Origin of the sequence: Rhodococcus sp. As11 (genome assembly GCF_048957735.1) — a bacterium.
Taxonomy (GTDB): Bacteria; Actinomycetota; Actinomycetes; order Mycobacteriales; family Mycobacteriaceae; genus Rhodococcus; species Rhodococcus gordoniae.
Map to the genome: position 1 here is coordinate 286,366 of NZ_JARDJE010000003.1, position 56,502 is coordinate 342,867.

Sequence of the window (56,502 nt, forward strand, 5' to 3'; positions counted from 1 at the left end):
CTGGGCCGGGACGTCATCGCCCGCATGGAGCGTGGTGAGATGACCCTGCCGTTCTGGATGATCTACGACGACCGGCGCGGGGCGGTTCCGCCGGTCGGGGCGACGAATGTGCCTCTCGTCGAAACCGAGAAGTACGTCGACGCGGGGCTGTGGAAGACCGCCGGCACCCTCGAGGAGCTCGCCGAGCAGATCGGTGTGCCTGCCGAGTCCCTGAAGGCCACGGTCGCGCGGTGGAACGAGCTGGCTGCGAAGGGCGTCGACGAGGACTTCGATCGCGGTGGCGAGCCGTACGATCTGGCCTTCACCGGCGGCGGTTCCGCGCTGGTTCCGATCGAACAGGGACCCTTCCACGCGGCGCAGTTCGGCATCTCGGACCTCGGTACCAAGGGCGGGTTGCGGACCGACACCGTCGGTCGCGTGCTCGACGGCAACGGCGAACCGATCCCCGGGCTGTACGCGGCGGGCAACACGATGGCCGCACCCAGCGGCACCGTCTACCCCGGCGGCGGCAATCCGATCGGCACGAGCGCGTTGTTCGCGCACCTGTCCGTGATGGACGCGGCGGCGCGCTGACGCACATACGCCGGGCCCGGAAGGATACGCAGGTATCCTTCCGGGCCCGGGCCCGGTGCCGTGTCAGGGGCGGGTGACGGCGAAGTTCGCTGTCATGAACGGATATCCGCCCTCCACGGTCGTCGCGACCGCGAATCCGTGCCGGTTGACTCCTTCGATGTGGGTACCGTCGCCATTCGCGACGCCCGTGCCGTAGTTGTTGGCCATGAGCGCTACCGTCGCGTCGCCGGGCATCGTGTAGCCGATCCGGATTCCGAATCCGCGGCGATCGGTGCTGCTCGCCGACACCGTCTCCGTCGACCGGGCCGGAACCACGGTGGCCGGCTCGTCCACCCACCTCCCGTAGGGATTGTCCTTCGACGTGAGCACCATCGGTGCGTCGGTGTCGTTGCGGATCGTCACCGAGATGGTGGGTCCGTCGGGGGATGGCGAATCGGCTGCGGCGGTGGCCGGCGCGGTGAGTGCTGCCGCGACGGTGAGAGCCGCGGCGGCGACAGCGCGGGTGCGGTACTTCATTCTGCTCCTGCGATTGACGACTCGGGTTCTGACCGGTCGCCGAAGTGTACCCGCCGGTAGCCTGACGCGTAAGCCCTCGTCGATCAGGCCGGGACCAGGTCGCTGACCTCGGCGACGAGCTCCAGCGAGCGCAGCCAGGCGTCGCGCCCGGGGGCCGAGGAGACGACGATCAGTTCGTCGGCCTGCGCGTGTTCGGTGAAGCGGTCGAGGTAGTCGCGCACCTGGCCGGGAGTGCCCACGGCCGTGTACCGCAGCATCTCGAGCACCTGCATCCCGGCGGGGGAGTCGAGCAGCATGTCGATCTCCTCGTCGGTGAAAGTGCGTCCGCGTCCGACCATCTGCACGACCCGCGAGCGCTTGGCCGCCTCGAACAACGACAGCGCTTCCTCGGTGCTGTCGGCGGCGATGACGCCGACGCCGGCGATGACGTAGGGCTCCGGATGCTCAGGGGAGGGCTGGAACTCGCGGCGGTACAGCTTCACCGCGTCCTCGAGCGCCTGCGGAGCGAAGTGCGATGCGAATGCGTACGGAAGCCCCAGCAACGCAGCGAGTTTCGCGCCGAACAGCGACGATCCCAGGATGTACAGCGGAACGTCGGTGCCCTTACCGGGAATCGCGTCGACCCCCGGTATCCGCGACTCGCCCTTCAGATACGCCTGCAGTTCGAGGACGTCCTGCGGGAAGCTGTCGGCCGACGTCGGGTCGCGTCGCAGCGCCCGCATGGTCTTCTGGTCGCTGCCCGGCGCGCGCCCGAGACCGAGGTCGATGCGGCCCGGATGCAGCGTGGCAAGGGTGCCGAACTGCTCGGCGATGGTCAGCGGCGAATGGTTGGGCAGCATGATGCCGCCGGCGCCGAGACGGATCGACGAGGTGTGCGCGGCGACGTGTGCGATGAGCACGCTCGTCGCCGACGAGGCGATCGTCGGCATGTTGTGATGCTCGGCGTACCAGATGCGCCGGTAGCCCCACTGCTCGGCGAGCCGGGCCATCTTCACGCTGGCGTCGAAGCTCTCGCGGGCGGTCTCACCCTTGCCGATGTGGGCGAGGTCGAGGATGGAGAGGGGAACGGTCACCGGTGATCCTTCGCGTCGGGGCCCGGTATCGGCCGCCGGGCACACCCCCGGAGCAACCTCCACCGGTGACCGTCTATTCCCGTCATCCGCGGTCGAAACCGCCGTAGGTGCCCTGGAAGAACAGCAGGGGGCCGTTGGTGTGCAGCGACGTCAGCCCGGTGACCCGTGCCAGCACGATCGTGTGGTCGCCGGCCTCGTACTCGGTCTCCACGGTCGCCTCGACCCGCGCGAGGGCTCCCTCGATGGCCGGAGCGCCGTTGTCGCCTCGTTCCCAGCGCACCCCGCGGAACTTGTTGCCGCCGCTCACCGCGAACGCGCCGCACAGGGTGCGCTGGCTCTCGGACAGGACGTTGACGGCCAGGGTGCCCACCTCACGGATCTTCGGCCACGTCTTCGAGGTGCGGGCGGGGCAGAACGAGATGAGCGGCGGATCCAGTGATACGGATACGAACGACTGGCACGCGAACCCGAGAGGCTCGTCGCCGTCGAGCGCGGTGATCACCGTGACGCCCGTGCAGAAATTGCTCATCACGTCGCGGATCCGTCGAGGATCGAGCACCGCGTGTTCCGCTGTCATCCAGAAACTCCTATCGATCGGCGTTCGTTCCAGTGTCCGTCACCCACGGCGCAGTGCGCGAACCGTGTCCCGTCGACCGGTCAGCGGACACGCATGTCGCTCGGCGCCCAGACCGCTCGCATGCTGGTGATTCGTCCCTCGTCGTCGAACGTCATGACGTCGATGGGCTCCACTTCGTAGGTCTGTTCACCCGCCGTCGTGACCACGCGGAAGTGGAAGGCGGCGGTCGCTCCGCTGATCCGGAGCGTGAGCAGCTCTGTGGTGTTCTCCGTGGCTTCGACAGCCTTGTAGAACTCGGCGATCGCTGCCTTGCCGACGCGGGGTTCGCTGCCGGCAGGATCCTCCAGGGTGGCGTCGTCGGCATACAGGGCGGCGATGTCGGCCGCCACCCCCGCGGCCACGGCGTCGAGATAGGCGTGCACGGTGGCGCGGATGCGCTGCGTACGGGCGTCGGCGTCGGAAACGGTCACGGTCGCTCCTGTGATGGTGCGGGACGAAAGGTGTCGCGCCGACGCTAGCGACCTACCGGCACACGGCATCGGCGTTCTCCCGGACAGCGGGAGATGTCGGGGTCACCGCTCGTCGAGATCACCGAATTCCTCGCCGAACAGTTCGGCGAGGGCGGAGAGCTGGTCGCAGTAGTGGTCGGCGGATCCGGCGTCCACACCGGCGCCGACGATCGTCGCGCCCGCTGCGATCGCCCGGTCGAGTCGCCTCCGCGTCGCATCGGGATCGCCGAGCGGGTCGAGCCGGGCGACCGACAGCACGATCTCGAACCCGGGCGGCGGCTGTCTCTTCGCGAGCATCGCCTTCATGTCGTCGAAGGCCAGACCGAAGGGCACCCAGCCGTCCCCGAACTCGCACGCGCGTCGTAGGGAACGCGGGGTGCGGCCACCGATCCACATCGGCACCCGCGGTTGCACGGCACAGGGATCGACGACCACATCCGAGTACTCGAAATATTCTCCACGATAGGAGGGTTCGCGCTGCGAGAGGGAAGCGCGCAGTGCCGCGAGGGCGTCGTCGGCGCGCGCGCCACGATCGGTGAACGGCGCGTCGAGCAGCGCGAACTCCTCCTCGAGCGAGCCGACGCCGAGTCCCAGCGTCAGCCGTCCCGAGCTGACCGTGTCGAGGGTGCCGTAGCGCTTGGCGATCTCCAGAGGATGGTGGTAGCCGAGGACGAGAACCTGGGTGACCAACCGGATCCGATCGGTGCGGGCCGCCAGGAAGCCGAGGGTCGCCAGCGGATCCCAATAGGTCCCACCTCGCGTCTCGGCCACCGGCACCGGTACGGCGACATGTTCGCTGCAGGTGAGGTGGTGGAATCCCGCGCGATCGGCGGCGACCGCGATCTGCGACAGTTCCTCGATACCCGCGCCCGCCTCCCATCGGGCGGAGACCCCGGGGACCCGCGTGACGATCGGACTGGTGATTCCGATGCGCACCGCCGAACTGCGGTTCGATCCGTCGGTCATACGCTCTCCTTCGTCGATCGGTCCGACAGGGAGTGTGCGCCGAGACGGGACGCGGGGCACGTCCGGTCCCGCTTGTCGATACACGACCCGATGGACGGGATATCGCCTTCCGGTGCGTCCCGGGGCAGACCTAGCGTGGCCCGCACATATCGACTGCGGAGGAGACCGACATGCCGTTGCATCCCGAGGTGGAGTCCATGCTGAAGACCCTGGAGGCGGGTTTTCCGGACGTCACGACGATTCCGCCGACGGAACTCCGGGAGATCATCCGCAGTCGTCGCGGTCCGCTCCGGAACCTCCCCGCCATGCTGGAGGTGCACGATCTCGTCGTCGACGGGCCCGGAGGCGACCTCGCGTTGCGCCTCTACCGTCCGGAGTCCCCCGAGACCGCCCTCCCGGTCGTCGTGTTCGCGCACGGAGGTGGGTTCGTCTTCTGCGATCTCGACAGTCACGACGAGTTCTGCCGGTCGATGGCGGACGGCGTCGGGGTCGTCGTCGTATCCGTCGACTACCGGCTGGCCCCGGAACATCCTGCGCCGGCCGCGCACGACGACATGTACGCCGCGCTCGGCTGGGCGGCCGCAACCATCGCGTCGTACGGAGGAGACCCGGCGCGCATAGTGCTCGCCGGCGACAGTGCCGGTGGAAACCTCGCCGCCACCGTCGCCCTCGCCGCGCGCGACAAGGGTGGACCGGCGGTGCTCGGTCAGGCGTTGTTCTATCCGGTGATCGACGACGACTTCGACACCGAGTCGTACCGGAGGTACGGGACCGGCTACTACAACTCCGCGGCGGCGATGCGGTGGTACTGGGAGCAGTACGCACCGGACGGCACCGACGATCCCCGCCTGATCCCGACCCGCGCCGAAACGCTCGCCGGACTGCCCTCGGCGGTCGTCGTCACCGCCGAACTCGATCCGCCGTGCTCGTCCGGCGACGACTACGCCGCACGCCTCGTCGCAGCCGAAGTGTCCGTGCAGCACCGCAGATTCGACGGCCTGTTCCACGGATTCCTGACCTTCCCTGCGCTCTCGCTCACAGAGCCGGCGCGGCAGGAGGTGTGGAAGATGATGCGTAGCCTGGTCGACGGGCGGATCTCCCGGTGACCGGGACGACCGGGCTCGTGTCCTGAGCAACTGCCCTAGCGTCCCGCAGACAACGACGAGAAGGAGACTGTCGATGGCCCCGACATCCGTACCGCCCGTGGTACCCGCCCAGGACACCACCGTCGACCTGCTCGTGATCGGGTCGGGTACAGGTATGGCCGCCGCGATCGCCGCGCACGAAGCGGGACTGTCGGCGCTCATCGTCGAGAAATCCGAATATGTCGGCGGTTCCACCGCCCGCTCCGGTGGTGCCTTCTGGGTGCCGGCCAATCCCGTGCTGAAGGAGTCGGGCTCGGGAGACACCGTCGAGCGTGGTCACACCTACGTTCGGTCGGTCGTCGACGGTACCGCCCCCGTCGAGCGAGGCGAAGCGTTCGTCGACTACGGGACCGAGACGGTCGAGATGCTCCGCCGCACCACTCCCATGAAGCTGTTCTGGGCCGAGGGCTACTCCGATTACCACCCCGAACTTCCGGGTGGTTCGGCGGTGGGCCGCAGCTGTGAATGCCTGCCGTTCGACCTGTCGGTGCTCGGAGAGGAACGGTCGCGGCTGCGTCCGGGACTCATGGAGGCGAGCCTGCCGATGCCCACCACGGGCGCCGACTACAAGTGGATGAACCTCATGCTGCGCGTGCCGCACAAGGGTTTCCCGCGCATCTTCAAGCGGCTGGCACAGGGCGTCGCCGGACTCGCCGTCAAGCGTGAATACGTCGCCGGCGGACAGGCCATCGCCGCGGGCCTGTTCGCGGGTGTGCTGAAGGCGGGGGTGCCGGTGTGGACCGAGACGTCGCTGGTGCGTCTGGTCACCGAGGGTGACCGGGTGACCGGTGCGGTCGTGGCCCAGAACGGGCGGGAGGTCACCGTGACCGCGCGTCGCGGTGTGGTGCTCGCCGCGGGCGGTTTCGATCACGACATGGCGATGCGGCGCAAGTACCAGTCCGAGAACCTGCTCGATCACGAGAGCCTCGGCGCGGAGACCAACACGGGCGACGCGATCAAGGCGGCCCAGGAGGTCGGCGCCGATCTCGACCTCATGGATCAGGCATGGTGGTTCCCCGCCGTTGCACCGACCCGCCCGGGTAGGCCGCCGATGGTCATGCTCGCCGAGCGTTCCCTGCCCGGTTCCTTCATCGTCGATCAGACCGGACGACGGTTCGCGAACGAGTCGTCGGACTACATGTCCTTCGGACAGCTGGTGCTCGAACGCGAACGTACCGGTGATCCGGTCGAGTCGATGTGGATCGTGTTCGACCAGAAGTACCGCAACAGCTATGTCTTCGCGGCCGGGGTGTTCCCGCGTCAGCCGCTCCCGGAAGCCTGGTACAAGGCGGGCATCGCCCACCGCGCATCCACGGCCGAAGAGCTCGCCGCATCGATGGGGGTGCCGGTGGAGACCTTCGCGGCGACCTTCGGCAAGTTCAACGACGACGCCGCAGCCGGAACGGATTCCGAGTTCGGGCGTGGACGCAGCGCCTACGACCGTTACTACGGCGACCCCACGGTCCAGCCGAATCCGAACCTGCGTCCCCTGACCCGCGGGCCGCTCTACGCGGTGAAGATGACCTTGAGCGATCTCGGTACCTGCGGTGGCCTGCGCGCCGACGAGCGGGCGCGGGTTCTCCGGGAGGACGGCAGCCCGATCACCGGTCTCTACGCGATCGGCAACACCGCAGCCAACGCGTTCGGGCACAGCTATCCCGGCGCGGGTGCCACGATCGGACAGGGCCTGGTGTTCGGGTACATCGCTGCCCGCGACGCCGCTCAGTACGGGTCGTAGCGGATGTTCTCGGCCGGGGTGCCCGTCTCGATCAGTCGCTGAGCGGTGGTGCGCACCATGGCTGCCGGCCCGCACACGAGCACCTGGTGGTCGCCGAACGCGCCGTAGGACGTGACGACCTCGTCGATACTGCCCTCGAGCAGTTCGTCGGGGTCGGGTCCGAACTCGTCGATGCGCGGCGCGATGCGGTCGAACCAGGGGTCGGGGACATCGGGGATCTCGAGGGTCTCCACGACCGGCACCACCGTCAGCCACGGCAGCGCCTCCGACAGGAGGGTGAGCATGTCGGCGGCGTACAGGTCGCACGGGTTGCGGGCGCCCGTGAACAGGAAGGTGCGGGGCGGTTCCGGCCGGCGCGCCGCGTCGAGGATCAACGACCGCAGCGGCGCGAGGCCCGTTCCGCCGGCCACCATGATGACGATGCGCCCGGTGTCGTCGATGTGGAGGTCGCCGCCGCGGCCCGCGCCGATCTGCCATACGTCGCCCGGTCGGGTGTCGGCGACGATCGTTCCGCTCACCCAGCCGCCCGGAACCGTGCGCACGTGGAACTCGAGTTTGCCGTCCAACGAGGGCGGCAGAGCGGGGGAGAGGCGACGCGGCAGCGTGGGGCGCTGTGGCACAGCGACGTCGACGTACTGGCCGGGGCGGAAATCGACGATGGCGTCGTCGCATTCGAGGCGGACGACGGCGAGGTCGTGCCGGAGACGATGATGTTCGACGACGGTTGCGGTGACTGCCGTCTCGGTCTTGCTCGGTGACGACGTGGCCGACTGCATGCGCGATCCCCCGGGTGGTGTGCTGTGGCAACGAATCGGCGTCGTCGCCGAGGTGAGCGTCCGAATCGGGCATCGTCGCCGGATGTGCCCAAGACTCTAGGCGAGAAATCACCGAAAAGGCAGGGTGGAACGTGTTTCAGTTTTAGGCTCGGAGCGGTTATCGTGACCATCGGCAGGTGATGGTCACCACAACGCGGAACGCCGACCGGTGACGTCACACAACGGACCGTCACAGCACACCGGAAGGACGACCATGCCCGAGGAGTACGCCGACCTCTACCGTCCCGCATTCACGCCCGATCTCCTCATCACCGCGCTCGATCGCAGCGCCGACCGCCCCGCCCTGCACCTCGGTGACGTCGTCCTCACCGGAGCGGAGATGCGCGCCGCCATCAGCCGGTTCCAGCAGGCGCTCGCATCCGTGGAGGTCGGGCAGGGATCGGCCGTGGCGATGCTGTCCAAGAACCGGCCCGAGGTGCTCATCTCGATGGGTGCCACGATGGTCGCCGGCTGCCGCAACACCGCGCTGAACCCCATGGGGTCGCTCTCCGACCACCTGTACATCTCGACCGATGCGGGGATCGAGACCCTGATCTTCGATCCCGGCCACTTCGAGGAGCGCGCCGCCGAGCTGCGCGAGCAGGTGCCGACCCTGAAGAACTTGTTCTCTCTCGGCCCGTCCTCGGTCGGAACCGACATTCTCGCCCTGTCGGAGCAGTTCACCGAGCAGCGGCTCGTCTCCGCGCCCGTCGACATCGAGGACACCTCGTCCATCGTCTACACCGGCGGCACCACCGGGAAGCCGAAGGGTGTGATGGGCTCGTTCCGTTCGGGCGCGGCCCTCAACCAGATCCAGATGTCCGAGTGGCAGTGGCCCGAGCAGCCTCGCTTCCTCGTGTGCACCCCACTCTCGCACGCCGGTGCGGCGTTCTTCGTCCCCACGCTCCTGCGCGGTGGATGCCTCTACGTGCTGCCCCACTTCGACCCCGCGCTCGTGCTCGAAACGATCGAGAAGCACCGCATCAACGCGACCATGCTCGTGCCGACGATGATCTACATGCTGCTCGACCATCCGGATGTCGACAGCCGCGACCTGTCGAGCCTCGAGACCTTGTTCTACGGCGCCTCGGCCATGTCGCCGTCCCGCCTGCGCGAGGGGATCGAGCGGCTCGGTCCTGTCTTCTTCCAGTTCTACGGCCAGTCCGAATGCGGCATGACGATCTCGGTGCTGCGCAAGGAAGAGCACCTGGCCGACGATCCGGGGCGCCTCGCGTCGTGCGGCCGGCCCGTGCCGTGGCTCGACGTCCGTCTGCTCGACGACGACCTGAACGAGGTGCCGCAGGGCGAACTCGGCGAGATCTGCGTGCGCGGTCCGCTGGTGATGAAGGGCTATCTGAACAAGCCGGAAGAGACCGCCGACGCGCTGCGAGGCGGATGGCTGCACACCGGCGACGTCGCGCGCGCCGACAAGAACGGCTTCATGACGATCGTCGATCGCAAGAAGGACATGATCGTCACCGGCGGTTTCAACGTCTTCCCCCGCGAGATCGAGGACGTCATCTCGTCGCACCCGGCGGTCGCGTCCGTGGCCGTCGTCGGTGTGCCCGATGCCAAGTGGGGCGAGGCCGTCAAAGCATGCGTCGTGTTGCGCGAGGGGCAGTCGGTACCGGCCGAGGAGCTGGTCGAGAAGGTGCGTGCCGCAAAGGGTTCGGTGCACGCGCCCAAGTCGGTCGATTTCCTCGACTCGCTGCCGCTGACACCGCTGGGCAAGCTCGACAAGAAGACGCTGCGGGCGTCCTACCGCTGACCGTCTCCACTGCGCTGTGCAATCCGGTTTCCTGCAACAGGTCTCGGCGGCCGTCCGCGGTCGCCGAGAGTTGCTGCCCCACTTGTTCTCTGTCTCACCACTGGTGTGCGACGTCCAGCACCACCCGTGAACCGCTGCCGGGGCCGTCGAGGGTGAACACCCGGAACGGCAGCCGGGCGCGCACCCCGACTCCGAGGGTGGTCCGTCCTTCGAAACTGTTGGCCCATGCCACCTGCCGCAGGGTGCGGTAGCCGGCGACATCGACCACTTCGCGCCGGTCGGCCGGCACGTAGTAGGCGGGAGCGAGGATCACCACCTGGAGATAGGCGCCTCCGCGCAGCGGCACCTCGAATCCGGAACCGTCCTCGTAGACGGTGGGGACGTAGCCGACGCGGTAGCCCGCGGCCGGCCCGGCGAGGTCGACGACGATCCGGTCGAAACACTCGTGCCGTCCCGATCGCACGGCGGTGAACGGTGAGGTGACCATCGTCGGGTTCGATGTGCCGAGCGAACCCCAGGTGATGCCGCAATAGGGCGTTGCGGCGGACGCGGTCGGGCCGATCAGTCCGATCCCCGCGATGGCGACGACCATCGCGAGCCACACGTGAATCCTGCTCATGTCCGTTCCTCTGTGTGTGGCTGATGATGGGGCATCGCACAAAGTATGATCCGCGTTACATCACGCTTCTCTGTTCCGCTGCCGCAGGCGCTCGTCGTGGGCGTATCTTCCCGTGCACCGGACACCGTGCGCGCTGTCGAGGACGGACGTGCGGGGGCCTTCCTGCCTCCGCGCAAACCGTATGAGCACTGATCGTCGCGGGCGGTCTTTCACTGCCGGGGGCGTGCTGACATACTCCCTCGCATGGTGAACGGGGACGCCCAGCGGGTCGAGGTGCGGTTGGCGGTCGAGTATCCGGGTTCCGGGGCGACGAACACGCTCGGAGACGGTTCGATACGACCGGTCGATCCCATTCCGCCGATCTGCCCGCGGCACGGCGAACCCGAGACCGGTCGTATCCGGGTGACGGTCGCGGCCGATGCGTCGGAGCCCCGCGGGGGGTCGAGCCGGATCGGCTCGGCACTCGAAGCCGCCTACGCCGTGCAGGTCGCCGCGGTCGATTGGCCCGTGTGTGCCCGGTGCGTCGCCGTCCGTACGCGCTGGCAGATCGCCGCCGCCGCGACATGCACGGTTCTCGGTGTCATCTTCCTCGCACTGGTGTTCGCGCTCGTGCAGGGCGCCCCGAAGATCTACGGCCTGGCGCTGCTCAGCGTCTTCGGCCTGTCGTTCCTGCCGATCTACGTCGCTCTGCGGGTGCTCGAACCGAAACGGGCGACCCTGGGAATGTCGGTGGCGGAGGACGGTTCGGAACTCGTCGTGTCGCAGGCGCATCCGGAATTCGCGCGGGCGGTCGCGGCGCAGCGGATGTAGCCGCCGAGTCCGGTGTCCCCGGTGCGGAACATCCTCGCAGCACGGAATCTGCACACGCGGATCAGAGCGGGTCGAAGCTGATGTTCTGACGCGGGGTGCCCGCCGCCGACAGCGCGTACAGCGTGGTCCGGATCATCGACGGCGACCCGGCGATCTGGATCTGACGATCGGCCCACGTACCGAACTGCCCGGCGACCCTACCGAGCTTCCCGTACACCGGCCGGTTGAGGCCGGTGGGGGGTTCCTTCACGGGAGCCGGGTGCCACCAAGGGTTTTCCTTCTCCTCGAGCACGGGCACGATGGTCAGCCACGGGTTGGTCATGGCGATCTGCCACAGGGTCTCGAGGTCGTACAGGTCGCACGGGTACTTGCCGCCGTAGAACAGATGGACGCGCGGGTTGTCGCCGCGCATCGCCATCTCCATGATCTGCGCGCGCATGGGTGCGAGACCGGTGCCGGAGGCGATCATCAGCACGTCCTGGCCGCTCTCACGGTCGACGTGCAGGCCGCCGAGCGGCGGGCCGATCGTCCACCGGTCGCCCACGGCGGTCTCGCCGACGAGCGCGGGGCTCACCCATCCGGTGGAGACCCGTCGCACATGGAATTCGATCTGCCCGTGCGGGTTCGGTGGAATGGCCGCGGACAGGTACCGCCACATGTGCGGACGCTGCGGGATCTGCACGCTCATGTACTGCCCGGCGTGATAGGGAATGGGGCCGTCGGTCTCGAGGCGGATGATCGCCAGGTCGGGGAGTACGCGTTCGTGGCCGACGACGGTGGCGCCCCACGAGGCGGGCAGGTCGTCGGTGGCGGCGGCGGTCGCCATGGTCTCGACGAGCCGGTCGATCACCTCGGCCCACGTCCGTTCGAGCGCCGCGGTCCACAGGATCAGGGGGGTGCATTCGCGGATGGCGACGAGCAGGGCGCTGCCGGCGACGCGGTAGTGCACGGGTTCGACGCCGTACTTACGGTGGTCGCGGGCGAGCTGTGCCAGGAAATTGTCGACGGTGTCGGGTTCGTGGAGACGTCCGACGACCCAGCCGACCGCGGTCGAGAACCGGCGGCGCATGCTCTCCATCCCGGCGGGGAACAGCTCGCGGATGCCGGTGGATTCGGCCCACATGGCCGTGTAGAACGCCGTCGCGAAGCGTTCGGCCCCGGTGGGAGTGGCGATGATCGATGCGAAGCTGAGCTGAACCCGGGCGATGGCGAAAGCCTCCACGCCATCCTCCCTGTATCCGTGCTGCGCGAACGCCGCCACTGTAGTCGTTCGGAGGCCACCGGGCCACTGACCACCAGGTCGTCACAACCTGCGAACGGGGTGTGACGAGCGTCACGGAACTCAGGAAAGTTGAGTGGAACAAACTCAACTTATGATCGGTTGGACAGTTCGACACCGCCGAGACCTGTCCACGAGAGGGGATCGGCTGCAGAATCGACATGGGGCACTCGCGGCGCGTGGGTGCACCGAGAAAGAAAGGGGCGCGCAGTGGATTCGTTCAATCCGACGACCAAGACCCAGGCCGCACTCACCGCTGCACTTCAGTCGGCGTCCGCTGCGGGCAACCCGGAGATCCGTCCGGCCCACCTGCTCGTGGCGCTGCTCGACCAGACCGACGGCATCGCCGGCCCGCTGCTCGAAGCAGTGGGCGTCGACCCCGCCGCGGTCCGCAGGGAAGCCGAGGACCTCGTCCGCCGTCTTCCGCAGACCAGCGGAGCCACCACCACACCACAACTCGGCCGTGAAGCGATCGCGGCCATGACGACGGCGCAGAAACTCGCCACCGAACTCACCGACGAATTCGTCTCCACCGAGCACGTGCTCGTCGGCCTCGCGAGCGGCGACTCGGACGTCGCGAAACTCCTCGCCGGGCACGGCGCGACGCCGACCGCCCTTCGCGACGCGTTCACCACCGTCCGGGGCAACCGCCGCGTGACCAGCGCCGATCCCGAGACCAGCTACCAGGCGCTCGAAAAGTACTCCACCGATCTGACCGCGCGGGCGCGCGAAGGCAAGCTCGATCCGGTCATCGGCCGCGACAACGAGATCCGTCGCGTCGTGCAGGTGCTGTCGCGGCGTACCAAGAACAACCCGGTTCTCATCGGTGAACCGGGCGTCGGCAAGACGGCGATCGTCGAAGGCCTTGCGCAGCGCGTGGTCGCCGGCGACGTCCCCGAGTCGCTGCGTGGCAAGACCGTCATCTCCCTCGATCTCGGCTCGATGGTCGCGGGCGCGAAGTACCGCGGCGAGTTCGAGGAACGACTCAAGGCCGTGCTCGACGAGATCAAGGAATCCGCCGGGCAGATCATCACGTTCATCGACGAGCTGCACACCATCGTCGGTGCCGGCGCGACCGGCGAGTCGGCGATGGACGCCGGCAACATGATCAAGCCGATGCTCGCTCGCGGTGAGCTGCGGCTCGTCGGTGCCACGACTCTCGACGAGTACCGCAAGTACATCGAGAAGGACGCTGCCCTCGAACGTCGCTTCCAGCAGGTCCTCGTCGGGGAGCCGAGCGTCGAGGACACCGTCGGCATCCTGCGCGGACTCAAGGAGCGCTACGAGGTGCACCACGGGGTGCGGATCACCGACTCCGCGCTCGTCGCCGCGGCCACCCTGTCCGACCGCTACATCACGTCGCGGTTCCTGCCCGACAAGGCCATCGACCTCGTCGACGAGGCGGCGTCGCGTCTGCGCATGGAGATCGACTCGCGTCCCGAGGAGATCGACACCGTCGAACGCATCGTCCGGCGTCTCGAGATCGAGGAGATGGCGCTGGAGAAGGAGACCGACGAGGCATCGAAGGACCGCCTCGACAAGCTCCGTTCCGAACTCGCCGACGAACGCGAGAAGCTCAGCCAGCTCACCACGCGCTGGCAGAACGAGAAGACCGCGATCGACTCCGTCCGGGAGATCAAGGAACAACTCGAAACTCTGCGCGGTGAGGAGGAACGCGCCGAACGCGACGGTGATCTCGGCAAGGTCGCCGAACTCCGCTACGGCCGCATCCCCGAACTGCAGAAGAGGCTCGATGCTGCCGCCGAGGCGACCGGTGCGTCGGCCGACGGCGACGTGATGCTCAAGGAGGAAGTCGGGCCCGACGACGTCGCCGATGTCGTCGCCGCATGGACGGGCATCCCCGCCGGTCGCATGCTCGAAGGTGAGACGGCGAAGCTGCTACGGATGGAAGACGAGCTGCGTCGGCGGGTCGTCGGCCAGGACGTCGCCGTGCAGGCAGTTTCCGACGCGGTGCGCCGTGCGCGTGCCGGTGTCGCCGACCCGAACCGCCCGACCGGCTCGTTCCTGTTCCTCGGCCCGACCGGTGTGGGCAAGACGGAGCTGGCCAAGGCCCTCGCGGACTTCCTGTTCGACGACGAACGCGCCATGGTGCGCATCGACATGTCCGAGTACAGCGAGAAGCACTCGGTGGCCCGGCTCGTCGGTGCCCCTCCGGGCTACGTCGGTTACGAGTCCGGCGGGCAGCTCACCGAAGCCGTGCGGCGCCGCCCGTACACGGTGGTGCTGTTCGACGAGGTCGAGAAGGCACATCCCGACGTCTTCGACACGCTGCTGCAGGTGCTCGACGACGGTCGCCTCACCGACGGTCAGGGCCGCACGGTCGACTTCCGCAACACCATCCTGATCCTCACGTCGAACCTCGGCGCGGGTGGCGATCGGGAGCACATCATGGCAGCGGTGCGGGCGGCGTTCAAGCCGGAGTTCATCAACCGGCTCGACGACGTCGTGATCTTCGACCCGCTCTCGGAGGAGCAGCTCGAGAAGATCGTCGACATCCAGCTCGATCAGTTCGCCGCACGCATGTCGGCACGACGACTGACGCTGGACGTCTCGAGCACCGCGCGGTTCTGGCTGGCGGTGCGCGGTTACGACCCGCAGTACGGTGCGCGTCCGCTGCGCCGCCTCATCCAGCAGTCGGTCGGCGACCAGCTCGCCAAGAAGCTGCTGGCCGGTGAGATCAAGGACGGCGACACCGTTCACGTGGGCGTGGGCGAGGACGGCGATCACCTCGTGATCAGCGCCTGACGGCATCCGTGCGCGGTCCCGGCAGCTCCGGTTGCCGGGCCCGCGCACGGCCTACTCTGGAAGACGTTATGACGAATCCCCAGGATCCGCGCACCCCACAAGAACGGGCCTACGCACTCGACGAGTCGTCGAACGGGACGGACGACGCCGCGACCCGAGTGCTGCACACCGACGATCCGGCCGAGGCGTACGGGCGGCCGGTGACCAACCCGACGGTGGCGTACACCCGCTACGAGCAGTGGGGCGCACCGGGGAGCGAATACCGGCCCACGCAGGCCTACCCCTCGGCGCAGCCTCATCCGTCGCAACAGCCTTCTCCGTCCCTGCAGGGTTACCCGCCTCCGCACGGTCATCAGCCCACCCAGGTGTTCCCCGCCCAGGACCGGCCGCCCACGGGTCCGGTACCCGGCGCGGATCCCGGGAAGCCGCCGCGCGGGCCGCGCCGGGGACTGCTCGCGCTCGCCGCGGTGGTCCTCGTCGCACTCGGTGGCACCATCGGCTTCCTGCTCAGCCGGCCCGACGACTCCACCTCGCGGGTCGCGTCGGATCGCGCCCCGGCGACCGTCGCACCCCCGCCCACGACGACCCTTCCGCCGCCGGCCGAACCGACCACACCGGGACTGCCCCTGGACCGGCTCCCGGGCGGACTCGGCGAGGTCATGGGTGATGCGGGTGCGGTCGTGGGCACGATCACCGCGAACGACGGCGGCAGCATCACGCTCGGCGTCATCGGCGGTTCGACCGTCACCGTCGTCCTCACACCCGACACCGAGATCATCACCCTGACCGGCAGCACGGCCCGGAGTCTCGAGGTCGGAGCGACCGCCGTGGCGACCGGCAGCGCCGTCGAACAGGGGCGGATGACCGCCGAGACCGTCGTCAGCGCGTCCCTCCCATCCTTCGGTGGTTCGGGCCGCTGACCCGCTAGGCTGACTCGACGATGACTGTCATGTGGTTCTCTCTGGCCGCGGTCGCACTGCTGGGTGCGGTCGCGCTGCTCTACGTCGACCGGACACGGCGGGAGCAGTCGGGTCGCATCCGGGAGATCTGGGCCAAGGCGCAGGGCTACAAGTACACCTCCGCCGAGGACCACCTGCCGTCCACCTGGCACCGCGCGGCGCTCGCCAAGCAGGAGTATCTGGGCGCGATCGACATCGTCCGCGGGGTTCGCCGCGGCGAGGAATTCATCCTGTTCGACATCGAGGAGACCGCGACGATCGTCGCGGTCCGGCGCAAGGTCGGCTCCGACGTCGACATCGACCTCCGGCTGAAGTCGACGCCGCCGCCGAAGGACCCGGACATGAACCTGCTCGGCTCCATCGGGCCGCGCATCGTCTTCGCCACCGACCTCGAGATCGCGCGCCGCGTGTGCGATCAGCGGATGGTCGCGTTCACCGAATCCATCCCCGACCACGTGCAGATGCTGTGGAGCGAAGGCGAATGGACCCTCGGATCGATCCCTGTCGGCAGCACCGGCCGCGAGTGGGACTCGGCCATCGAGACGGTGGCCCGGCTCTCCGGCATCCTCCACGTGCTGCCACCTCTCGTCGAACCCGACGAACTCGATCGCGGCACGCAGGATCCGGGACGTCCGTCCGCGCATCGTTGACAGGTGGTCGAAAGGGGCCGGCGTCACTAGTGTGACGGCCATGACTTCCGCCCGACCTGTTGCGCTCGTGACCGGACCTACTTCGGGAATCGGTGCGGGTTTCGCCCGCACCCTCGCCGGTCGCGGTTACGACCTCGTACTCGTCGCCCGTACCCGTCCCGCTCTCGACGAACTCGCCACCGAACTGAAGCACAAGTTCGGGGCGTCGTCGGAGATCATCGTCGCCGATCTGGCGACCGCCGAGGGCCGCGACCAGGTCGTCGCGCGGCTCGGCCGTGGCGTCGACATGCTCGTCAACAACGCCGGCTTCGGTACGACCGGTGAGTTCTGGACCGCCGATCCGGCCCTGCTGCAGGCGCAGCTCGACGTCAACGTCACCTCGGTCGTCGCGTTCACCCGCGCCGCGCTGCCGTCGATGATCGAGGCGGGCAAGGGCGACATCGTCAACGTCGCCAGTGTGGCGGGTCTGCTCCCCGGCCGTGGCTCGACCTACTCGGGCAGCAAGGCCTACGTCGTGTCGTTCACCGAAGGGCTGGCCGGTGGACTCGCCGGCACGGGCGTGCGCGTGCAGGCGCTGTGTCCCGGCTTCGTGCGCACCGAGTTCCACCAGCGCGCCGGGATCGACATGTCGTCCACCCCGAAGCCGATGTGGCTCGACGTCGATCAGGTGGTGCGTACCTCGCTCGCCGACCTCGACAAGGGCAAGGTCCGCAGCATCCCGGGGCTGCAGTACAAGGTGCTCGCGACGGCCGGACGACTGGTGCCGCAGAACCTCGTGCGGAAGCTGACCAACACCGTCGGCAACGGCCGCGGCCGCACCTGATCGGCTCGGACGAACTGACGGCGAGCGTTCCCAGATCACAGTACGGATACACAGCGCCGGACACGCCGGGTGCGGTATTCGGCGCGATTCGTGCGCTGGGTACATTTCTGCGCGTGACGTCTGTGGCTGTGGTGCTCTGTGTTGCTGTCGTGGTTGCGGTGGTGCTGTGGTTGCGCGCAGGCGTGCGCCGTCTACGGACGTTGCAGCAACGCCACCGGGAGAGCCTTCGTCTGCTCCTCCACGAACTCGACGACCGCTACGATCTGGTGCCCGCGCTCATCGCGGCGTCGGCCGGAGCCGGCGTCGAACGCGAACGTATCCGGCCGATCGTCGGCGCCCGCTCGCTGGCCATCGGCGTGCGAGACCGGCGTCTGGGCCTGACCGAACGCGCCGGCGCCGAGAACGCACTGTCCGCGACGCTGCACGAACTCATCAGCGGACTCGAGGGTGTCAACCACTGGCCGTTCATCCGGGTCGCCCGGGAACTGCAGACCCGCGAGCAGCGCATCGCCGGCGCCGTCCGCGTGCACAACGACCTCGGCAGTGCGCTCGACACCGCGATCGGCCGCTTCCCCACCTCGCTGTTCGCGAAGCTCGCGGCCGTCGGCCCTGTCGCGCTGTTCGAGGCGCCCGCGCCCGTCCCCGTACCGGGCCGCACCACCGAGACCTCCGCGGCGACCGGGACCGAGGCCCGGCAGCCCGAGCCGGTATCCGACACCGTCGCTGCCTGACCGGCAGGTCGCAGCGACTAGGCTCGTTCCCCGACACGAGCGCGACCGCACCGGCGTCGCGCGCACGAACGACGGGTGAGAACGCAATGAGTGACCGCGACGAACTGGCAGCACTGGTACGCGAGCTGGCGGTGGTGCACGGCCGCGTGACCCTGTCGTCCGGGAAGGAAGCCGACTACTACGTCGACCTGCGCCGCGCGACCCTTCATCACAAGGCCGGACCGCTCATCGGCACGCTCCTGCGCGAGCTCGTCTCCGACTGGGATTTCGACGCCGTCGGCGGCCTCACCATGGGTGCCGACCCGGTCGCCCTCGCCGTCATGCACGCCGCCGGCCGCCCCATCGACGCCTTCGTCGTCCGCAAGGCCGCCAAGGCCCACGGCATGCAGCGCCAGATCGAGGGACCGGACGTGACCGGCAAGCGGGTGCTCGTCGTCGAGGACACCACCACCACCGGCAATTCGCCGCTCACCGCCGTCAAGGCGCTGCGTGAGGCCGGCGCGATCGTCGTGGGTGTCGCGACCGTCGTCGACCGCGCGACCGGCGCCGATGCGGTCATCGCCGCGGAGGGCGTCGAGTACCGCTCCCTGCTCGGCCTGGCCGACCTGGGTCTGGACGACGAGTAGCCGCGTGGGGGCGCGGGTCCGGCAGACCGTCACGCGTCTCGCGGACGGCCGGGAACTGATCTACTTCGACGACACCGAGCCGTTCGTCTCCGGTGCCGCGACCCGCGACCTCCACGACGGCCGCGACCTGCCGCCGGTCGCGGCGACCTCCGAGATGCGCCGCGACCCGCTGACGGGGGAGTGGGTGACCTTCGCGGCGCATCGCATGGACCGCACCTTCCTGCCGTCGGCCGTCGACTGCCCGCTGTGCCCGAGCAGGGCGGGGGTGCGCAGCGAGATTCCGGCCGGCAACTACGACGTCGTGGTGTTCGAGAACCGTTTCCCCTCGCTCGGGGCACCGCCGGCCGGTGAGGATCTCGTCGACGGCGACGGGCTGTGGCCGCGGCGACCGGCGACCGGCCGCTGCGAGGTCGTCGCGTTCACCCCCGACCACGACGCCCGGTTCGCGGACCTCACCCTGCCCCGGTCGCGCACCGTCATCGATGCGCTCGCCGCTCGCACCGCCGCGCTCTCGCGCCTGCCGGACGTGCAGCAGGTCTTCTGCTTCGAGAACCGCGGTGTGGAAATCGGTGTGACACTGCAACATCCGCACGGTCAGATCTACGCCTACCCGTTCGTCCCGCCGCGCTCGCAGACTCTGCTGGACCGTGCCCGCGAGCATCGCCGGCGGACCGGCAGGTCGCTGCAGAGCGACATCCTCGACGCCGAACGCCGGGCAGGGACCCGACTCGTGTGGTCCGGCGACACGTGGTCGGCCTACGTCCCCGCCGCGGCCCGCTGGCCCGTCGAGGTGCATCTCGTCCCGCACCGCGACGTCCCGGACCTCGCGGCCCTGGGCGAGCCCGAACGCGACGAACTCGCCCGGGCCTACCGCGACCTCCTCGGCCGCGTCGACCGGTTCTTCCCCGGCGTCGACCGCACCCCCTACATCGCCGCCTGGCATCAGGCACCGATCGGTGCGGGTCGCGAGGAGGTGCGGCTGTTCTGCCAGATCTTCTCGTTGCGACGGGCCCCGGACAAGCTGAAATATCTCGCGGGATCCGAATCGGCGATGGGGGCGTGGATCAGCGACACCACCCCCGAACGGATCGCCACCCGGCTACGTGAGGTGGCGACATGACACTCGCAGAGACCGTCCGCGCGGCGTTCACGGCGGAGTTCGGCACCGAACCCGAGGGCTGCTGGTGTGCCCCCGGGCGCGTCAACCTCATCGGCGAGCACGTCGACTACGCCGGTGGTCTGTGCCTGCCGATGGCTCTCCCACAGGTCACCACCGTGGCGATGCGTCGCCGCTCCGATCATCTGCTGCGCGTGCGCAGCGCCGGATTCGACCCCGTCGACCTCGATCTGCGCGACCGGCACGTCGACGGCTGGGCCGCCTACGTCGCCGGAGTGATCTGGACGCTCGATCCGCCGGGATTCACCGGCGCCGACATCGCGGTCGCCTCGGACGTGCCCGTCGGAGCGGGACTCTCGTCGTCCGCCGCGCTCGGGACGTCGATCGCGGTGGCACTCGCCGACCTGTGCGGGCTGCCCCTCGACGAGGACGGCCGTGATCGGCTCGCCACGGCGTGCGTGCGCGCGGAGAACGACTACGCCGGTGCACCCACCGGCGGACTCGACCAGCGGATCGCGTTGCACGCACGCCCCGGACACGCGCTGCTGCTCGACTTCGCCGACGGCAGCAGCGAACACATCCCGTTCGACGCGGAGGCGCAGGGACTGACCGTGCTGGTCGTCGACACCGGAACCGGGCACCGGCTCGCCGACGGGCAGTACGGACAGCGCCGCCGTGAGGTCGAGGACGCCACCCGGCTCCTCGGCGTCGGCACCCTGCGGAACGCCGCATCCGCAGACCCGCTCGACGATCGCGTCCTCCGTCGCCGCGCCCGGCACGTGATCGACGAGATCGCCCGGGTCCGTGAGGCCGCGGAATTGTTGCGGGCAGGGCGGATCCGGGATCTCGGCCCGCTGCTCGACGCGTCGCACCGCTCGCTGCGCGACGACTTCGAGGTCAGCTGCCCCGAACTCGACACCGCCGTCGGCGCGGCGGTCGCAGCGGGTGCTCTGGGTGCCCGGATGGTCGGGGGCGGTTTCGGCGGGTCGGCGATCGCGCTGTGCGAGAACGATCACGTCGACCCGGTGCGGCAGGCGGTCGCCGACGCCGCCGCACGTCGCGACTTCGCGGCACCGACCTTCCTGCGTGCCACGGCGTCCGGCGGTGCGCGCCGCTGCTGATCATCTCCGGGTACTGTGCGCGCATGGGTCGGTTCGATCGAAAGAAGTGGGGCGTCGAGCACGCGGTGTTCGCCGCGGCGTCGGTTGCCACCGTCATCGGTGGGGTGTCCGGGAACGAGAAACTGCAGAAGATCGCCAAACCGCTCATCGCACCCGCGCTCGCGGTGCGGGTGCTGCGCCGATCCCGCGACACCGACCGCGCCGACACCGCCCTGCTGGTCGCGGGTCTCACCGCGGCCACCCTCGGCGACATCGCCATGATCCGATCCGACGAGGACCGTAGGATCCTGAGCGGTGCAGCCTGTTTCGGTGCCATGCAGACGGCCTACTCGACGATCCTCGCCCGGCACGGTGCGCGCGTGTCGAAGCCGGTCGCGGTGCAGCGCGCCGGTGCGCTGGCCGGTGCGGCCGGTCTGCTCGCCGTCCGCAACCGATCCGTGGCCGCGCCGCTGACCGGATACGGTGCGCTGCTCGCCACCACCGCCACCCTCGCGGGCGATCCCGCCCTCGCCCCCGGTGCGCGAGTGCGCGCGGGGCTGCCCGTGCCGGGCTCGGATCGGCGGAGCCGGCTCGGTCTCGGCGGGCTGATCTTCACGCTCTCCGACGGCTCGATCATCGTTCGTCGCACCCTGCTGAAGGACGAGAAGGCCCGCGCGGCGGCGGAAGGATTCGTCCTGGCCACCTACGCAGCGGCCCAGCTGCTGCTCGTCGAGGGGCTGCTCGCACTCACACGCCGGGAGCTTCAGGGATAGAGCACGATCCGGTCGCGGTCGAGCGGATCCACCCAGATGCTCACGACCTCGCCGGGTGCGTAGCGGTGCAGGTTACGGCGGTCGACCTCGTAGACGACGGTGCCGCGATAGGACTCCGAACCCGGCACCGTGAGTTCGAGATCGAGCCGGGTCAACTGACCGGTCGCGGTGAGATCCAGCGGCGTTGCCGAACGGATGATCGCCCACCCTTCGTAACCCTCGCGTTCGATCCTGCGCAGAGCCTTCGGACTCCGACCCGCGAGCGCCAAGGACAGGCCGAGCACGGTGCCGTACAGACAGACGAGGAAGACCACCTGGAAGCCCTCGGTGCCCGGTTCGGAGATCGGCAGGAACAGGTTCAGCCACAACGCGAGAACGACGACATATCCCGCGGTGACGAATGCGACAGTAGCGACGATACGACGATTCACAGCTCCTCCGATCCCAGCCTATCCCCGCTCGGTCCTGTCGGCTCCCGCCCGCGATTAGGGTGATGCCATGTCCGCTCCCACCGTGGTCGTCACCGGAGCCGCCGCCGGAATCGGCCGCTCCACCGCCCTGCTCTTCGCCCGCCACGGCCACCGCGTCGGTGCTTTCGACGTCGATACCGCGGGGCTCGCGAGCCTCGCCGACGAAGCTGCCTCGATCCCCTCGGGGCAGGTGGTCACCGGTGTCCTGGACGTCACCGACACCTCCGCGTGGACCCGCGCACTCGAAGAGTTCTGCACCGACGGCCGGCTCGACATCCTCGTCAACAATGCGGGCCTGCTGTCGTCCGGCCCGTTCGAGGACACCCCGGCGAGCCGTCACCGGCAGATCGTCGACGTCAACGTCACCGGTGTCGTCCTCGGCTGCCACGCCGCCTTCCCGTATCTCCGCGACACCCCCGGCGCGCAGATCGTGAACATGTGCTCGGCGTCGGCGCTCTACGGACAACCCGACCTCGCCACCTACAGCGCCACCAAGTTCGCGGTGCGGGGCCTGACCGAAGCCCTCGAACTCGAGTGGGCGCGCCACGACATCAAGGTGCAGGCACTGTGGCCGCTGTTCGTCGACACCAACATGGTCGACGGGATGGACATCGGCTCGCGACGCTCCCTGGGCGTGAACCTCGGGGCCGACGACGTCGCCCGCGCGGTGTTCGACGCGACCCGCCCCACCCGGCGCTCCGCACGGGTGCATCGGCCCGTCGGCCGACAGGCCACCGTGCTGGCAATGCTCGCCCAGGTGTCGCCCGGATGGGCGAACCGGCTGGTCAACCGGCGCCTGACCGGGCGCTGAGGCTGGTCGATAGAGTGACACCCGCACGTCGTCGGGAAGGGTGTTGCGTGAGAATTCGGATGTGGCCGGTCGCAGTCGTCACGGGTGCGGCACTGTTCGTCGCAGGATGCGGAGGCTCCGCGGACGGGCCGGAGGCCGACTCCGGAGCGACGTCGACGACGACCTCGGCGGCTGCCTCGACGACCTCGTCCACGATGGTCGCTCCGAGCACCACCGAGGAGACGACCCCGTCGACGACCGAACCGGCTCCCGAGCCGGAGACCTCCCCGGAGGAACCGGCTCCGCTCGCGCAGGTCGAGTACCAGCGCAACGAGTCGTACTACTTCAGCAGCCCCGACGGCACCTTCGAATGCGGCATCGTCCGGCTGCCCACCCGCACCGAGGCGGGCTGCGAAGGCCCCACCGATCCGATCCCGCCGCGCCCGGAGGACTGCATGGTCAACTGGGGACTCGGCATCCGCGTGCAGGACTCCGGCGAAGGGGAGTTCGTGTGCTCCGGTGGGCCGGTCTACCTCTCGCCCGACGGTGCGAGCCCCACCTTGCCTCCGGGATCGTCGCTCTCGCAGCTCGGCTACACGTGTGCCGCCACCGCAGCCGACGTGACCTGCACCAACGACGCCACCGGTCACGGTTTCCGCGTCGCAGCGGGTTCGAACGAAACGTTCTGACGGTGACCGACACGCATTCCGGGCCGGCCGTCGAGGACGTGGCGGGACCCACCGAATGGGGTGAGCACCCGCACGGCGTCGGACCGTGGATCGAGGAGTTCGGCACCGAGCCGCCCACCGACCCGCGATACGACCCCGAGCTGCTCGCCCACGGCGACCGGCGCAACGTCGTCGACGCCTACCGCTACTGGACCCGTGAGGCGATCGTGGCGGATATCGACGGTCGTCGCCACCCGCTGCACGTCGCCATCGAGAACTTCGCCCACGACGCGAACATCGGCACGGTCGTCCGCACCGCCAACGCATTCGCCGTGGGCACCGTGCACATCGTCGGACGACGCCGATGGAACCGGCGCGGAGCGATGGTCACCGACCGCTACCAGCATCTGCTCCACCACTCCGATGTCGACGCCCTCGTCGCGTGGGCGGCCGAGCAGAACCTCGAGATCGTGGCCGTGGACAACACTCCGGGTTCGGTGCGGCTGGAGACCGCGACCCTGCCGCGCCGCTGCCTGCTGCTGTTCGGCCAGGAAGGCCCCGGTGTCACCGAGCAGGCCCGCGACGTGGCGTCGATGACCGTCTCGATCGCCCAGTTCGGCTCCACACGGTCGATCAACGCGGGTGTCGCCGCGGGCATCGCGATGCACGCGTGGATCCGGCAGCACGCCGATTTCTCGGACGCCTGGTAACACCCGGCCCGCATTCCGGGATGAAAGTCGCGCGGACCGTCGTCGGGACGGCCGCAGGTCGGGCAGTGTGGAGGGTGATGAACACCGCAGCAGCAGTCTGGTCGGAACGGGCCGATGCCGCCGAGGGAGCGATCGTGTCGCGGCATGTCCGTCGGCTCTGGGCGTTGCCCGGCACCGCTCTCGGCGTGGTCGGATGGCCGGCCGTTCGTCGCGAGCGACTGTTCTTGTCCTGGCACTACTGGTGGCAGGCGCACCTGATCGATACCGCCGTCGACGCTGCCGAGCGCGACGCCACCCCGCGCCGGCGTCGCCGCGTCGTGCGGCTCGCGCGCACCCACCGCTTCCGCAACATCACCGGCTGGACCAACAACTACTACGACGACATGGCGTGGCTCGGCCTGTCGCTCGAACGTGCCGAACGGCACCTCTACGTCGACCATCGCGGCGCGATCGCGACCCTCGTCGACGAGCTCGTCGACGCCTGGCAACCGGAGTGCGGCGGCATCCCGTGGCGTCGGCGTGACAACTTCTTCAATGCCCCCGCGAACGGTCCGGCGGCGCTGCTGCTCGCCCGCACCGGCAGGGTCTACCGCGCGGAGGAGATGGCCGACTGGATCCACGACGTCCTGCTCGACCCCGAGACCGGTCTGGTCCTGGACGGCATCCGCGACGGCGTGCACGAACGCGCGATCTACAGCTACTGCCAGGGCGTGACGCTCGGCCTCGAGACCGAGCTGGCCCTGCAACTCGACGATCCCTGCCATCGGCGGAGGGTCCACGCGCTCGTCGCCGCGGTCGACGACCACCTCACCGAACGCAGCGTCGTCACCGGCGGGGGAGGCGGTGACGGGGGATTGTTCAACGGGATCCTGGCCCGCTACCTGGCGATGGTCGCCACCACGCTGCCTGTCGTCGACGGCGACGACGTCCGTGCCCGCACTGTCGCGGCACGGATCGTGCTGGCGTCGGCGGAGGCTGCCTGGGAGAACCGGCTGCAGGTCGAGGAACTGCCGGTCTTCGGACGTGACTGGTCGCAGCAGGCGCGGCTGCCCGGCCTCGGCACCTCGGTGGCGCGGTTCGCGGGCGGCACCGTCCGGGAGTCGGCCGTACCCGAGCGCGACATGTCCGTGCAGCTCGGTGGGTGGATGCTCATGGAAGCCGCCTACGCCGTCGCGGCGTCCCGGTCCCGATAGGGAAGAAGGTGGATTCCGGCCCGTTCGTTCGACGGGCGGGAATCCACCTTCCGAGGTGTGCGGACCGTTCCTACCCGGACCGTTCCTGGTCGGACTCGTCCTACTTGGACTCGAGCCGGTTGATCGGCATGGTCGCGTCGTCGACCTCGGCGACCGGCGCCCGGCCGTTCTTGGCCCGACGCGAGCTGAGCATGCGCTTGCCGACCTCGGTGATGATCGGGATGACCGAGACGAACACGATGCCCAGGAAGATGATGTCGATGTTGTCGGCGATGAAGCTGATCTGTCCCAGCAGGTAGCCGAGCAGCGTCACGCCGGCGCCCCACACGATGCCGCCGATGACGTTGTAGGTGATGAACACGCGGTAGGGCATCTTCGCGGCGCCCGCGACGAGCGGGGCATAGGTACGCACGATCGGCACGAAACGTGCCAGGAAGATCATCGCGGGTCCGTGGCGCAGGAAGAAGCGGTGCGCCTCGTCGATGTAGTCCTGCTTGAAGAGCTTCGCATCCGGCTTGAACAGCCTGGTTCCGCCCTTCGCGCCGATGAGATAGCCGACCTGGTCGCCGAGGACCGCCGCGATCGGGATCGTCACCATGAGCACCCACAGCGGGGCGAACGGTTCGACCTCCGCCGACTTGGCCGCTGCGATCAGGCCCGCGGTGAACAGCAGCGAGTCGCCGGGCAGCAGCGGGAACAGCAGGCCGGATTCGATGAACACCACGAGCAGCAGCCCGATGAGCATCCAGGTCCCGAACGAATTGAGCAGATTGACAGGATCCAGAAACCCCGGTAGCAGGGCCAGATTGGTCACGGACTCCGAGGCTTCGAGCACAGTCACGCGGTCCAGGGTACCGGCGGCGTCCACCTCTCCCCGAATCCCGACACCCCCCGGGACGGCCCGAGTATCGAGCGGGCGTCTCACTTGACATACTGCAAGGACAACCCGGGCACCCACCCTATCCCGGTGGGATGCCCATCGACTCTCATCTGGAGGACAGCCGCTGTGCCTATCGCGACTCCCGAGGTCTACGCCGAGATGCTGGCCCGCGCCAAGGAGCACTCCTTCGCGTTCCCGGCGATCAACTGCACCTCGTCCGAAACGATCAACGCCGCCATCAAGGGCTTCGCGGACGCCGGCAGCGACGGCATCATCCAGTTCTCGACCGGTGGCGCCGAGTTCGGCTCGGGCCTGGGTGTGAAGGACATGGTCACCGGTGCCGTCGCGCTTGCCGAGTTCGCGCACGTCGTCGCCGAGAAGTACGACGTGACCATCGCCCTCCATACCGACCACTGTCCGAAGGACAAGCTCGACGGCTTCGTCCGCCCGCTCATGGCGATCTCCCAGGAGCGCGTGAACAACGGACAGAACCCGCTGTTCCAGTCGCACATGTGGGACGGCTCGGCCGTTCCGATCGACGAGAACCTCGAGATCGCCCAGGAGCTCCTCGCTGCCGCCAAGGCCGCGAAGATCATCCTCGAGATCGAGATCGGTGTCGTCGGCGGTGAAGAGGACGGCGTCGAGAACGCCATCAACGACAAGCTCTACACCACGGTCGAGGACTTCGAGAAGACCGTCGACGCGCTCGGCGCCGGCGACAAGGGCCAGTACCTGCTCGCCGCGACCTTCGGCAACGTCCACGGCGTCTACAAGCCGGGCAACGTCAAGCTCAAGCCGTCCGTCCTCGCCGAGGGCCAGGCCGTCGCGTCGAAGAAGCTGGGTCTGCCGGCGGGCTCGAAGCCGTTCGACCTCGTCTTCCACGGCGGCTCGGGCTCACTGAAGTCGGAGATCGACGAGGCGCTGAGTTACGGCGTCGTGAAGATGAACGTCGACACCGACACGCAGTACGCGTTCACCCGCCCGATCGCGGCACACATGTTCAGCAACTACGACGGTGTGCTCAAGATCGACGGCGAGGTCGGCAACAAGAAGACCTACGACCCGCGCAGCTACCTGAAGAAGGCCGAGGCGTCCATGACGCAGCGTGTCATCGAAGCCTGCAACGACCTCAAGTCGGCGGGACGCTCGGTCTCGGCCAAGTAGGAAACCACCGCTGCACGCAGGGCGCCGACGTTCTCGTCGGCGCCCTGCGTCGTCCGGTCGGTGCGCAGGCGCCGTCGCGACACGCCGAGTGCATCGACGACTTCTGCGCGTTCGGCACCGCCGTCGGTCGGGGCTGCCGTTATTCGCTGCAGACCTTCCATTGCTCGCCGTCGAGGGCGAGATCGAAGGTGCGGTCGGTGACATCGGACGGATTGTTCGCGGTGTGCGCGGTGACCTGGGCGATCGCGGTGCTGTCGGTGATCTGGATGCGATCGACGCTCGTCACCACCGGAATCTCACCCTGCTCGACGGCGAGTCGATGGATGTCGCGGAAGTTCTGCGGTTCGACCGTCGCGTAGAAGTCGGAGAGCGCTCCGCAGGTCGACTCCTGCAGGGTCGCGAGGTCGCCCGATTCGAGTGCTCCGACGAAGGTGTCGATGCTCGAGCGGATGCGGCTCTCGGGGGAGTTGTCGGCGCGTTGCTGCACGAACACCACCACCGCGGCCACGGCGATCGCCACCACCACCAGCGCGGCTACCGCCCCTGCGGCTCCCAGCCACCGTCGGCGTCCCGTGTCGCGTGCGGGCGGGATGCGCGTGGGTGTGGGCTGGACCGCCACCCGGACAGGCTCGGGCTGCGCCGGCGGTTCCTCACCGCGCGGCGCGATGCGCTGCGGTGGCGCTTTGGGCACATGGTTGCGAACGGGGATCTGCACCGTCGGCGTATCGGCGACGTCGGGCGCGGGTTCGGGTTCGGGCTCGGGAGCCGGGCGGGACTCGACGGCCTTCCGCTCGACGACGGGCATCGCCACGGTCTCGTCCGTGGCGATGCTCTCGTTCGTGTCGCTCTCGTTCGTGTCTGCTGTCTCGTCCGCATCCGCATCCGCATCCGGGGGCGTGGCGTCGGCATCCGGCTTCCCGGTTTCGTCGGAGACGGGGGTTTCCGGCTCGTCGGCGGCTGCACGCCGATCTGCCGTGCCCACCACGACGGACTCGGTCTGCCCGAGGGCCGCCACCTCCCGCTCCCCGGGGGAAATCGCCTTGTCGGCAGGCTCGTTCTCCGTATCCCCGTCCGGTGTTCCCACATCCGGGGTCGTCGAAGTCTTCTCGGGTGTCTCTTCGTTCTTCGGGTCCGACAACGTGCTGCACCTCGCTCGACGGCCTGCGGTTACCCGGGGACTCTATCGAGCCTTCGCGACGGGAGGGCAGAATGACCCCATGACGTCTTTCGGTGATCTTCTCGGACCTCAGCCCACCCTGCTCCCCGGCGACGACGACGCGGAGTCGGCCCTGCTGAACAACGAGGACCCGGCGAAGGTCGCAGCCGACCATCCCACCGCCTCGATCGCATGGGCGTACCTCGCCGAGGCCGCACTCGACGGTGGCGAGACGATCGCCGCCTACGCCTACGCACGCACCGGATACCACCGCGGTCTCGACCAGCTGCGTCGCAACGGCTGGAAGGGCTTCGGTCCCGTGCCCTACAGCCACGAACCCAACCGCGGCTTCCTCCGTTGCGTCGCCGTACTCGCCCGGGCCGCGAAGACGATCGGCGAGACGGACGAACACGCCCGCTGCCTGGACCTGCTCGAGGACTGCGACCCGCGGGCAGCGGAAGCTCTGGGCGTCGAATAGACGCCGCCGTACATGTCTGTGGCCAACAGACTGTCCGTCGCGGCCAGACGCCGTCCCACCTGCCGAGGAGCCCGTAGGCGCCTGACCGACTCGTTCGAACGGCTGCGTTCGTCGGCGCTGCCGATCATCCAGTGCGCGCTGGCGGCGGGTCTGGCGTGGTGGGTGGCGAAGGATCTGGTCGGTCACGCCCAGCCCTTCTTCGCGCCCATCGCGGCAGTCGTCTCCCTCGGGCTCGGTCTCGGCGCCCGGTTGCGGCGTTCCGTCGAACTGGTCTGCGGTGTGACCGTCGGGATCGGCGTGGGCGACCTGCTCGTCTCGCTGATCGGCAGCGGACCGTGGCAGATCGCGCTCGTCGTGACGATCGCGATGAGTACGGCGGTCGCGTTGAACAGCGGCCCGATCTTCGCGATGCAGGCCGGGAACTCCGCGGTGCTCGTGGCGACGCTGTTGCCGCCCGGTGGCACAGGGGGGCCCGATCGCATGGTCGACGCCCTGGTCGGGGGTCTCACGGGGATCGCGGTCGTCGCCATGATCCCCACCCATCCGGTGCGGCGTGCCCGGCGCAACGCCGCCGAGGTCCTCGCGACGGCGAGCGAAGTCCTGAGGAAGGTCGAGGCCGGGCTCGTCGAGAACAATCCGAAACCGATCGAGGACGCACTCAAGCAGGCGCGGGCCACCCAGCCCGCGATCGACACGATGCGCACCCACCTCACGGGCGGACGGGAGATCAGCCGGATCTCGCCCCTCTACTGGAACAGTCGGGGCAGACTCGCGGTGCTCGCCGCCGCAGCCGATCCCATCGACCACGCGATGCGCAACATCCGGGTGCTCGCGCGCCGGTCGCTGACCCTCGTCCGCGACGACGAGATCCTCGATCCGCGGCTCGTGCAGCGTTTCGTCGAGGTAGCCGATGCGGTGGACGTGCTCCGCGGGATGGTTCTGGCGGAGCCGGGGGAGCAGCCCGATCAGGCCGAGGCCGCGCGTGTGCTGCGCAGCATCGCCAAGAAGATGGATCCCGACCTCATCGCCGGGGCGGGGGTGTCGGCGACGGTGGTGTTCGCGCAGATGAGGTCGTTGATCGTGGACTTGCTGCAGACCGCCGGACTCAAGCGGATCTCCGCGATCGCGACCCTTCCGCCCACCGTCGAACACCCGGCCTACGACCCGGACGAATAGGGCCTCGGGCAGGTCCTCCACCCACGCCGGGCACCTGGCGTTGAAACATATGCGCATTCATGCATACGATGGCCCGAGGTTTCGGAGAGGGAGATCGATGGGTTCGGGTCACGGGCACTCACACGGCGTCGGCAATGGTCGCGGGGCCGGTCCCACGCGCGGCGTCATCCGGCGCATGGGCTTCGCGCTGGGCATCCTCGGCGCGTTCTTCGTGCTCGAGGCGTTCGTCGGTCTCCTGATCGGATCCCTCGCACTCCTCGCCGACGCGGGGCACATGCTCACCGACGTCGTCGGGGTGTCCATGGGCATGGTCGCCCTCGTTCTGGCCCGGCGTGGAAGTGCCGCCGCTTCGCGTACTTTCGGCTGGCACCGCGCCGAGGTCCTCACCGCGATGGTCAACGCAGTGCTGCTGCTCGGCGTCGCGGGATGGGTCTTCTACGAGGCGATCGACCGCATCGGGGACGCCCCCGAACTCCCCGGTTTCCCCATGATCGTCACCGCCCTCGCGGGACTCGCCGCAAACATCGTCGTGATGCTCATGCTCCGGGCCGACGCGAAGGACAGCATCGCGGTGCGCGGCGCCTACATGGAGGTGCTCGCCGACGCCGTCGGATCGGTCGGCGTCCTCATCGCAGGCGCACTCGTCATGATCTTCGGCTGGAGCCTCGCCGACGTCGTCGTCGGTGTGCTCATCTCCCTGTGGGTCGTGCCGCGCGCACTGCGACTGGCTGCCGAGTCGCTCCGGATTCTCACCCAGACCTCGCCCGCGCACCTCGACGTCGACCTCCTGCGCACCGACCTGCTCGCGCTGCCCGGCGTGTGCGGCGTGCACGACCTGCACGTGTGGACGCTGACCACCGGCATGGACGTCGCCACCGTGCATCTCGTCAGCGACCACGACCCGCAGTGGATCCTCGACTCGGCGCGCACCGCGCTGTCGTCGCACGGGCTCGAGCACGCAACCGTCCAGGTGGAATCGACGGTCGACGGGAAGCAGTGCGAGAAGGACGTGACGTGGTAGCTCACCGCGGGAATCGGTTCGGCCGCAACGTCCACCGGCCCGGTCGGCCGTGCAACCGGACGACGTCCAGCGGCCGCACGTCGACCCGCCAGAACGCGGCCGCCGGAGCATCGAGAGCGCACACCGTCGCGGCCCGGACGACCGCGGGGTGGGTCACCGCTGCGACACGTTCGTAGCCGTCGCCCTGTGCCGCCAGCCAGGTGCAGACCCGGCCGAGCAGGTCTTCCACGGATTCGCCGCCGTGCGGTGCTGCCGCCGGATCGGTCAGCCACTCCTCCAACTCGCTCTCGGGTACGTCGTCCATCGCAGATCCGGCCCACGTGCCGTAGTCGAGCTCGCGTAGGGCGGGGTCGATCTCGGCGGGGAACCCGAAGGCGTGGACGGTGTCGACCGTGCGTCGCTCCGGTGCACACACCCACCGGTCGACGACCGGTGCGGAGGCGCGCTCGAGTTCGCGTCGGCCTCTGTCCGAGAGCGGCTCGTCGCAGGGGAATCGGGCCTGTTCCGTCGCACAGGTGGATGCATGTGCGACGAGAAACAATCGGGGCACGGCAGGTATGTCCTTTCCGCTTGACATCGCCGACCGAGCGGTGCGAAGGTTCGTCGGTAACGATGTGCCGAGGTGTAGGCAATCCGGTGGGAAACCGGAGCGGTCGCGCCACTGTAACCGGAGAACACGAGATCTTCGGAAGCCAGAAAACTCCCGCGGCACATGACGGAATCGAATGGGACGCGAAATCCCTGGAGGATTGTCATGGCTGTTGTCCATACACCCGGCGAGTCGCTCGGCTCTGCCGCACTCGCAGTGGCTCTCGCCGCAGTGATCGTGGCGGCATTTCTCGTTCTCTATCTGGTCGGATTCGATCAGGGCGCGATCTCGCGCACCGGCATGTTCATGCACGAACTGATGCACGACGGCCGGCACCTGCTCGGTCTTCCGTGCCATTGAGAACGGGAATCACGATGCCCGGAACCTACACCCGGTTGTTACTGAGGGGCCTGCTTGCCGGACTCGTCGCGGGTCTGCTCGCGGGCGGTGTCGCCTTCGTCGTCGGCGAACCTCACATCGAATCGGCGATCGCGCTCGAAGAGGCTGCAGGCGAATCGCATTCGCACGATCACGATCATGCGACGGCCGCGGGCGAATCCCACGGTCACAGTCACGGCGACGATGCGCTCGTCGGCCGTACCGGCCAGAAGGTGGGGTTGTTCCTCGCGACCGGCCTGGCGGGTCTCGCGCTCGGTGCCCTCTACGCGTCGGTGCTGCACTTCGCGCGCCGTCTCACCGATATGCCGGGCTGGAAGCTCGGGCTGGTCGGTGCGGCCGGGGCGTGGCTGGCGATCGAAGCGGTTCCGTTCCTGAAGTATCCGGCCAACCCGCCGGCCGTCGGCGATCCCGCCACGATCGATCAGCGCACTCTGCTGTGGCTCGCCTCGGTGGTCCTCGGACTCGTCGCGATCGCCGTTGCCGTAGCGGTGGCCAAGGCACTCGCCACCCAGGATCTGCACACCGTCCGCATCGCCGGTCCCGCAGTCGCATTCCTCGTCGTGGTGGGCCTGGGATATCTCGCGTTGCCGAGCGTCGACAAGGTCGGGGAAGGCTTCCCCGCAACGCTGCTGTGGGAGTTCCGGGTGGCGTCGTTCACCGTGCAGCTCACTCTGTGGACGACGCTGGGCGTGGTCTTCGCCTACCTCACCGAACGCGCCTCCCGTCGCGTGCCGATTCCGGCCTGACCGCATGGGTTCGGGCCTGCTCGTCGCCGGAACGACTTCGGATGCAGGGAAATCCGTTGTCGTCACCGGGATCTGCCGATCCTTGTTGCGGCGCGGCCTGAAGGTCGCGCCGTTCAAGGCGCAGAACATGTCGAACAACTCGATGGTGACGAACGAGGGCGCGGAGATCGGTCGCGCTCAGTGGATCCAGGCGGTGGCCGCACGCGCGATCCCGGAGGCCGCGATGAACCCGGTACTGCTCAAACCCGGTAGCGACCGGCGCAGCCACGTCGTCGTCCTCGGCCGGCCGGCCGGTGTGCTGGAAGCGGGCGAATTCGCCGGTGGTCGACGGCATCTCGCCGAGGCGGCGTTCGGCGCGTTCGACGATCTCCGCGACCGGTTCGACGTGGTGGTGTGCGAAGGTGCCGGTAGCGCGGCGGAGATCAACCTGCGTGCCCACGACTACGTGAACATGGGACTGGCACGGCATGGTTCGATGCCCACCGTCGTCGTCGGCGATATCGACCGCGGTGGCGTTTTCGCGTCGATGTACGGCACGCTGGCTCTGCTCGACGCCGCGGATCAACAGTTGGTCCGCGGCTTCGTGATCAACAAGTTCCGTGGCGACGTCTCGCTCCTGAAGCCCGGGCTGGATTCGCTCGAACAGCTCACCGGCCGCCCGGTAGTGGGTGTGCTGCCGTGGCAGCGCGACCTGTGGCTCGACTCCGAGGACTCGCTCGCCCTCACCTCCCGTCCCGCGCACGACGGCGACGGCGCCGTGACCATCGGTGTCGTGATGCTGCCGCGCGTCAGCAATTTCACGGACGTCGACGCGTTGTGCCTGGAGCCGGATGTGCGGGTTCGTTTCGTCGACGATCCCCGGGCGCTCGCCGGAACCGATGTGGTGATCGTGCCCGGAACCCGCGCGACCCTGGCGGATCTCGCGTGGCTTCGTTCGCGGGGTCTCGACACCGCCATCGTGGAACACGCGAACCGGGGTTATCCGGTCCTCGGTATCTGCGGGGGATTCCAGATGCTCGGTACGCACATCGACGATCCGCACGGTGTCGAAGGTGTGCCCGGCGCGCACGCGGCGGGTCTCGGACTGCTCCCGGTGCGCACCACGTTCGGCCCGGCCAAGGTTCTGCGGTTACCCCGGGGTTCGGCCTTGGACGCCGCTGCCTCCGGATACGAGATCCATCACGGACGCATCACCGTCGACGGCGGCACGGACTTCCTCGGTGGCGTACGGGTGGGTTCGGTGTTCGGCACCATGTGGCACGGTGCCCTCGAAGGGGACGCTCTGCGGTGGGCGTGGCTGCACGAGGTCGCCGCGGCGGTGGGTCGCGAGATCCGTACCGGCGAGGTGAGTTTCCCGGCTGCACGCGAGTCCCGCATCGAGGCACTCGCCGACCTCGTCGACGAACACCTCGACATGGATGCCCTGCTCGACATGCTGTCCGACGAGCGGACCCTGCCGGTGCTGACGGGGACTCTGCGGTGACGGTCCTGATCCTGGGTGGAACCGGTGAAGCACGCGCGCTCGCCGCTGCTCTGGACGACGACGCGATCGAGTTCGAGTCCTCACTCGCGGGCCGGGTCCGCAACCCGCGCCTGCCCGTCGGCCCGGTACGCATCGGAGGGTTCGGTGGCGCCGAGGGCCTCGCCCGGTACCTGAGCGAGCGCGGTATCCGGGCCGTCGTCGACGCCACCCATCCGTTCGCAGCCGGCATCAGTGCGAACGCCGCTGCGGCATGCACCGTGGCACACGTGCCGTTGCTGCGTCTGCAGAGGCCCGGCTGGCACGACCGGCACGGTCGGTGGACGTGGGCCGACGACCACCACGCCGCGGCCCGTAACGCCGCGACCGGCCGGCGGATCTTCCTCAGTACGGGACGGCAGACGCTCGACCGCTTCGTCGGGCCGCTCGCTGCACACGACGTGCTCGTCCGCGTCGTCGACCCCGTGACGACCGACGTGCCGCCGAGTTGGTCGGTGCTGCTCGGGCGCGGCCCCTACACCAGGGACGACGAACGGAAGCTTCTGCTCGACAACAGGATCGACACGCTCGTCACGAAAGACTCCGGTGGTTCGTTCACCCGCGGCAAACTCGACGCGGCGGACGAGCTGGGCGTGCGCGTGATCGTCGTGCGCCGGCCTGCCGCGCCCCACGGGGTCGCCACGGTGGATTCCGTGACGACGGCGCGGGACTGGGTTCTCCGAGTCTCGGAGGTCAGACCTGCGGACCTTCGGAACGCAGATCGTCGACCTTTTTCATCGCTTCCCGCAGTTCCTGGAGCCACTGCTCCGAGTGCCGGCCTACGAGCCTGACGGTCCACTTCAGTGCGTCGGAACGGGACCGTGCGACCCCCGCGTCGACGAGAGTGTCGAGTACCTTCCGCTCGGGTTGGCGCAGCCGTGTCATGACCGGGACGGCGAGGTGGGTGAACAGGGCGGTGCGGTCGCCGATCTTCACCCCCCAGGCCACCTTGCGGCCGTAGCGGGCCTCGGCCTCGTCGGCGATGCGCATCCGGTCGGCGCGTGTGGTCTCGCGGAACCGAGCGATGCGTCCGTCGATCTCGGTGTCGCTCGCGCCGTCGGGTACCCCGAGGGGGCCGACGACGAAGATTTCCTCCCTGTCGATCTCGATGTCGGGCTGTCCGGTGAACCAGTCGTCGGGGAGCCTGCCGGCGAACCACTCGGCGGCATCGCTCGCGTCGGGGACGTCGGCCTGCTGCCAACCGCCCGTTCGTCCGAATCCGTGGATGTGTGAATGTCGCATGATGTCCTCCCGGGGACGCGACCGGGGTGCGTGTTGCACTGATTACAGTGTTGCACCGAAAGTGTGATGCGCGCCACTGCCAAGTTGCTGGACGCGAGATCAGCGGCCGTGCCGGGGTGTCAGAACTCCGGCCGTGATCGGAGGATCGCTGCGCAGGGGAGCGGTGGAGAGTACGACAGGCAGCCACACCGCAGTGGAGGCGATCACGGCGCCCCAGCACAGGTACAGGCCCACATGCGGTGCGTGTGGGGTGTGGGCGACCATCCCGGCCTGCGACCAGACGGCGAACAGCCCCACCATCGACGCCGCGCCCGAACCGAGCATCGCGATCGCTGCGGCACCCCAGCGACGACGGAGCAACGCGACGAGCGGTACGAGGATGCCGAACACCACCACGAAAGCGTCGAAGATCCGCACCGGCAGGGCGACGGAGTCGGAATCCCAGCGCACGAGGGTCGTCAGAGACGTCACGGACGTGGCCTGCGGAAGCAGCAGACCTACCACCAGCAGCGCGACACATCCCGCCAGGATCCGGACGCGTGAGCGGCCGACGGTCACCTCACCGGCGACGCGGTGTTCGATGCGATCGAGATCGTGACGGAATTCGGCCAGGTCGTCCATGGTGTACCCCCGAAGGCGCGACGCTTCGGTCCCAGTATGCGACGCGGGTCACACCGGCGTGGGGTCTTCGGCGGGCTCGTTTCGGGAGGACGTGACCGGGCATGCTCCGGAGCGTGAGCCGATACGACGCGTACATCTTCGACGTGCAGGGCACCCTGATGGACTTCTACACCCCGGTCACCCGCGCGGTGGCCGATGCCCTCGGACCGGACGCCGATCCGGCGACCGTGGGCGACCTGGTCCGGGCCTGGAGGAAGGACTACTACGAGCGCATCCTCCGTCTCGACCAGTCGGTGGAGAACTGGTATCGCGTGCAGGACTCCTACGTCGACGGACTCGGCGACGTATGTGAGCAGTTCGGGATCGACCTTCCGGACGATGTGCGCATCGAGACGGCGCGGGCATGGCAACGCCTCGAAGCGTGGCCGGACGTGCGACCCGGACTGAAGGAACTCCGTTCGCAGGCCGTCGTGGCGACCCTGTCGAACACCGATATGGCCACGATGGTGACACTCTTCCGCGACCGGCACCTCGAGGCCGACGTCATCCTCACGGCCGAACTGTTCGGCGCCTTCAAACCCGAGCACTTCCTCTACGAACGCACCTGCCGTTATCTCGGAGTCGATCCGTCCCGCGCGGCGATGGTCGCCTCGCATCCCTACGACCTCCGCGCCGCCCGCGAGGTCGGTCTGAACACCGTCTTCGTGTACCGGCCGCTCGAGAACGGACGCCTCGAGGACGCGGTCGACGACACCGACGGCGAATTCGACCATCGCATCGACGACCTGCGTCACATGCCGTGACACCTGTGTCCTCGGGAGGGAAACCACCGACAAGGCCGGGGGCGAAGGGTCGGGAAGGAGTTATCGACGGCACGCGAGCGCGACGGCGACTGCCGTCACCAGGGCGCCGATTCCCACCTTCGAGGCGAGCCGAGCGGTCCGTCCGATATCGCTCGGCGACGGCGCAGGCCCGTCGCCGAGCGTGCCGCGGTCCTCGACCACTCCGTGATAGACGTTCGCGCCGCCGAGCCTGATGCCGAGAGCGCCGGCGAACGCCGCCTCGACCGGTCCGGCGTTCGGACTCGGATGCTGGTGCGCGTCCCGCCGCCACGCACCCATCGCACCCCGAGAGTCGTCCCCCAGCGCCGCGGCCAGCAGAGCCGTCAGCCGCGCCGGGGCAAGGTTGAGCAGGTCGTCGAACCGCGCCGAGGCCCATCCGAACCGTTCGAGACGCGGCGTGCGGTGGCCGACACGCGCGTCGAGGGTGTTCGCGGCCCGGTAGCCGAGCAGGCCGGCGGGACCGAGGATCGCGCCCCACCACAGCGGCGCGACGACGGCGTCGGAGGTGTTCTCGGCAACCGACTCGATCGTGGCGCGGGCGATCCCGTTCTCGTCGAGCCGGGACGGGTCGCGACCCACCAGGTGGGTCACCTGCCGCCGCGCCGCGGCGAGATCACCCCCGCGCAGCTGGGCATCGATCGTCCGGGCCTCGTGCCCGAGCGAACGGCCCCCGAGCACGATCCAGGTCGCGAGCGCGGTGACCGCGATCGACAGCACCGGGCGACGGCGGGTCGCGCGGTCGGCGACGTACCCCACCGCTCCGACGGAACCCACCAGCACCGAGGTGAAGACCACCCCGGAGGCACTGTTGTCGGCATAGAGCCGGCTCTCGGTGGCGCGCGCCACCGTCCCGAAGCCGCTCACGGGATGCCACCGCTGCGGATCGCCGAAGACCTGGTCGGCGGCGTAACCGAGCACCAGCCCGAGGGCCCTGTGTTTCACAGGATCGTTCTCCACGCCTCGACGAGCGCCCCCGTGGTGGCGGCATCACGCACCGCGATGCGCACCCACTCGTCTCCGAGACCGGGGAAGGTATCGCCGCGACGCAGCGCGAAGCCCCTCTCCCGCAGCTTCTCCCGAGTCCCCTCGGGTACCTCCGCCAACACGAACGGGGCCGTAGCGGCCGGGACCACGCGGATCCCGAGACCGGAGAGCGCGTCGACGAGAACCGCCCTGTCGGCCACGATCTCCCGGGCGATGACGGCGGTCTCGCGTGCCGTCTCGTCGGACGCGCACGCGATCATCGCGGCTGCGGCGGGAGTCGACACCGACCAGGGTGGTTGCTGCACAGCGAGATCCGCGACCACCTCGCGGTCGCCGACGACGTATCCGGCGCGCAGGCCCGGGATCGCCCAGGTCTTGGTGAGCGACCGCAACACCACGAGCCCCGGAACGGGCCGGTCCGTCAGCGAGTCCGTCTCGTCCGGAACGGCGTCCATGAACGCCTCGTCGACGACGACGACCCGTCCCGGTCGCACCAGTGCCAGGAGCGTGCCGGACGGATGCAGCACCGAGGTGGGATTGGTGGGATTGCCGACGACGACCAGGTCGGCGTCCTCCGGAACCGCAGCCGGATCGAGGACGAACCCGTCCTCGCGGCGCAGCACGACCCGCGTGACGCGATGCCCGGCCACCCGCAGCGCCGCTTCCGGTTCGGTGAACTGCGGGTGCACCACCACCGGTTTCCGCCATGCTCGCGCCCTGGCGATCAGCGTGAACGCCTCGGCGCCTCCGGCCGTCGGGAGAACCTCGTCGAGGCTGCGGCCGTGGCGGACGGAAAGGGCGGCGCGGGCGCCGCTCGGGTCGGGATAACGATCGAGACGGTCCAGTGAGGAACGCAGGGCGTCGTCGAGCCAGGCCGGTCGTGGCCGGCGCGAGACGTTGACGGCCAGGTCGACCAGGCCTTCGGTCGCGTCGCGGTCGCCGTGATGGTGCAGGTCGGGTTCGTGTATTCGACGACGTGCCGGTGCGGAGACGGGTTCGGGCGAGGGTTCCGCTGCCCGTGCGGCGTCCGAGAATCGTCGTGCGAGCTCGGGATGGCCGGCCCAGTGCGTGTGCAGATACGACGCGTGCACGGTCGCGGTCGCGACGCCGTCCGGCCGGCCGTCGAGCAGCCACGCCGGGGACGCGCCGGAATCGACCACGGTGCGGTGGAATTCGTGGCCGGTGACGCGGCTGCCGGCAGGAGCGAGAAGAGTGTCCTGCGGGGCGATCGCCGTGCGGTAGCCGAGTGTCAGGCGCGGTGTCATCCGCGCCGAGGCGTCGAGCGCGCCCACCATCTCGTGCCCGTCGACGTCACGACCGAGATAGAGCAGACCGGCACATTCGGCGACGGTCGGAACCCCGGCCGCGATCGCGTCGCGCAGGTGCGCGCGTAGAGGCGCGTTCGCGGCGAGGTCGGCGGCATGTACCTCGGGGAAGCCCCCACCGAGGTAGATGCCTGCGGTGCCGGCGGGAAGCCGTTCGTCACGGAGCGGGTCGAATGCCACGGGCCGGCATCCGTGGGCTCGCAGCAGTTCCTCGGTCTCGGTGTACCGGAAGGTGAAGGCCCGGCCACCGGCGACGGCGATCACCGGTCCGTTCTCCGCGGAGGATCCCGGATCCCAGGCCGTGGCGGAAAGGTCCGGTGCCATCGAGGCGATACCGACGATCTCACCGAGGTCGATGTGCTCGGCGATCTGCGCCGCGAGCCGATCGACCTGCGCTGTCGCCTCGCCGCGTTCCTCGGCCGGCACGAGTCCGAGATGCCGTGAAGGGACGGTGATGCCGTCGTCGCGGCCGAGGACTCCGAGGACCGGGATGCCGGTCGGTTCGAGAGCGCGGATCACCTCGTCCGAATGTCGCCGGGATCCGGCCTTGTTCAGGATCACACCGGCGATCCGGGTGCCGCGATCGTAGGACGCCATGCCGTGCACGATCGCCGCGATCGACCGGGAGGCGTGCGAGACGTCGACGACGAGGATCACCGGCGCGGACAGCAGGGCCGCGGTATGGGCGGTGGACGCGTACCCGTCGGTGCCGATCATCCCGTCGTACAACCCCATGACCCCTTCGATCACGGCGATGTCCGCACCGGCGGCGCCGTGCAGGAAGAGGGGGGCGACGAGGTCTTCGCCGACGAGGTGCGGGTCGAGATTGCGACCGGCCCGCCCGGTGGCGAGCGAGTGGTAACCGGGATCGATGTAGTCGGGACCGATCTTGTGGCCCGACACGATGTGTCCGGCCCGTCGCAGAGCGGCCATGAGACCGGTGGCGACAGTCGTCTTGCCGTGCCCGGACGCGGGTGCGGCGACGACCACACGTGGAACTCTCACCACTCGATCCCTCGCTGGCCCTTCTGCCCCGCGTCCATCGGATGCTTCACCTTCGTCATCTCCGTCACGAGGTCGGCGACCTCGACGAGCTTCGGATGGGCCCGGCGACCCGTGATCATCACGTGCTGGCGCCCCGGTCGTGAGGTCAACGTCTCGACGACCTCGTCGATATCGATCCAGCCCCAGTCGATCGGATACGTGAACTCGTCCAGCACGTACAACCCGTGCTGTTCCACGGCGAGACGTCGCTGGATCTCGCGCCACCCGGCGAGCGCATCGGCGGCGTGATCCTCCTCGGTGCCCTCCTTACGCGACCACGACCAGCCCGACCCCATCTTGTGCCACTCGATGGGACCACCGGTACCCCGCTCGTCGTGCAGGCCGGCGAGAGTCTCGAAGGCAGTCTGCTCGCCGAGTCGCCACTTGGCGGACTTGACGAACTGGAAGACGGCGACCGACCATCCCTGGTTCCATCCCCGCAGAGCGAGACCGAAAGCCGCTGTCGACTTTCCTTTTCCGTCACCGGTGTTGACCATCAGCAGAGGCCGGTTGCGACGCTGGCGGGTGGTGAGACCGTCGTCGGGCACGACGGTGGGTTGTCCCTGGGGCATCAGGCAGCCCTTTCCCTGACGATTCCGGTGAGTGCGTCGGCGTCCACCTCACCGACGGGTACGTACTCGGCACCGAGACGCTCGGCCAGACGCATCGCGAGCCCCATCCGGAACCGGCCGGTCTCGGAGTCCACGACGACCGACGAGATTCCCTGAGCGGCAATCACGTCCGCGGCCTCGAGTGAACGACGGACGGCATCGGGGCCGGCGGTGGCGCGACCGTCGGTGACCACGACGAGAAGCGTGCGGCGATCGGGATCGCGCAGCGAATGGCGCCGCACGGTCTCGGCCGCCTCGGTCAGGCCCTCGGCCAGGGGCGTGCGTCCGCCGGCGGGGAGTTCCTGCAGGCGCGCGGCCGCCACGTCCACCGAATTCGTCGGCGGCAGCACGACCGTAGCTCCGGTGCCGCGGAAGGTCACGAGACCGACGGTGTCGCGGCGACGGTAGGCATCGAGCAGCAACGACAGGACTGCCGTCTTGACCTGGACCATGCGATTGCGTGCCGCCATCGAGCCGGAGGCATCGACGCACAGCAACACCAGATTGGCCTCGCGGCCCTCGACGATCTTCCGGCGAAGCTGCCAACCGTCCTTGTCGGCGAACGCCGTGGTGCGAATCGTCGCAGGCAGGTGGACGGGACCGGAATCGCCGCGGCGGCTGCCCACGGTGCGGCCGATCGTGGTGACCGCTCGCGACCGGCGACCGGCCGCACCGTGTCCGACCCGGTCGACGGAGAACACCCTGGTGCGATACGGATCCGATGCCGACGACAGCGTGGAGGACGATCGGCCGGCCGAGTCGGAGGACACATCGCCCGCAGTCTCGCCGGGTGCGCTCTCACCGCCACCGGGATCGTCGGGGCCCGGATCGGGATCCGGGTCGGTGTCGTCCTCGCCCAGCAGTTCGTCGAGTAGATCGTCGCTGCTCGTGGGTGCATCGAAGGGATTGCGCCGCCGCCGATGCGGCAATGCCAGCCGCGCCGCTGCCGCGATGTCCTCGCGCGTCACTTCGGTACGCCCGTGCCACGCCGCGTGTGCGATCGCGGTGCGAGCGGTGACGAGGTCGGCGCGCATGCCGTCCACGTCGAAGGCCGCGCACACCTCGGCGATGGAGACCAGCGCGTCGTCGCTCAGCACGACCTGCGGGACGAGTTCGCGCGAGGCGACGATGCCTCGTGACCATTCGGCGTCCCGATCCGCCCACCGGGCGGTGAATCCGGCGGGATCGGCGTCGAAGGCCATCCGCCGCCGCACGATCTCGGCACGCACCTGCGGGTCGCGGGGCGCGGCCACGTCGACGGCGAGCCCGAAACGGTCGAGGAGTTGCGGACGCAGTTCGCCTTCTTCGGGATTCATCGTTCCGACCAGCACGAACCGGGAAGCGTGTTCGACGGACACACCGTCACGTTCGACGGTGGAGCGGCCCATCGCGGCGGCGTCGAGCAGCAGGTCCACCAGGTGGTCGTGCAGGAGGTTGACCTCGTCGACGTACAGCACACCCCGATGGGCGAGTGCCAGGAGACCGGGTTCGTACTCGGCCCTGCGTTCGGACAGCGCCTTGCCGAGATGCAACGAGCCGGTGACGCGATCCTCCGCCGCCCCGACGGGTAGTTCCACGAGCCGCACCGGCCGGAGATGCGCGGCCGCATCGGCAGGGTGAGGGCCGTCCGGACAGGACGGATCGGGTGCGGTCGGATCGCACGAGAACCGGCATCCCTCGACGACGGTGACCGGCGGCAACAGTGCGGCGTGCGCACGCACCGTCGTCGATTTCGCGGTGCCCTTCTCGCCGCGTACCAGTACACCGCCGATCGACGGCGACACCGCACACAGGGTCAGGGCCAGCGCGAGGTCGTCGGAACCGACCACCGCACCGAACGGATACACGTGCACTTCGACCTCCACAGGCTCCCGCTGGGATGTTCTCCGCGGCAAGCTGTTCGAAGGCCGGTATTCGGACTTCCCGGTCGGACGCCGTGCGATCGCCTTCCCGGACGTGTGGTCCAGTGGCTGCGCGTACGCGCATGATCGACGACTCCCGGGTCACCGCAGCGGGCCTGTGCCGGATTCTCACCGGCTTCCCGATTATCCCCGTGAGGGGCACCTTCGATTGTCTTGCCGCGGCCGAGTGTAGCCGCAGGCCGTGGGTTAGGGTTCACCGCCATGGGTTCACGCATCACCGTCGTCGGTATCGGGGCGGAGGGGTGGCCGGGCGTGCCCTCGGCCGTCCGGGAACGAATACTCGCCGCCGACGTTCTGCTCGGCGGCCGGCGGCACCTCGACCTGGTCCCCGCCGGGCGTGCGATGCGCGAGCAGTGGCCGTCGCCGCTGCTGCCGGGCCTCGACGATCTCCTCGAGCGGCACGCAGGCAGGGATGTCGTCGCCCTCGCGTCGGGCGATCCGCTGGTCTCCGGGATCGGCACCACCCTGATCCGTCGACTGGGCCGCGACGCCGTGCGGGTGATCCCCGCCGTGTCCTCGGTGGCGCTCGCCCGCGCCCGCATGGGCTGGTCTGCGGAGGAATGTGAGACGGTCACCGTGGTGGGACGCGAGATCGACTCATTGCGACGGTTTCTCACCCGCGGCCGGCGGCTCGTGGTTCTCGTCGACGGAGCGCGGGTGCCGGACGTCGCGGCGCTGCTGGCCGACAGCGGGTTCGGCAACTCCCGTGTCTCGGTACTGTCGAATCTCGGAGCGGATGCAGAATCCCGGATCGATTCGACAGCAGACGATCTCGTGAACGCATCGGTTCCGTCGTTGAGTCTGCTGTGCATCGAGGCCGACGGTTCCGCAGGGCTGTCGGCAACTCCCGGTCTCGCCGACGAGCTGTTCGAACACGACGGCCAGCTCAGCAAGCGGACCGTGCGTCTGGCCGCGGTGTGTGCTCTCGCGCCGCGTCCGGGGGAGCTGCTGTGGGACGTCGGTGCCGGTGCCGGTTCCGTCGGAATCGAATGGGCACGCACCGATCCCCGTTGCCGCACGATCTCGGTGGAGAACAACGCAGATCGCGCCGACGCGATCGAACGCAATGCCGCCGCGTTGGGTGTGCCGTCCGCCGTCCGCGTCGTCCGCGGGCCCGCCCCCGCTGCGCTCGCCGGTCTCGAAGCACCCGGCGCGATCTTCGTCGGCGGGGGAGGAAGCCGCGACGGCGTGCTCGACGCGTGCTGGGACGCACTGACTCCCGGCGGACGGCTCGTCGCGCACGCGGTGACTCTGGAGACCGAGGCCGTCCTGGTGCGGTGGTGGAAGGTGCACGGCGGTGAACTCGTGCGCCTGTCCGTCGAACACGCCGATCCGATCGGAACATTCACCGGCTGGCGCGCGCAACGGCCCGTGGTGCAATGGAGTGCAGTGAAAGGTGAACGATGACCGTCCATTTCGTAGGCTCCGGACCGGGAGCGGCAGACCTGCTCACGCTACGAGCGGTGAACCTGCTCCGCGAGGTCCCGGTCGTTCTGTACGCCGGTACCTATCTCGATGCCGAGACCCTCTCGCACTGCCGTGACGACGCCGAACTGATCGACACGCAACATCTGGACCTCGACGAGATCACCGCCCACCTCGTCGACGCACACCGGCGTGGGCTCGACGCGGTGCGGCTGTGCTCCGGCGACCCGTCGCTGTACTCCGCGCTCACCGAACAGACGCGACGACTCGACGCCGCCGGTGTGCCCTGGAACGTCACACCCGGTGTTCCGGCCTACGCCGCGGCGGCCGCGGCGCTCGGTACCGAACTGACCGTCCCCGAACTCGTACAGACGGTCGTGCTGACCCGCACCCAGGCCCGCTCCACCGCCATGCCCGACACCGAAGCGCTCGCGCGGGTCGCCGGGCTCCGGGCGAGTCTCGTCCTGCACCTGGCGATCACGCGCATCCGCGTCCTCGCCGAGGAACTCACGGTGGAGTACGGTGCCGACTGTCCCGTCGCGGTGGTCGCGTTCGCATCACGCCCGAACCAGATCGTGCTGCGCGGCACCCTCGCGGACATCGCCGACAGTGTCGAGGCAGCGGGACTGAAGCACACCGCGGTGATCGTCGTCGGACGGGCACTCGGGGTACGGGAGCAACCCGACGTCGCCTGCTCGCACCTCTACGACCCCGCCCGCGAACGTCACGGCCTCGGATAGCGTTTCATCCTCGCGCACCGAAGCGGGGTTCGCCACGGTTGCAGCAGGGGCGAACCCCGCTTCGGCGAGCGAACCTGTCGACGATCCGGGGTGGACACCGCACGTCACGCGGTGGTCGACGATTCCGGAATCCGAACGTCGACCGACCGTTTCGTCCACACGGCACCGGTCGACGTCACCGACGTACCCGCCGCGCCGACGATGAGCAGGCACTTCATGTCGACGCTCGCCGGATCCAGTCTCTCGAGCGTCGTGACCTCGAGCGACTCGCCGGGCCGTCCCACATCGCGTCCGATCACGACGACTGTATCCGCCGGACGATGTTTCAGCAGTACCGCTTTCGCATCGGCGACCTGCGTGGTGCGCGAGCGCGACGCCGGGTTGTAGATGCCCAGGACGAGATCGGCCTCGGCGACCGCCGCCAGTCGTCTCTCGATCACGTTCCACGGCTTGAGGCGATCCGACAGGCTCATCACCGCGAAGTCACCACCGATCGGGGCGCCGGCGCGCGCTGCCACGGCCTGCACCGCGGAGACACCCGGCAGGACGCGAATCGGTACGGACGCGTACTTCTCGTCCTGCGCGGCCTCGAAGACCGCCGACGCCATGCCGAAGACTCCGGCGTCACCACCGGAGACCACGGCGACCTTCTCGCCGGACAGGGCGAGATCGAGCGCGAATCGCGCGCGGTCCACCTCCACGGTGTTGCCACTCGAATGCCGGTGCAGCCCGGTGCGAACCGGAACGCGGTCGACGTACGGTCCGTAACCGACGACGTGATCGACCTGCGCGAGCGCGTCCGCCGCTTCGGGTGTCAGCCACTTCTCGTCGGCCGGTCCCAGCCCGACGACGAGCAACTCGTTCGTCACATCCGCTTCCGGCGACTCCACGGCGACCGGCCGGGACCGGTCGCCGATCTCACGGTTCTTCGGCGCACGGTCGCCGGCGGTGAGGATCACCGAGAAGTAGGGCACCGCGTCCGCGTCGACGTCGGCGACCGGCAGGATGCGTTGCCGATCCATCGATGCGCGTTCGACGTAGACCGCGTCGTCGAGTCGACCGGACTGGGCGAGCGCCTCCCGGACGGCGGGGAACGTCCTGCCCAGCTTCATGATCGCCGCGCCGTCCGTGTCGGCGAGCCGACGTGCCAGCTCCGGGGTGGGAAGCGTGCCCGGCAGGATGGTGAGCACGTCGGTACGGCGGACCATCGGCTCGGCTGCGGCAGCCGCAGCAGCGGACACCGACGTCACACCCGGTACCACCTCAGTCGGGTATCGAGGCGCGAGGCGGTCGTGCAGGTACATGTACGAGCCGTAGAACAACGGGTCGCCCTCGCACAGCACCACCACGGTGCGTCCCGCGTCGAGATGGGCGGCCAACCGGGCGGCGGACTCGTCGTAGAAATCGGCGATCGCACCGTCGTACCCGCCCGGGTGATCGGTGGTGCCCGTCGTCACCGGGTACACGAGCAGTTCTTCGATCACGCCCTCCGGGATCAGGTCGGCGGCGATCGATCGAGCGATGGACCGGCCGTGCGTGCCGGAATAGTAGGCGAGGACGTCCGCCTCGGCGATCAACCGCGCGGCCTTGCGCGTGATGAGTTCGGGATCGCCGGGGCCGAGGCCCACTCCGTAGAACCTGCCGGACACCGTGTCGCTCATTCCTTCTCCTGGGCAAGTGCATTGATCGCGGACGACGCCATCGCCGACCCGCCGCGGCGGCCCCGCACCACCAGGTGGGGTATCTGCAGCCGATGGTCGAGCAGCGCTTCCTTGGATTCGGCGGCGCCGATGAACCCGACGGGCACCCCGACGATCGCGGCCGGCCGGGGGGCGCCGGCGTCGAGCATCTCGAGGAGATGGAACAAGGCCGTCGGGGCATTACCGACCGCGACGACTGCGCCCTCGAGGCGGTCGGCCCACAGGGACACCGCCGCAGCGGAGCGGGTCGTGCCCCAGCGCTCGGCGAGTTCGGGGACACGCGGATCGGCGAGCAGACACACCACGTCGTTGCCGGCGGGCAGTCGTGTGCGGGTGACTCCCGACGCCACCATGTTCGCGTCGGTGAGGATCGGAGCGCCCGCGTTCAGCGCAGCGCGTGCGGCCGGAACAAGATCGGGATGGATCACGAGATCCCGTGCCAGATCGGTCTGTCCGCTCGCGTGGATCATCCGGACCGCGACCTTCTCCGCCGTCGCGGGGATCGCGGTCAGATCCGATTCGGCGCGGATCGTCGCGAACGACCGGACGTAGATCTCGGCACCGTCGGTGATGTAGTCGTACCGGCGAGGTGGCGCGGACGCGTGGGCAGGGTGCGGCGGTGGAAGAGTCACGGTGTGCTCCTGGCGAAGGCAAGGCGATGAGGCGAGTGCGGCGCGCCGCAGGCGCGTTCGCAGCCGACGACATGAATTCGGGAATCGATTGTGTTTCCGGCGACGAGCCGGCGAGCCAGCGCTCGGGTGTCACCCTCGGCGAGGCTACACCCGGGCGCTCCCGTGCATGCGGTCACCCGCTGCCACGACGATTCGGCAGCGGTCTCGAAGCCGACCTCCCGTAGCGCAACAGGATTCGATTCCACCGGAAGAACCAGTCCTCGCCAGGGGGTGACGACGACACCCCGATCCGGCAGGGCGGCCACCATGCCCGGGGTGAGAATTCCGAGCGGGACCAGCACCGATACCGCGCCGCCGAGTGTGCCGTACGGCATCGTGCGGGCCGGCGGACGGGGCGCTGGATCCCGGCCCCCGAGTTCGGCTCCGGCACCCGGGAGTTGGCGCACATGCCACACCGAATCCCGGATCCCGGCGAAGTGCCGGGCGAGCCGGATCAGTGTCGCCGGCACCTGCGCGAGCGGCACCGTCGGTCCTCGGAGGTCGCCGATCACGATCGTCGACACGGCGGGGTCGCGGAGGATCGCGGTCAGATCGCAGCGCATCGCGGCGATATCCCCGCGACCGTCGTCGATGCCGAACAGGAACCGTCCCGGCAGGTCGGCGAGCGCCGGATCGGCACACAACTCGGCGTCGAGTTCACGGACGAGCGGACGTACATCGGCGAGTCCTCCGCAGAGCCCCGTGAGGGGAGACGCGACGATGTTGCGCACCCGTTCGTGACTCGGCGAGGGCAACAGACCCGTCGCGGTCACGGCCTCGGACAGGGCCGACGGCACGGCTCCGCACGCGTCGAGTTCGATCCCTCTGATCTGCAGGTTTCCGCGCGACGTCAGGTGCACGTCGCCGTCCGCACAGGCAACCGAGACCGCGGACAATGCCTGAAGCGCACCGTCGGGGAGTTGTCCGCCGGGCACACGCAGGCGCACCAGCGCCCCGTCCGCAGCGACGTGCGGGCGGAGGATTCCGGGACACCGATCGGGAGGAAGAGGGGGTGGGAGAGCATCCACGGACGCACATGCTTGCACACCTTCCCGGCAACGTGCGCTACTCTCGGTTTGCCGTGGTGCTCGGGAAGCCGGTGAGAAACCGGCGCGGCCCTCGCCACTGTGAGCGGATAGTTGCTCGCCCTCGTCCGTACCGGTCCGCCGGTACGGAGGCCACTGGATCTCGGTCCGGGAAGGTCGGCGCAGCAGCGACGACCCGTCAGCCAGGAGACCGGCCACGGCACGTGAGGTCCACGAGGGTTTTGGAGACTGAACATGGCTGTACGCCTGTGTTTTCGGGTTGCGTCGTGACGCGCCTGACTTTGTTGTCGACGTCCGACACCGACCTGCTGTCGGCACGGTCGAGCGGTGCCGACTGGGTGCTCGGCAACCCGTCGCGCCTCGACGTGCCCACCGAACTTCCCGCGCTGCTCGACGGTTCCGGCCTGGTCGTCGTGCGGATCCTGGGTTCCGCACGCAGCTGGCGGGACGGACTCGACACCGTGCTGGCAACCGGGGTCCCGGTCGTCGTCCTGGGCGGTGAACAAACACCCGACGCCGAACTCATGGAGTATTCGACGGTTCCGATCGGCGTTGCGGCCGAGGCACATCGCTATCTCGCACACGGCGGGCCCACCAATCTCGACCAGTTGCACGCCTTCCTGACCGACACCGTGCTGCTCGGCGGTGAAGGCTTCGAACCGCCTGCCGAACTGCCCGAATGGGGCGTACTCGACCGGCCTGCGAGGCCGGCCGGCGAAGAGTTGCCCCGCGTGGGCGTGTTGTTCTACCGCGCGCACCACACCAGCGGAAACGTCCAGTTCGCGCACGATCTCGCCGACGCTGTCGACGCCACCGGCACGGCCCGCGGCGTCGTGATCCACTGCGCGTCGCTGCGCGGCGCGCCCACCGATCTCCTCGCCGAACTCGGTACCCTCGACGCGCTCGTCGTGACGGTGCTGGCAGCCGGTGGAACCAAACCCGCCACGGTGAGTGCCGGCGGTGAGGACGAGGCATGGGACGTCGGGGCTCTCGCCGCACTCGACATCCCGATCCTGCAGGCCCTGTGCCTGACCTGGAGTCGCGAGGATTGGGCGAAGTCGGACGACGGTGTGTCGCCGCTGGATTCGGCCACACAGATCGCGGTCCCCGAGTTCGACGGCCGCATCATCACGGTGCCGTTCTCGTTCAAGGAACTCGACGCCGACGGACTGCCCCGCTACGTCACCGACCCGGAACGGTGCCGTCGCGTCGCCGGTATCGCGGTGGCGCACGCACGACTGCGACACGTACCGCCGCCGCAGCGCCGGATAGCGATCATGCTGTCCGCCTACCCGACCAAACATTCCCGGGTCGGCAACGCCGTCGGTCTCGACACCCCGGTGTCGGCGATCCACATGCTGCGCGCTCTACGCGATGCCGGATACGACCTCGGCGACGGATTTCCCGGCATGGACCTCGAGGACGACACCGAGGCCGGCAACACCCTCATCCACGCCCTGATCGATGCCGGTGGACAGGACGAGGAATGGCTCACCGCCGACCAGCTGGCCGGAAACCCGGTGCGCGTGACCACGTCCGACTATCTCGCGTGGACCGGCGATCTTCCGGCCGAGCTCACCGACGCCATCACCGAGACGTGGGGGCCGGCCCCCGGGTCGCTGTTCGTCGACGGCAGCGGTGACGACCAGGCGATCGTGCTGGCGACCCTGCAAGCCGGCAACGTGGTGCTGATGATCCAGCCGCCGCGCGGTTTCGGCGAGAACCCGGTGGCGATCTACCACGATCCCGACATGGCGCCGTCGCATCATTACCTCGCCGCGTACAAGTGGGTCGAGCACGGCTTCGGTGCCGATGCCGTGGTTCACCTGGGCAAACACGGTTCGATGGAATGGTTGCCCGGGAAGAACGCAGGCCTGTCCGCGGCGTGCGCGACCGACGCGGCCATCGGCAATCTGCCGCTGATCTATCCGTTCCTCGTCAACGATCCCGGTGAAGGCGCACAGGCGAAACGCCGTGCCCACGCGATCATCGTCGATCACCTGATCCCGCCGATGGCGCGCGCCGAATCGTACGGTGACATCGCGCGTTTGGAGCAACTGCTCGACGAGTACTCCAATATCGCGGCGATGGACCCGGCCAAGCTGCCCGCGATCCGGGCTCAGATCTGGACGCTGATCCAGGCCGCGAAACTCGATCACGATCTCGGGCTCGACGACCGCCCCCACGACGCCGAGTTCGACGACTTCCTGCTGCACGTCGACGGCTGGTTGTGCGAGGTCAAGGACGCCCAGATCCGCGACGGCCTGCACGTCCTGGGCGCCGCTCCGGCCGGGGAGGCACGGGTGAATCTGGTGCTGTCGATCCTGCGTGCCGCGCAGGTGTGGGGCGGCAAGAGCAACGCCGTGCCCGGTCTGCGCACCGCACTCGGACTGAAGCCCGATGCCCCACTGGCCGAGGTCGACGGAATCGAAGGCGTTGCGCGGTCGCTCGTGCAGGCCATGGAGGACGACGACTGGCGTACCGAGTCCGCTTCGCGCATCGTCGAATCCGTCCTCGGCCATCCCGATACCGAGGTCGCTCGCGTACTCGCCTTCGCCGCCGAGGAGGTGGTGCCTCGCCTCGCGGGCACGACCGCCGAACTCGACGCCGTCCTGCACGCCCTCGACGGCGGGTACGTCCCTGCCGGACCGTCCGGCTCGCCGCTCCGTGGCCTGGTCAACGTGCTGCCGACGGGCCGCAACTTCTACACCGTCGACCCGAAGGCCGTGCCGAGCCGGCTCGCGTACGACACCGGCGTCGCACTCGCGAACAACCTGATCGAGCGGTATCTCGCCGATACGGGGGAGTACCCGCAGTCGGTGGGCCTGTCGGTGTGGGGGACATCCGCGATGCGCACCGCCGGCGACGACATCGCCGAGGTACTCGCACTGATCGGAGTGCGTCCCGAATGGGACGCCGAGTCGCGCCGGGTCCGTGAACTGACCGTGATTCCGCTCGAGGAACTCGACCGGCCGCGCATCGACGTGACCGTCCGTATCTCCGGTTTCTTCCGCGATGCGTTCCCGCACGTCATCGGCATGCTCGACGACGCGATCCGCATGGTCGCCGCCCTCGACGAACCCGACGAACAGAACTATGTGCGAGCGCATGCCCGGCGCGACGAAGCCGAGCACGGCGATGCCGATCGTGCGGTGCGCCGCATCTTCGGGTCGAAGCCCGGCTCGTACGGTGCGGGCATCCTGCAGCTCATCGACTCCGGCAACTGGCGCACCGACGCCGATCTCGCCGAGGTCTACACGGCGTGGGGCGGATTCGCCTACGGGCGCGGTGTGCACGGAGTTGCGGCCGCCGACGACATGCGCACGAACTACCGCCGGATCGCGGTGGCGGCCAAGAACACCGATACCCGTGAACACGACATCGCCGACTCGGACGATTACTTCCAGTACCACGGCGGCATGGTTGCGACGGTGCGGGCACTGACGGGCACCGACCCGAAGGCGTACATCGGCGACTCCACCACACCCGACGCGGTGCGGACACGCTCACTGGCGGAGGAGACCGCGCGGGTCTTCCGGGCGCGGGTCGTCAACCCGAGGTGGATCGGTGCGATGCGCCGGCACGGCTACAAGGGCGCGTTCGAACTCGCCGCCACCGTCGACTACCTGTTCGGTTACGACGCCACCGCCGGCGTGGTCGAGGGCTGGATGTACGAATCGCTCGCACAGAACTATGCACTCGACCCGGAGAACCAGGAGTTCCTCCGCGAAGCGAATCCGTGGGCGTTGCGCGGCATCATCGAACGCCTCACCGAGGCAGCCGATCGAGGGCTGTGGGCCGAACCGGACCCCGAGACGGTGAGCAGCCTGCAGCAGGCCTATCTCGACGTCGAAGGCGATCTCGAGGACCGCGCTTGAGAGTTCGGCTCATCGGTATCGGACCCGGGGGACCGGACGATCTCACGGTGGCGGCGGTGCGCGCCCTCGAAAGCGTCGACGTCTTCCTGGTGGCCGACAAGAACCGGGGTGTGGACGATCTCGTCGAGGTGCGCGAGGACATCCTGCGCCGCCACACCTCCGGTGCGTACCGGGTGATCGTGGTGGCCGACCCCCCTCGCGACCGGAATCCGGACCGGTACGGCGACGAGGTACGCGACTGGCACGCCGCCCGCGCCGAAGCCTACGAATCCGTTCTGCTCGAACAGGTTCGGGACGACGAAACCGTCGGATTCCTCGTATGGGGAGACCCGAGCCTGTACGACAGTACGATTCGTGTCGTCGACCGCATCCTCGGGCGAGGGAACGTGCGGTTCGACTACGACGTCGTTCCCGGAGTCAGCAGTGTGCAACTGCTGGCGGCCCGGCATCGTCTGGTGCTCAACACCATCGGCGGGCCGATCACCGTCACCACCGGACGCAGGCTGATGCGGGATGTCGCAGGGGGTGCCGCGAACATCGTGGTCATGCTCGACGGCGGCCTCGCCTGTGCAGACCTCGAGGGCCGGTGGAACATCTGGTGGGGTGCGAATCTCGGGACGAGCGACGAAGAACTCGTCGACGGTCCGCTCGCCGAGACGCTCCCCGCCATCCGTGAGGCCCGCATCCGCGCGAAACGGGCACGCGGATGGGTGATGGACACATATCTGTTACGGAAGGAATGGTGAAGAAGCCGACGATCAGCGGGTGACCGGGACGGTTCCGCGCGCGTACCACGCCCGGGCGTCGAGCGAGAAGGAGCCGGAAGGAAGGGCCGCCCGGCACGCGTCACGGACCGCGAGGCGTTGCGGGTCGGGAAGCGTCGCCAGGTATCGGCCTGCCGGTCCGATGCCGAACGTGAACGGCTCCCAGAAGTCGTCGAAGTCGGCGTACTCGGCGCGTGCAGAGAGTGCGCCGTCGACCATCTCGGTCAGGCCGGCCCGGCGAAATCGCTCGGCGATGTCGCCCTCGGCAGTTCCCGCCATCGTCGTCTCACCGGGAGTGTGGGGATCGACCGTTCCCACCGCGGTCCAGAAGATGCGGAGCATCGTCATTCCGCCCGCCGTGGTGTCCCACATACATGCGGCCACGGTGCCCCCGGGGCGTGTCACCCGCACCATCTCCCGCACACCTTCCTCGGGATCGCTCATGAACCCGAGCACCAGACAGGCCAGCGTGGAGTCGAACTCTCCTTCCGCCCAGGGCAGGTGTTCGGCCACACCGACACGTACGTCGATCTGCGGTGCGATGTCGCGGCACGCGGCCGCGAACTGAGGTGCAGGGTCGATCGCTGCGACGTTCGCGGCACCGACCCGCGCGACGAGTTCCCGGGCGAGTCCACCCGGCCCGCAGCCCACATCGCAGACCCGCTGGCCCGCCGTCACCCCGGCGGCATCCGCCAGTGCCGGCGCGAGCGTCGGGGCGTACCTGCCCATGAATCGGTCGTACCGATCTGCAGGTGCCGCGAACTGCATGTACCCAACCTATCGGTCCGAACGGCGTCCTCGTGGCCGTTCACGTCGTATCGGGTGCCGGGCGGTCGTACTTCTCGTCCGAGCGTTCCACCACATCCGGAGCGTTCTCCCGGGTCGCCATGCCGCCGTCGCGGCCGTGATCGACCGGACCCGGCGGGTCCTCGAGCACCTCGTCGTCCTTCTTCTTCGACGTCGTCACTTCCACCTCCGTACGCTGGGCCGACTCGTGTCCGAAGGGGTACCCCCAGATATCGGCCCGCACACTCGGGGTGGCGACGGTGCGACGGGCCTGATCGACTGGATACAACGACACGAGGAGGCAGCATGCAGATACGTGACAAGGTTTTCGTCGTCACCGGGGGAGGCAACGGGATCGGACGCGACGTCGTCCTCGAACTACTCGTGCGTGGTGCGCGGGTCGCGGCGGTCGATCTCCGCACCGAGGCGCTCGACGGCACCCGTGCATTGGCGGTTGCGTACGACGACCGTCTCACCACCCATACGGTCGACGTCTCCGATCGGGCTGCCGTCGAAGCGCTGGTGACCGAGGTGACCGCTGCGCACGGGCGGGTCGACGGTGTCGCCAACGTCGCCGGCATCATCCAGAAGTTCGTCCCGTTCGCAGAGCTGCCGTACGACGAGATGAACAAGGTCCTCGACGTCAACTACTGGGGTGTCGTGCACATGTGCAAGGCGTTCCTGCCCGCATTGCTCACCCGGCCCGAAGCGAGCCTGCTCAATGTCTCGAGCATGGGAGCCTTCGTGCCCGTGCCGGGCCAGTCGGTCTACGGCGCGAGCAAGGCCGCCGTCAAACTTCTCACCGAAGGTCTCTACGCCGAACTCCGCACCACGAAGGTTGCGGTGACGCTCGTGTTCCCCGGAGCCGTCCGCACGGGGATCGCCGAGAACTCCGGCGCCGCGATCCCGGGGCGCAGCACCGATGCGTCCGTCAAGATCACGTCGTCCGCGGAAGCCGCCCGCCGGATCGCCGATGCGATCGAGAAGGGCGCTTTCCGCGTGTGTATCGGCAAGGACGCGACCATGCTCGACCTGCTTGCCAGGCTCATGCCGCGCCGCAGCATCGAGTTCCTGGCGAAGAAGATGGGGTCGCTCGTCGACCGCTGACCTACCGCCGACCGGCCTGCAGCGGATGCGGTCGCGGCGGCACGTCCGTGGGCGACCGGCTCAGCACGACCGGCAGCCACTGGCACGTCATCACGATCATCACCAGCCATTCGGCGATCAACGCGACGGTCGGATGATGCGGTGCGTTCGTGATCATCCCTGCCTGCGACCAGTAGGCGAGCAACCCGAAGAACGACGACAGGCCGGAGCCGAGCATCGCGAGCGACGCCAGCTTCCACCGCCGCAACCACAACGCCAGCGTGGAGAGCACCACACCGAACACCAGGGCCAGTACCGCGAAGATCCGCAGCGGCACAGCCACGGGGGCGGTGTCGCCGAACCAGCTGCCGAAGACCGTCCACGACCACGCCGACGACGTCTGCGGCAGCAACAGGCACACCGTCAGGACGACGACGCAGCCCGCCAGGACCCGGCCATGGCGACCGGCGTCGAACTCACCGGCGACCTTGTTCTCGATTCGGGCGAAGTCGTTCCGATAAGCCGACAGGTCCGCGCTCATGCCTCAGCCTCTCCGTTCCGACACATGAGTGGCCATTATGCGCCGGACGCCGATGTGACCTCGCTCATACCGTTCACCTGCAATCGGATCCCGACGCACCCCGTCGGGGCCGGCTCCGGTGTGATGCCGTCGAGGACCGGGTATTGCCGTTCACGAACTCGATCGAGGGAGGGCGAGAATGCCGGAGAAGGACCAATACCGCATGCAGCACCCGGGAGAGCAGCATCCCGTCCCACCGCTCGAGGAACAACCGGAGATCGCCTACCCCGGGGCGACCGCCGATCTCGTCTCCGCTCCCGACCACGGTGAGGAGACGTACCGGGGGAGCAAACGACTCGAAGGTCGGCGCGCACTGATCACCGGAGGCGATTCCGGTATCGGT

The 56,502-nt window shown here is 68.9% G+C and carries 57 protein-coding genes and 3 riboswitches (2 of these 60 cut by a window edge); of the genes, 33 read left to right on the forward strand and 24 right to left on the reverse strand.

What is annotated here, in order from left to right; genetic code table 11:
- On the forward strand, positions 1–573 hold the 3' end of the coding sequence (locus PV766_RS05645; protein ID WP_421096612.1) for an FAD-binding protein. It extends 963 nt beyond the left edge of the window; 573 of the gene's 1,536 nt are visible here — the last part of the coding sequence; its start codon lies off the left edge, out of view; the stop codon is at positions 571–573.
- A gap of 63 nt (positions 574–636) precedes the next feature.
- Here the strand turns inward: PV766_RS05645 and PV766_RS05650 are convergent, their stop codons facing one another.
- The 5 genes from PV766_RS05650 to PV766_RS05670 all read right to left on the reverse strand — a co-directional run bounded on the left by PV766_RS05650 (position 637) and on the right by PV766_RS05670 (position 4,184).
- On the reverse strand, positions 637–1,089 hold the full coding sequence (locus tag PV766_RS05650) for a hypothetical protein (RefSeq protein ID WP_421096613.1): 453 nt from the start codon (positions 1,087–1,089) through the stop codon (positions 637–639).
- A gap of 83 nt (positions 1,090–1,172) precedes the next feature.
- Positions 1,173–2,162: an LLM class flavin-dependent oxidoreductase gene (locus tag PV766_RS05655; protein ID WP_016935364.1), complete on the reverse strand. Its 990-nt coding sequence runs from the start codon at positions 2,160–2,162 to the stop codon at positions 1,173–1,175.
- Positions 2,163–2,244: 82 nt separating this feature from the next.
- The gene (locus PV766_RS05660; protein ID WP_064062746.1) at positions 2,245–2,739 is read right to left on the reverse strand and encodes a flavin reductase family protein; all 495 of its coding nucleotides are present in this window, start codon (positions 2,737–2,739) and stop codon (positions 2,245–2,247) included.
- 80 nt (positions 2,740–2,819) lie between these two features.
- Positions 2,820–3,209 (reverse strand): nuclear transport factor 2 family protein, encoded by a 390-nt coding sequence (locus PV766_RS05665; protein WP_016935722.1) that lies wholly within the window; start codon positions 3,207–3,209, stop codon positions 2,820–2,822.
- 102 nt (positions 3,210–3,311) lie between these two features.
- The gene (locus PV766_RS05670; protein ID WP_255162948.1) at positions 3,312–4,184 is read right to left on the reverse strand and encodes an LLM class F420-dependent oxidoreductase; all 873 of its coding nucleotides are present in this window, start codon (positions 4,182–4,184) and stop codon (positions 3,312–3,314) included.
- 200 nt (positions 4,185–4,384) lie between these two features.
- Here PV766_RS05670 and PV766_RS05675 point away from each other — a divergent pair, with 200 nt between their 5' ends.
- Positions 4,385–5,320: an alpha/beta hydrolase gene (locus PV766_RS05675; protein WP_421096614.1), complete on the forward strand. Its 936-nt coding sequence runs from the start codon at positions 4,385–4,387 to the stop codon at positions 5,318–5,320.
- A gap of 73 nt (positions 5,321–5,393) precedes the next feature.
- Positions 5,394–7,097 carry a 3-ketosteroid-delta-1-dehydrogenase gene (locus PV766_RS05680; RefSeq protein WP_064062743.1) on the forward strand — a complete coding sequence of 568 codons (1,704 nt, stop codon included), beginning with the start codon at positions 5,394–5,396 and terminating at the stop codon, positions 7,095–7,097.
- On the opposite strand, the gene PV766_RS05685 is transcribed toward PV766_RS05680, so the two are convergent.
- Positions 7,082–7,873: an FAD-binding oxidoreductase gene (locus PV766_RS05685; RefSeq protein WP_421096615.1), complete on the reverse strand. Its 792-nt coding sequence runs from the start codon at positions 7,871–7,873 to the stop codon at positions 7,082–7,084. The genes PV766_RS05680 and PV766_RS05685 overlap by 16 nt on opposite strands.
- 253 nt (positions 7,874–8,126) lie before the next feature.
- Here PV766_RS05685 and PV766_RS05690 point away from each other — a divergent pair, with 253 nt between their 5' ends.
- A complete protein-coding gene (locus PV766_RS05690) occupies positions 8,127–9,680 on the forward strand; it encodes an AMP-binding protein (protein ID WP_421096616.1) in 1,554 nt (517 codons plus the stop codon).
- 94 nt (positions 9,681–9,774) lie between these two features.
- Here the strand turns inward: PV766_RS05690 and PV766_RS05695 are convergent, their stop codons facing one another.
- On the reverse strand, positions 9,775–10,299 hold the full coding sequence (locus PV766_RS05695) for an AMIN-like domain-containing (lipo)protein (protein WP_421096617.1): 525 nt from the start codon (positions 10,297–10,299) through the stop codon (positions 9,775–9,777).
- Positions 10,300–10,542: 243 nt separating this feature from the next.
- On the opposite strand from PV766_RS05695, the gene PV766_RS05700 reads away from it, so the two are divergent.
- On the forward strand, positions 10,543–11,109 hold the full coding sequence (locus PV766_RS05700; RefSeq protein ID WP_421096618.1) for a hypothetical protein: 567 nt from the start codon (positions 10,543–10,545) through the stop codon (positions 11,107–11,109).
- Between the two features lie 61 nt (positions 11,110–11,170).
- Here PV766_RS05700 and PV766_RS05705 read toward each other — a convergent pair whose 3' ends face one another.
- Positions 11,171–12,331, reverse strand: coding sequence for an FAD-binding oxidoreductase (locus PV766_RS05705; RefSeq protein ID WP_016933128.1), 1,161 nt, complete (start codon positions 12,329–12,331; stop codon positions 11,171–11,173).
- A 267-nt stretch (positions 12,332–12,598) separates the two neighbouring features.
- On the opposite strand from PV766_RS05705, the gene clpB reads away from it, so the two are divergent.
- The 9 genes from clpB to PV766_RS05750 all read left to right on the forward strand — a co-directional run bounded on the left by clpB (position 12,599) and on the right by PV766_RS05750 (position 21,933).
- The gene (gene clpB / locus PV766_RS05710; RefSeq protein ID WP_421096619.1) at positions 12,599–15,154 is read left to right on the forward strand and encodes an ATP-dependent chaperone ClpB; all 2,556 of its coding nucleotides are present in this window, start codon (positions 12,599–12,601) and stop codon (positions 15,152–15,154) included.
- 68 nt (positions 15,155–15,222) lie between these two features.
- The gene (locus tag PV766_RS05715; RefSeq protein ID WP_421096620.1) at positions 15,223–16,074 is read left to right on the forward strand and encodes a hypothetical protein; all 852 of its coding nucleotides are present in this window, start codon (positions 15,223–15,225) and stop codon (positions 16,072–16,074) included.
- 29 nt (positions 16,075–16,103) lie between these two features.
- A complete protein-coding gene (locus PV766_RS05720; RefSeq protein WP_026003530.1) occupies positions 16,104–16,763 on the forward strand; it encodes a hypothetical protein in 660 nt (219 codons plus the stop codon).
- 40 nt (positions 16,764–16,803) lie between these two features.
- Complete coding sequence (locus PV766_RS05725; protein ID WP_064062795.1) at positions 16,804–17,586, forward strand: SDR family NAD(P)-dependent oxidoreductase; 783 nt, start codon at positions 16,804–16,806, stop codon at positions 17,584–17,586.
- Between the two features lie 158 nt (positions 17,587–17,744).
- On the forward strand, positions 17,745–18,317 hold the full coding sequence (locus PV766_RS05730) for a LemA family protein (protein WP_421096662.1): 573 nt from the start codon (positions 17,745–17,747) through the stop codon (positions 18,315–18,317).
- An 86-nt stretch (positions 18,318–18,403) separates the two neighbouring features.
- The gene (gene pyrE / locus PV766_RS05735) at positions 18,404–18,943 is read left to right on the forward strand and encodes an orotate phosphoribosyltransferase (RefSeq protein WP_016935249.1); all 540 of its coding nucleotides are present in this window, start codon (positions 18,404–18,406) and stop codon (positions 18,941–18,943) included.
- 4 nt (positions 18,944–18,947) lie between these two features.
- Complete coding sequence (gene galT, locus PV766_RS05740) at positions 18,948–20,063, forward strand: galactose-1-phosphate uridylyltransferase (protein WP_421096621.1); 1,116 nt, start codon at positions 18,948–18,950, stop codon at positions 20,061–20,063.
- Positions 20,060–21,181, forward strand: a complete 1,122-nt coding sequence (gene galK, locus PV766_RS05745) for a galactokinase (RefSeq protein ID WP_421096622.1) — start codon at positions 20,060–20,062, stop codon at positions 21,179–21,181. The genes galT and galK overlap by 4 nt, the downstream gene beginning before the upstream one ends.
- Positions 21,182–21,204: 23 nt before the next feature.
- Positions 21,205–21,933 (forward strand): lysoplasmalogenase family protein, encoded by a 729-nt coding sequence (locus PV766_RS05750; protein ID WP_421096623.1) that lies wholly within the window; start codon positions 21,205–21,207, stop codon positions 21,931–21,933.
- On the opposite strand, the gene PV766_RS05755 is transcribed toward PV766_RS05750, so the two are convergent.
- Positions 21,924–22,364: a hypothetical protein gene (locus PV766_RS05755; RefSeq protein ID WP_064062732.1), complete on the reverse strand. Its 441-nt coding sequence runs from the start codon at positions 22,362–22,364 to the stop codon at positions 21,924–21,926. The two genes, PV766_RS05750 and PV766_RS05755, sit on opposite strands and share 10 nt — an antisense overlap.
- 67 nt (positions 22,365–22,431) lie before the next feature.
- On the opposite strand from PV766_RS05755, the gene PV766_RS05760 reads away from it, so the two are divergent.
- From PV766_RS05760 to PV766_RS05775, 4 genes are all read left to right on the forward strand, one after another.
- Entirely contained in the window at positions 22,432–23,214 is a 783-nt protein-coding gene (locus PV766_RS05760; RefSeq protein ID WP_255161614.1) for an SDR family oxidoreductase, read from the forward strand.
- Positions 23,215–23,273: 59 nt separating this feature from the next.
- Positions 23,274–23,882, forward strand: coding sequence for a hypothetical protein (locus PV766_RS05765; protein ID WP_421096663.1), 609 nt, complete (start codon positions 23,274–23,276; stop codon positions 23,880–23,882).
- A gap of 2 nt (positions 23,883–23,884) precedes the next feature.
- Positions 23,885–24,571: a TrmH family RNA methyltransferase gene (locus PV766_RS05770; RefSeq protein WP_016932319.1), complete on the forward strand. Its 687-nt coding sequence runs from the start codon at positions 23,885–23,887 to the stop codon at positions 24,569–24,571.
- A gap of 77 nt (positions 24,572–24,648) precedes the next feature.
- Complete coding sequence (locus PV766_RS05775) at positions 24,649–25,764, forward strand: glycoside hydrolase family 76 protein (protein ID WP_421096624.1); 1,116 nt, start codon at positions 24,649–24,651, stop codon at positions 25,762–25,764.
- 100 nt (positions 25,765–25,864) lie between these two features.
- Here PV766_RS05775 and PV766_RS05780 read toward each other — a convergent pair whose 3' ends face one another.
- Positions 25,865–26,632, reverse strand: a complete 768-nt coding sequence (locus PV766_RS05780; protein WP_016932317.1) for a VTT domain-containing protein — start codon at positions 26,630–26,632, stop codon at positions 25,865–25,867.
- 138 nt (positions 26,633–26,770) lie between these two features.
- Between PV766_RS05780 and fbaA the strand changes: the two genes are divergently transcribed.
- On the forward strand, positions 26,771–27,808 hold the full coding sequence (fbaA, locus tag PV766_RS05785) for a class II fructose-bisphosphate aldolase (RefSeq protein ID WP_064062729.1): 1,038 nt from the start codon (positions 26,771–26,773) through the stop codon (positions 27,806–27,808).
- Positions 27,809–27,947: 139 nt separating this feature from the next.
- Here fbaA and PV766_RS05790 read toward each other — a convergent pair whose 3' ends face one another.
- Positions 27,948–28,946, reverse strand: coding sequence for a hypothetical protein (locus PV766_RS05790; RefSeq protein ID WP_421096625.1), 999 nt, complete (start codon positions 28,944–28,946; stop codon positions 27,948–27,950).
- 79 nt (positions 28,947–29,025) lie between these two features.
- On the opposite strand from PV766_RS05790, the gene PV766_RS05795 reads away from it, so the two are divergent.
- The 3 genes from PV766_RS05795 to PV766_RS05805 all read left to right on the forward strand — a co-directional run bounded on the left by PV766_RS05795 (position 29,026) and on the right by PV766_RS05805 (position 31,639).
- On the forward strand, positions 29,026–29,442 hold the full coding sequence (locus PV766_RS05795) for a DUF3151 domain-containing protein (protein ID WP_064062727.1): 417 nt from the start codon (positions 29,026–29,028) through the stop codon (positions 29,440–29,442).
- A 12-nt stretch (positions 29,443–29,454) separates the two neighbouring features.
- Positions 29,455–30,618, forward strand: a complete 1,164-nt coding sequence (locus PV766_RS05800; protein ID WP_421096626.1) for an FUSC family protein — start codon at positions 29,455–29,457, stop codon at positions 30,616–30,618.
- 97 nt (positions 30,619–30,715) lie between these two features.
- Positions 30,716–31,639, forward strand: a complete 924-nt coding sequence (locus PV766_RS05805; protein ID WP_129977560.1) for a cation diffusion facilitator family transporter — start codon at positions 30,716–30,718, stop codon at positions 31,637–31,639.
- Between the two features lies 1 nt (position 31,640).
- Here PV766_RS05805 and PV766_RS05810 read toward each other — a convergent pair whose 3' ends face one another.
- The gene (locus tag PV766_RS05810) at positions 31,641–32,189 is read right to left on the reverse strand and encodes a histidine phosphatase family protein (RefSeq protein WP_129977559.1); all 549 of its coding nucleotides are present in this window, start codon (positions 32,187–32,189) and stop codon (positions 31,641–31,643) included.
- 37 nt (positions 32,190–32,226) lie between these two features.
- Positions 32,227–32,361, forward strand: a riboswitch (cobalamin riboswitch).
- A gap of 32 nt (positions 32,362–32,393) precedes the next feature.
- Here PV766_RS05810 and PV766_RS05815 point away from each other — a divergent pair.
- The 4 genes from PV766_RS05815 to PV766_RS05830 are packed head-to-tail and all read left to right on the forward strand — an operon-like array spanning position 32,394 to position 35,683.
- A complete protein-coding gene (locus PV766_RS05815) occupies positions 32,394–32,588 on the forward strand; it encodes a CbtB domain-containing protein (RefSeq protein ID WP_016932310.1) in 195 nt (64 codons plus the stop codon).
- A 14-nt stretch (positions 32,589–32,602) separates the two neighbouring features.
- Complete coding sequence (locus tag PV766_RS05820) at positions 32,603–33,373, forward strand: CbtA family protein (protein ID WP_421096627.1); 771 nt, start codon at positions 32,603–32,605, stop codon at positions 33,371–33,373.
- Positions 33,374–33,377: 4 nt separating this feature from the next.
- A complete protein-coding gene (locus tag PV766_RS05825) occupies positions 33,378–34,856 on the forward strand; it encodes a cobyric acid synthase (protein WP_129977558.1) in 1,479 nt (492 codons plus the stop codon).
- Positions 34,853–35,683, forward strand: a complete 831-nt coding sequence (locus PV766_RS05830) for a cobalt-precorrin-6A reductase (protein WP_421096628.1) — start codon at positions 34,853–34,855, stop codon at positions 35,681–35,683. The genes PV766_RS05825 and PV766_RS05830 overlap by 4 nt, the downstream gene beginning before the upstream one ends.
- Here the strand turns inward: PV766_RS05830 and PV766_RS05835 are convergent.
- Both PV766_RS05835 and PV766_RS05840 read right to left on the reverse strand, forming a co-directional pair.
- Entirely contained in the window at positions 35,586–36,134 is a 549-nt protein-coding gene (locus tag PV766_RS05835) for a hypothetical protein (RefSeq protein ID WP_016932306.1), read from the reverse strand. The genes PV766_RS05830 and PV766_RS05835 overlap by 98 nt on opposite strands.
- A 99-nt stretch (positions 36,135–36,233) precedes the next feature.
- Positions 36,234–36,755, reverse strand: a complete 522-nt coding sequence (locus PV766_RS05840; RefSeq protein WP_129977556.1) for a hypothetical protein — start codon at positions 36,753–36,755, stop codon at positions 36,234–36,236.
- A gap of 101 nt (positions 36,756–36,856) precedes the next feature.
- Between PV766_RS05840 and PV766_RS05845 the strand changes: the two genes are divergently transcribed.
- Positions 36,857–37,558 (forward strand): haloacid dehalogenase type II, encoded by a 702-nt coding sequence (locus tag PV766_RS05845; RefSeq protein WP_421096629.1) that lies wholly within the window; start codon positions 36,857–36,859, stop codon positions 37,556–37,558.
- 60 nt (positions 37,559–37,618) lie between these two features.
- Here PV766_RS05845 and PV766_RS05850 read toward each other — a convergent pair whose 3' ends face one another.
- From PV766_RS05850 to PV766_RS05865, 4 genes are read right to left on the reverse strand one after another with little or no spacing between them, the layout of a single operon-like run.
- Positions 37,619–38,539, reverse strand: a complete 921-nt coding sequence (locus PV766_RS05850) for a cobalamin biosynthesis protein (protein WP_129977554.1) — start codon at positions 38,537–38,539, stop codon at positions 37,619–37,621.
- Complete coding sequence (locus PV766_RS05855) at positions 38,536–40,911, reverse strand: cobyrinate a,c-diamide synthase (RefSeq protein WP_421096630.1); 2,376 nt, start codon at positions 40,909–40,911, stop codon at positions 38,536–38,538. Before PV766_RS05855 ends, PV766_RS05850 begins: the two co-directional genes overlap by 4 nt.
- Positions 40,908–41,522 carry a cob(I)yrinic acid a,c-diamide adenosyltransferase gene (cobO, locus tag PV766_RS05860; RefSeq protein ID WP_064062719.1) on the reverse strand — a complete coding sequence of 205 codons (615 nt, stop codon included), beginning with the start codon at positions 41,520–41,522 and terminating at the stop codon, positions 40,908–40,910. Before cobO ends, PV766_RS05855 begins: the two co-directional genes overlap by 4 nt.
- Positions 41,522–43,426, reverse strand: a complete 1,905-nt coding sequence (locus PV766_RS05865; RefSeq protein ID WP_421096631.1) for a VWA domain-containing protein — start codon at positions 43,424–43,426, stop codon at positions 41,522–41,524. Before PV766_RS05865 ends, cobO begins: the two co-directional genes overlap by 1 nt.
- 22 nt (positions 43,427–43,448) lie before the next feature.
- A riboswitch (cobalamin riboswitch) is annotated at positions 43,449–43,644 on the reverse strand.
- 40 nt (positions 43,645–43,684) lie between these two features.
- Here PV766_RS05865 and cbiE point away from each other — a divergent pair.
- Positions 43,685–44,890, forward strand: coding sequence for a precorrin-6y C5,15-methyltransferase (decarboxylating) subunit CbiE (cbiE, locus tag PV766_RS05870; protein WP_421096632.1), 1,206 nt, complete (start codon positions 43,685–43,687; stop codon positions 44,888–44,890).
- Positions 44,887–45,648 (forward strand): cobalt-precorrin-4/precorrin-4 C(11)-methyltransferase, encoded by a 762-nt coding sequence (locus PV766_RS05875; protein ID WP_026003397.1) that lies wholly within the window; start codon positions 44,887–44,889, stop codon positions 45,646–45,648. The genes cbiE and PV766_RS05875 overlap by 4 nt, the downstream gene beginning before the upstream one ends.
- A gap of 104 nt (positions 45,649–45,752) precedes the next feature.
- Here the strand turns inward: PV766_RS05875 and PV766_RS05880 are convergent, their stop codons facing one another.
- The 3 genes from PV766_RS05880 to PV766_RS05890 are packed head-to-tail and all read right to left on the reverse strand — an operon-like array spanning position 45,753 to position 48,966.
- The gene (locus PV766_RS05880; protein WP_421096633.1) at positions 45,753–47,309 is read right to left on the reverse strand and encodes a precorrin-2 C(20)-methyltransferase; all 1,557 of its coding nucleotides are present in this window, start codon (positions 47,307–47,309) and stop codon (positions 45,753–45,755) included.
- Entirely contained in the window at positions 47,306–47,980 is a 675-nt protein-coding gene (locus PV766_RS05885) for a precorrin-8X methylmutase (RefSeq protein ID WP_129977548.1), read from the reverse strand. Before PV766_RS05885 ends, PV766_RS05880 begins: the two co-directional genes overlap by 4 nt.
- Positions 47,977–48,966 carry a cobalamin biosynthesis protein CobG gene (locus PV766_RS05890; protein ID WP_421096634.1) on the reverse strand — a complete coding sequence of 330 codons (990 nt, stop codon included), beginning with the start codon at positions 48,964–48,966 and terminating at the stop codon, positions 47,977–47,979. The genes PV766_RS05885 and PV766_RS05890 overlap by 4 nt, the downstream gene beginning before the upstream one ends.
- Before the next feature lie 118 nt (positions 48,967–49,084).
- A riboswitch (cobalamin riboswitch) is annotated at positions 49,085–49,279 on the forward strand.
- 52 nt (positions 49,280–49,331) lie between these two features.
- On the opposite strand from PV766_RS05890, the gene cobN reads away from it, so the two are divergent.
- Both cobN and cobF read left to right on the forward strand, forming a co-directional pair.
- Positions 49,332–52,943, forward strand: a complete 3,612-nt coding sequence (gene cobN / locus PV766_RS05895) for a cobaltochelatase subunit CobN (RefSeq protein WP_421096635.1) — start codon at positions 49,332–49,334, stop codon at positions 52,941–52,943.
- On the forward strand, positions 52,940–53,689 hold the full coding sequence (cobF, locus tag PV766_RS05900) for a precorrin-6A synthase (deacetylating) (protein WP_129977545.1): 750 nt from the start codon (positions 52,940–52,942) through the stop codon (positions 53,687–53,689). The genes cobN and cobF overlap by 4 nt, the downstream gene beginning before the upstream one ends.
- A 12-nt stretch (positions 53,690–53,701) precedes the next feature.
- Here cobF and PV766_RS05905 read toward each other — a convergent pair whose 3' ends face one another.
- Together PV766_RS05905 and PV766_RS05910 are read right to left on the reverse strand one after the other, a co-directional pair.
- A complete protein-coding gene (locus PV766_RS05905; RefSeq protein ID WP_129977544.1) occupies positions 53,702–54,475 on the reverse strand; it encodes a class I SAM-dependent methyltransferase in 774 nt (257 codons plus the stop codon).
- A 40-nt stretch (positions 54,476–54,515) separates the two neighbouring features.
- Positions 54,516–54,788 (reverse strand): hypothetical protein, encoded by a 273-nt coding sequence (locus tag PV766_RS05910; protein WP_129977543.1) that lies wholly within the window; start codon positions 54,786–54,788, stop codon positions 54,516–54,518.
- A gap of 11 nt (positions 54,789–54,799) precedes the next feature.
- Between PV766_RS05910 and PV766_RS05915 the strand changes: the two genes are divergently transcribed.
- Entirely contained in the window at positions 54,800–55,600 is an 801-nt protein-coding gene (locus PV766_RS05915; RefSeq protein WP_129977542.1) for an SDR family NAD(P)-dependent oxidoreductase, read from the forward strand.
- Between the two features lies 1 nt (position 55,601).
- Here PV766_RS05915 and PV766_RS05920 read toward each other — a convergent pair whose 3' ends face one another.
- Complete coding sequence (locus PV766_RS05920) at positions 55,602–56,120, reverse strand: hypothetical protein (RefSeq protein WP_421096636.1); 519 nt, start codon at positions 56,118–56,120, stop codon at positions 55,602–55,604.
- Between the two features lie 178 nt (positions 56,121–56,298).
- On the opposite strand from PV766_RS05920, the gene PV766_RS05925 reads away from it, so the two are divergent.
- Positions 56,299–56,502: the 5' portion of an SDR family oxidoreductase gene (locus PV766_RS05925; protein ID WP_421096637.1), read on the forward strand. It continues 699 nt past the right edge of the window; the window shows 204 of its 903 coding nt (coding positions 1–204); its start codon is at positions 56,299–56,301; the stop codon falls past the right edge of the window.

What these genes read in the sequence shown, in the direction of transcription:
- PV766_RS05880 (WP_421096633.1), bottom strand. Translation starts at nt 47,309, where the DNA reads ATGAGCGACACGGTGTCCGGCAGGTTCTACGGAGTGGGCCTCGGCCCC.
- PV766_RS05875 (WP_026003397.1), top strand. Translation starts at nt 44,887, where the DNA reads ATGACCGTCCATTTCGTAGGCTCCGGACCGGGAGCGGCAGACCTGCTC.
- cbiE (WP_421096632.1), top strand. Translation starts at nt 43,685, where the DNA reads ATGGGTTCACGCATCACCGTCGTCGGTATCGGGGCGGAGGGGTGGCCG.
- PV766_RS05825 (WP_129977558.1), top strand. Translation starts at nt 33,378, where the DNA reads ATGGGTTCGGGCCTGCTCGTCGCCGGAACGACTTCGGATGCAGGGAAA.
- PV766_RS05680 (WP_064062743.1), top strand. Translation starts at nt 5,394, where the DNA reads ATGGCCCCGACATCCGTACCGCCCGTGGTACCCGCCCAGGACACCACC.
- PV766_RS05795 (WP_064062727.1), top strand. Translation starts at nt 29,026, where the DNA reads ATGACGTCTTTCGGTGATCTTCTCGGACCTCAGCCCACCCTGCTCCCC.
- PV766_RS05915 (WP_129977542.1), top strand. Translation starts at nt 54,800, where the DNA reads ATGCAGATACGTGACAAGGTTTTCGTCGTCACCGGGGGAGGCAACGGG.
- PV766_RS05650 (WP_421096613.1), bottom strand. Translation starts at nt 1,089, where the DNA reads ATGAAGTACCGCACCCGCGCTGTCGCCGCCGCGGCTCTCACCGTCGCG.
- PV766_RS05700 (WP_421096618.1), top strand. Translation starts at nt 10,543, where the DNA reads ATGGTGAACGGGGACGCCCAGCGGGTCGAGGTGCGGTTGGCGGTCGAG.
- pyrE (WP_016935249.1), top strand. Translation starts at nt 18,404, where the DNA reads ATGAGTGACCGCGACGAACTGGCAGCACTGGTACGCGAGCTGGCGGTG.
- PV766_RS05765 (WP_421096663.1), top strand. Translation starts at nt 23,274, where the DNA reads ATGTGGCCGGTCGCAGTCGTCACGGGTGCGGCACTGTTCGTCGCAGGA.
- galK (WP_421096622.1), top strand. Translation starts at nt 20,060, where the DNA reads ATGACACTCGCAGAGACCGTCCGCGCGGCGTTCACGGCGGAGTTCGGC.
- PV766_RS05820 (WP_421096627.1), top strand. Translation starts at nt 32,603, where the DNA reads ATGCCCGGAACCTACACCCGGTTGTTACTGAGGGGCCTGCTTGCCGGA.
- PV766_RS05835 (WP_016932306.1), bottom strand. Translation starts at nt 36,134, where the DNA reads ATGCGACATTCACACATCCACGGATTCGGACGAACGGGCGGTTGGCAG.
- PV766_RS05660 (WP_064062746.1), bottom strand. Translation starts at nt 2,739, where the DNA reads ATGACAGCGGAACACGCGGTGCTCGATCCTCGACGGATCCGCGACGTG.
- PV766_RS05725 (WP_064062795.1), top strand. Translation starts at nt 16,804, where the DNA reads ATGACTTCCGCCCGACCTGTTGCGCTCGTGACCGGACCTACTTCGGGA.
- PV766_RS05840 (WP_129977556.1), bottom strand. Translation starts at nt 36,755, where the DNA reads ATGGACGACCTGGCCGAATTCCGTCACGATCTCGATCGCATCGAACAC.
- PV766_RS05750 (WP_421096623.1), top strand. Translation starts at nt 21,205, where the DNA reads ATGGGTCGGTTCGATCGAAAGAAGTGGGGCGTCGAGCACGCGGTGTTC.
- PV766_RS05775 (WP_421096624.1), top strand. Translation starts at nt 24,649, where the DNA reads ATGAACACCGCAGCAGCAGTCTGGTCGGAACGGGCCGATGCCGCCGAG.
- PV766_RS05720 (WP_026003530.1), top strand. Translation starts at nt 16,104, where the DNA reads ATGTGGTTCTCTCTGGCCGCGGTCGCACTGCTGGGTGCGGTCGCGCTG.
- cobO (WP_064062719.1), bottom strand. Translation starts at nt 41,522, where the DNA reads ATGCCCCAGGGACAACCCACCGTCGTGCCCGACGACGGTCTCACCACC.
- PV766_RS05695 (WP_421096617.1), bottom strand. Translation starts at nt 10,299, where the DNA reads ATGAGCAGGATTCACGTGTGGCTCGCGATGGTCGTCGCCATCGCGGGG.
- PV766_RS05815 (WP_016932310.1), top strand. Translation starts at nt 32,394, where the DNA reads ATGGCTGTTGTCCATACACCCGGCGAGTCGCTCGGCTCTGCCGCACTC.
- PV766_RS05760 (WP_255161614.1), top strand. Translation starts at nt 22,432, where the DNA reads ATGTCCGCTCCCACCGTGGTCGTCACCGGAGCCGCCGCCGGAATCGGC.
- PV766_RS05920 (WP_421096636.1), bottom strand. Translation starts at nt 56,120, where the DNA reads ATGAGCGCGGACCTGTCGGCTTATCGGAACGACTTCGCCCGAATCGAG.
- PV766_RS05715 (WP_421096620.1), top strand. Translation starts at nt 15,223, where the DNA reads ATGACGAATCCCCAGGATCCGCGCACCCCACAAGAACGGGCCTACGCA.
- PV766_RS05685 (WP_421096615.1), bottom strand. Translation starts at nt 7,873, where the DNA reads ATGCAGTCGGCCACGTCGTCACCGAGCAAGACCGAGACGGCAGTCACC.
- PV766_RS05800 (WP_421096626.1), top strand. Translation starts at nt 29,455, where the DNA reads ATGTCTGTGGCCAACAGACTGTCCGTCGCGGCCAGACGCCGTCCCACC.
- PV766_RS05905 (WP_129977544.1), bottom strand. Translation starts at nt 54,475, where the DNA reads ATGCAGTTCGCGGCACCTGCAGATCGGTACGACCGATTCATGGGCAGG.
- PV766_RS05805 (WP_129977560.1), top strand. Translation starts at nt 30,716, where the DNA reads ATGGGTTCGGGTCACGGGCACTCACACGGCGTCGGCAATGGTCGCGGG.
- PV766_RS05690 (WP_421096616.1), top strand. Translation starts at nt 8,127, where the DNA reads ATGCCCGAGGAGTACGCCGACCTCTACCGTCCCGCATTCACGCCCGAT.
- PV766_RS05675 (WP_421096614.1), top strand. Translation starts at nt 4,385, where the DNA reads ATGCCGTTGCATCCCGAGGTGGAGTCCATGCTGAAGACCCTGGAGGCG.
- PV766_RS05845 (WP_421096629.1), top strand. Translation starts at nt 36,857, where the DNA reads ATGCTCCGGAGCGTGAGCCGATACGACGCGTACATCTTCGACGTGCAG.